This window comes from uncultured Propionibacterium sp., assembly GCF_963539965.1.
In the GTDB taxonomy this organism is placed as follows: Bacteria; Actinomycetota; Actinomycetes; order Propionibacteriales; family Propionibacteriaceae; genus Propionibacterium.
On sequence record NZ_CAUTOU010000010.1, the window covers coordinates 1 to 44,258 of the forward strand.

41 protein-coding genes, 1 tRNA gene, 1 other RNA gene and 1 pseudogene are annotated in these 44,258 nt (G+C 70.0%); 19 read left to right on the plus strand and 25 right to left on the minus strand.

What is annotated here, in order from left to right:
* A partial coding sequence (locus R2N01_RS03480; RefSeq protein WP_316668507.1) for a UvrD-helicase domain-containing protein occupies positions 1–1,013 on the minus strand: 1,013 nt, incomplete at its 3' end.
* 249 nt (positions 1,014–1,262) lie between these two features.
* Here R2N01_RS03480 and R2N01_RS03485 point away from each other — a divergent pair.
* From R2N01_RS03485 to R2N01_RS03495, 3 genes are all read left to right on the plus strand, one after another.
* Positions 1,263–1,469 carry a cold-shock protein gene (locus R2N01_RS03485; protein WP_316668510.1) on the plus strand — a complete coding sequence of 69 codons (207 nt, stop codon included), beginning with the start codon at positions 1,263–1,265 and terminating at the stop codon, positions 1,467–1,469.
* A 227-nt stretch (positions 1,470–1,696) separates the two neighbouring features.
* Positions 1,697–2,698: a PP2C family serine/threonine-protein phosphatase gene (locus tag R2N01_RS03490; protein WP_316668512.1), complete on the plus strand. Its 1,002-nt coding sequence runs from the start codon at positions 1,697–1,699 to the stop codon at positions 2,696–2,698.
* A gap of 50 nt (positions 2,699–2,748) precedes the next feature.
* Positions 2,749–2,976, plus strand: a complete 228-nt coding sequence (locus R2N01_RS03495; protein WP_316668514.1) for a DUF3107 domain-containing protein — start codon at positions 2,749–2,751, stop codon at positions 2,974–2,976.
* Positions 2,977–2,995: 19 nt separating this feature from the next.
* Here the strand turns inward: R2N01_RS03495 and R2N01_RS03500 are convergent, their stop codons facing one another.
* Positions 2,996–3,742 carry a ferritin-like fold-containing protein gene (locus R2N01_RS03500; protein WP_316668515.1) on the minus strand — a complete coding sequence of 249 codons (747 nt, stop codon included), beginning with the start codon at positions 3,740–3,742 and terminating at the stop codon, positions 2,996–2,998.
* A 243-nt stretch (positions 3,743–3,985) separates the two neighbouring features.
* On the opposite strand from R2N01_RS03500, the gene R2N01_RS03505 reads away from it, so the two are divergent.
* On the plus strand, positions 3,986–5,500 hold the full coding sequence (locus R2N01_RS03505; RefSeq protein WP_316668517.1) for a DEAD/DEAH box helicase: 1,515 nt from the start codon (positions 3,986–3,988) through the stop codon (positions 5,498–5,500).
* Between the two features lie 64 nt (positions 5,501–5,564).
* On the opposite strand, the gene trpS is transcribed toward R2N01_RS03505, so the two are convergent.
* On the minus strand, positions 5,565–6,677 hold the full coding sequence (gene trpS / locus R2N01_RS03510; RefSeq protein WP_316668519.1) for a tryptophan--tRNA ligase: 1,113 nt from the start codon (positions 6,675–6,677) through the stop codon (positions 5,565–5,567).
* Positions 6,678–6,892: 215 nt separating this feature from the next.
* Positions 6,893–7,774, minus strand: coding sequence for a PHP domain-containing protein (locus R2N01_RS03515; RefSeq protein ID WP_316668521.1), 882 nt, complete (start codon positions 7,772–7,774; stop codon positions 6,893–6,895).
* 97 nt (positions 7,775–7,871) lie between these two features.
* Here R2N01_RS03515 and R2N01_RS03520 point away from each other — a divergent pair, with 97 nt between their 5' ends.
* Entirely contained in the window at positions 7,872–8,342 is a 471-nt protein-coding gene (locus R2N01_RS03520; protein ID WP_316668523.1) for a DUF2505 domain-containing protein, read from the plus strand.
* Positions 8,343–8,492: 150 nt separating this feature from the next.
* Here R2N01_RS03520 and R2N01_RS03525 read toward each other — a convergent pair whose 3' ends face one another.
* Complete coding sequence (locus tag R2N01_RS03525; protein WP_316668524.1) at positions 8,493–9,014, minus strand: DUF6912 family protein; 522 nt, start codon at positions 9,012–9,014, stop codon at positions 8,493–8,495.
* An 81-nt stretch (positions 9,015–9,095) separates the two neighbouring features.
* Here R2N01_RS03525 and R2N01_RS03530 point away from each other — a divergent pair, with 81 nt between their 5' ends.
* On the plus strand, positions 9,096–9,572 hold the full coding sequence (locus tag R2N01_RS03530; protein WP_316668526.1) for an Rv3235 family protein: 477 nt from the start codon (positions 9,096–9,098) through the stop codon (positions 9,570–9,572).
* Between the two features lie 17 nt (positions 9,573–9,589).
* On the opposite strand, the gene secA is transcribed toward R2N01_RS03530, so the two are convergent.
* The 4 genes from secA to R2N01_RS03550 form a co-directional block, all read right to left on the minus strand.
* On the minus strand, positions 9,590–12,385 hold the full coding sequence (secA, locus tag R2N01_RS03535) for a preprotein translocase subunit SecA (protein ID WP_316668574.1): 2,796 nt from the start codon (positions 12,383–12,385) through the stop codon (positions 9,590–9,592).
* 195 nt (positions 12,386–12,580) lie between these two features.
* Positions 12,581–13,177, minus strand: coding sequence for a ribosome hibernation-promoting factor, HPF/YfiA family (gene hpf, locus R2N01_RS03540; protein WP_316668528.1), 597 nt, complete (start codon positions 13,175–13,177; stop codon positions 12,581–12,583).
* 203 nt (positions 13,178–13,380) lie between these two features.
* Positions 13,381–14,088, minus strand: a complete 708-nt coding sequence (locus R2N01_RS03545; protein WP_316668530.1) for a phosphoribosyltransferase family protein — start codon at positions 14,086–14,088, stop codon at positions 13,381–13,383.
* 131 nt (positions 14,089–14,219) lie between these two features.
* The gene (locus R2N01_RS03550) at positions 14,220–14,786 is read right to left on the minus strand and encodes a YqgE/AlgH family protein (RefSeq protein ID WP_316668532.1); all 567 of its coding nucleotides are present in this window, start codon (positions 14,784–14,786) and stop codon (positions 14,220–14,222) included.
* Between the two features lie 384 nt (positions 14,787–15,170).
* Here R2N01_RS03550 and R2N01_RS03555 point away from each other — a divergent pair, with 384 nt between their 5' ends.
* Positions 15,171–15,857, plus strand: coding sequence for a hypothetical protein (locus tag R2N01_RS03555; RefSeq protein ID WP_316668534.1), 687 nt, complete (start codon positions 15,171–15,173; stop codon positions 15,855–15,857).
* A gap of 774 nt (positions 15,858–16,631) precedes the next feature.
* Here the strand turns inward: R2N01_RS03555 and ssrA are convergent.
* The 9 genes from ssrA to prfB all read right to left on the minus strand — a co-directional run bounded on the left by ssrA (position 16,632) and on the right by prfB (position 25,936).
* Positions 16,632–16,998, minus strand: a transfer-messenger RNA (tmRNA) gene (gene ssrA / locus R2N01_RS03560).
* Positions 16,999–17,080: 82 nt separating this feature from the next.
* Complete coding sequence (locus tag R2N01_RS03565; protein WP_316668535.1) at positions 17,081–17,509, minus strand: excalibur calcium-binding domain-containing protein; 429 nt, start codon at positions 17,507–17,509, stop codon at positions 17,081–17,083.
* A gap of 258 nt (positions 17,510–17,767) precedes the next feature.
* The gene (locus tag R2N01_RS03570; RefSeq protein ID WP_316668536.1) at positions 17,768–18,709 is read right to left on the minus strand and encodes a PfkB family carbohydrate kinase; all 942 of its coding nucleotides are present in this window, start codon (positions 18,707–18,709) and stop codon (positions 17,768–17,770) included.
* 4 nt (positions 18,710–18,713) lie between these two features.
* Positions 18,714–20,150 carry a cytosine permease gene (locus R2N01_RS03575; protein ID WP_316668537.1) on the minus strand — a complete coding sequence of 479 codons (1,437 nt, stop codon included), beginning with the start codon at positions 20,148–20,150 and terminating at the stop codon, positions 18,714–18,716.
* 218 nt (positions 20,151–20,368) lie between these two features.
* Positions 20,369–22,321 carry a DUF2207 domain-containing protein gene (locus R2N01_RS03580; RefSeq protein WP_316668539.1) on the minus strand — a complete coding sequence of 651 codons (1,953 nt, stop codon included), beginning with the start codon at positions 22,319–22,321 and terminating at the stop codon, positions 20,369–20,371.
* Between the two features lie 62 nt (positions 22,322–22,383).
* Complete coding sequence (smpB, locus tag R2N01_RS03585; protein ID WP_316668541.1) at positions 22,384–22,863, minus strand: SsrA-binding protein SmpB; 480 nt, start codon at positions 22,861–22,863, stop codon at positions 22,384–22,386.
* Between the two features lie 127 nt (positions 22,864–22,990).
* Complete coding sequence (gene ftsX, locus R2N01_RS03590; protein WP_316668545.1) at positions 22,991–23,908, minus strand: permease-like cell division protein FtsX; 918 nt, start codon at positions 23,906–23,908, stop codon at positions 22,991–22,993.
* 45 nt (positions 23,909–23,953) lie between these two features.
* The gene (gene ftsE, locus R2N01_RS03595; RefSeq protein ID WP_316668547.1) at positions 23,954–24,640 is read right to left on the minus strand and encodes a cell division ATP-binding protein FtsE; all 687 of its coding nucleotides are present in this window, start codon (positions 24,638–24,640) and stop codon (positions 23,954–23,956) included.
* Between the two features lie 177 nt (positions 24,641–24,817).
* Entirely contained in the window at positions 24,818–25,936 is a 1,119-nt protein-coding gene (gene prfB, locus R2N01_RS03600) for a peptide chain release factor 2 (protein ID WP_399553227.1), read from the minus strand.
* 150 nt (positions 25,937–26,086) lie between these two features.
* On the opposite strand from prfB, the gene R2N01_RS03605 reads away from it, so the two are divergent.
* The 3 genes from R2N01_RS03605 to R2N01_RS03615 all read left to right on the plus strand — a co-directional run bounded on the left by R2N01_RS03605 (position 26,087) and on the right by R2N01_RS03615 (position 28,743).
* Entirely contained in the window at positions 26,087–26,983 is an 897-nt protein-coding gene (locus tag R2N01_RS03605; protein ID WP_316668552.1) for a transporter substrate-binding domain-containing protein, read from the plus strand.
* Positions 26,984–27,153: 170 nt separating this feature from the next.
* Positions 27,154–27,960, plus strand: a complete 807-nt coding sequence (locus tag R2N01_RS03610; RefSeq protein ID WP_316668577.1) for an amino acid ABC transporter permease — start codon at positions 27,154–27,156, stop codon at positions 27,958–27,960.
* A gap of 15 nt (positions 27,961–27,975) precedes the next feature.
* On the plus strand, positions 27,976–28,743 hold the full coding sequence (locus R2N01_RS03615; protein ID WP_316668578.1) for an amino acid ABC transporter ATP-binding protein: 768 nt from the start codon (positions 27,976–27,978) through the stop codon (positions 28,741–28,743).
* A 111-nt stretch (positions 28,744–28,854) separates the two neighbouring features.
* Here the strand turns inward: R2N01_RS03615 and R2N01_RS03620 are convergent, their stop codons facing one another.
* Positions 28,855–29,385, minus strand: coding sequence for an SDR family oxidoreductase (locus R2N01_RS03620; RefSeq protein WP_316668554.1), 531 nt, complete (start codon positions 29,383–29,385; stop codon positions 28,855–28,857).
* 418 nt (positions 29,386–29,803) lie between these two features.
* Between R2N01_RS03620 and R2N01_RS03625 the strand changes: the two are divergent.
* Both R2N01_RS03625 and R2N01_RS03630 read left to right on the plus strand, forming a co-directional pair.
* Positions 29,804–30,124: pseudogene (locus R2N01_RS03625) on the plus strand (alcohol dehydrogenase catalytic domain-containing protein); the annotation flags it as partial.
* Entirely contained in the window at positions 30,107–30,751 is a 645-nt protein-coding gene (locus R2N01_RS03630; protein ID WP_399553230.1) for a zinc-binding dehydrogenase, read from the plus strand. The pseudogene R2N01_RS03625 and the gene R2N01_RS03630, both read left to right, overlap by 18 nt.
* Positions 30,752–31,180: 429 nt before the next feature.
* Here R2N01_RS03630 and R2N01_RS03635 read toward each other — a convergent pair.
* From R2N01_RS03635 to aceE, 4 genes are all read right to left on the minus strand, one after another.
* A tRNA-Val gene (locus tag R2N01_RS03635) sits at positions 31,181–31,254 on the minus strand.
* 111 nt (positions 31,255–31,365) lie between these two features.
* The gene (locus R2N01_RS03640; RefSeq protein WP_399553228.1) at positions 31,366–31,815 is read right to left on the minus strand and encodes an Hsp20/alpha crystallin family protein; all 450 of its coding nucleotides are present in this window, start codon (positions 31,813–31,815) and stop codon (positions 31,366–31,368) included.
* A 252-nt stretch (positions 31,816–32,067) separates the two neighbouring features.
* Positions 32,068–32,496: a DUF3052 domain-containing protein gene (locus R2N01_RS03645; protein WP_399553229.1), complete on the minus strand. Its 429-nt coding sequence runs from the start codon at positions 32,494–32,496 to the stop codon at positions 32,068–32,070.
* 180 nt (positions 32,497–32,676) lie between these two features.
* Positions 32,677–35,433: a pyruvate dehydrogenase (acetyl-transferring), homodimeric type gene (gene aceE / locus R2N01_RS03650; RefSeq protein ID WP_316668556.1), complete on the minus strand. Its 2,757-nt coding sequence runs from the start codon at positions 35,431–35,433 to the stop codon at positions 32,677–32,679.
* A 241-nt stretch (positions 35,434–35,674) separates the two neighbouring features.
* Here aceE and R2N01_RS03655 point away from each other — a divergent pair, with 241 nt between their 5' ends.
* The 7 genes from R2N01_RS03655 (at position 35,675) to R2N01_RS03685 (ending at position 43,050) form a co-directional block, all read left to right on the plus strand.
* Positions 35,675–36,877, plus strand: coding sequence for an amino acid aminotransferase (locus R2N01_RS03655; RefSeq protein ID WP_316668557.1), 1,203 nt, complete (start codon positions 35,675–35,677; stop codon positions 36,875–36,877).
* Between the two features lie 160 nt (positions 36,878–37,037).
* On the plus strand, positions 37,038–38,111 hold the full coding sequence (locus tag R2N01_RS03660; RefSeq protein ID WP_316668559.1) for a sugar kinase: 1,074 nt from the start codon (positions 37,038–37,040) through the stop codon (positions 38,109–38,111).
* Positions 38,086–39,300, plus strand: coding sequence for a helix-turn-helix domain-containing protein (locus tag R2N01_RS03665; protein ID WP_316668561.1), 1,215 nt, complete (start codon positions 38,086–38,088; stop codon positions 39,298–39,300). The genes R2N01_RS03660 and R2N01_RS03665 overlap by 26 nt, the downstream gene beginning before the upstream one ends.
* Before the next feature lie 149 nt (positions 39,301–39,449).
* The gene (locus R2N01_RS03670; RefSeq protein WP_316668563.1) at positions 39,450–40,403 is read left to right on the plus strand and encodes an ACP S-malonyltransferase; all 954 of its coding nucleotides are present in this window, start codon (positions 39,450–39,452) and stop codon (positions 40,401–40,403) included.
* Positions 40,400–41,404 (plus strand): beta-ketoacyl-ACP synthase III, encoded by a 1,005-nt coding sequence (locus R2N01_RS03675; protein WP_316668566.1) that lies wholly within the window; start codon positions 40,400–40,402, stop codon positions 41,402–41,404. Before R2N01_RS03670 ends, R2N01_RS03675 begins: the two co-directional genes overlap by 4 nt.
* 66 nt (positions 41,405–41,470) lie before the next feature.
* The gene (locus R2N01_RS03680) at positions 41,471–41,719 is read left to right on the plus strand and encodes an acyl carrier protein (RefSeq protein ID WP_316668568.1); all 249 of its coding nucleotides are present in this window, start codon (positions 41,471–41,473) and stop codon (positions 41,717–41,719) included.
* A 71-nt stretch (positions 41,720–41,790) separates the two neighbouring features.
* Positions 41,791–43,050 carry a beta-ketoacyl-[acyl-carrier-protein] synthase family protein gene (locus R2N01_RS03685; RefSeq protein ID WP_316668570.1) on the plus strand — a complete coding sequence of 420 codons (1,260 nt, stop codon included), beginning with the start codon at positions 41,791–41,793 and terminating at the stop codon, positions 43,048–43,050.
* 10 nt (positions 43,051–43,060) lie between these two features.
* Here R2N01_RS03685 and R2N01_RS03690 read toward each other — a convergent pair whose 3' ends face one another.
* Together R2N01_RS03690 and R2N01_RS03695 are read right to left on the minus strand one after the other, a co-directional pair.
* A complete protein-coding gene (locus tag R2N01_RS03690; RefSeq protein WP_316668572.1) occupies positions 43,061–44,044 on the minus strand; it encodes an alpha/beta fold hydrolase in 984 nt (327 codons plus the stop codon).
* An 81-nt stretch (positions 44,045–44,125) separates the two neighbouring features.
* Entirely contained in the window at positions 44,126–44,251 is a 126-nt protein-coding gene (locus tag R2N01_RS03695) for a DUF3145 family protein (protein WP_399553231.1), read from the minus strand.
* Between the last annotated feature and the right edge of the window lie 7 nt (positions 44,252–44,258).

Sequence of the window (44,258 nt, forward strand, 5' to 3'; positions counted from 1 at the left end):
GTGCCCGGCCCGCCTGGCCGGTCAGGGCCGGGCACGACCGGGCGGCCGAGCGGCGCCTCCGCGGGGTTGCGCGCGAGCACGCCGTTGACCGCCTCCAGCAGGCCCGGGCCGTTGCGGTGATTGCACTCGAACCGGACGATCCGGGGCTCCTCCGCGCCCGGCGCGGCGAAGCGTTGCGGGAAATCGGGGACGGCCCGCGGGTCGGCGCCGCGGAAGGCGAAGACACGAGTGCTGGGATCTGCCGCGGCGACCAGGGGGACGCCCAGCTCGTGCACCTGCGCGAGCAACCCGATCTGGGACCGGTCGAGCTCGGCGAACTCGTCGACGTAGACGCCCCGCAGATGCGAGGAGACCTCGGCCGCGACCTCCTCGTCGAGCAGCAGGAGCCGTGTGCGGTGAACGAGCTCGGCGTAGTCCCAGACACCCTGGCCATCGAGGACGTCGAGGTACTTCTCGAAGAAATGGCCGAGTCCGACCCACTGCGGGCGGCCGGTGCGCTCGCCCAGCGCGATGAGATCGCCCGGGTCTAGGCCGTACTGGCGCGCACGGGCGATGCCGGTGCGGACCTCTTGTGTGAAGGCGTGCGTGCGCAGGGCCGGGCGGACATCGACGGGCCACAGTCCGGCGCCCTCGCCGACGAGCAGCTCGCGCACCTGCATCTCCTGCTCGGGACCGGTCAGGACACGGGGGATCTCGCCGGTGCCGCCGCGCGGCCCGTAGGCCGACTGCAGGGCGAGGCACCAGCCCGGCACGGTGGTCATGCCGGGCGCCGGGGGGGTGCGCCCTCCCGGCGCGTTGGTCTCGGCGCGAAGAGGGGGCGGGGCCGCCCGCGACCTGGGGCGCAGGGCTAGCCGGTCGAGTCCGGTGCCGGACTCGACCGCGGCGATGACGGAGCGGACCAGAGCGGTGCTCTTGCCGGTGCCCGGGCCGCCCGCCGCCAGGACGGCGGCGTGCGGCCGCGAGGCGGCCTCGAGGAAGGCCAGCTGGCACCGATCCATCTGCTGCTCCGGCATGCCCTCAATGCAAGCACGAGCCACCGACAGTTCCCCCGCGGGCCGGCGCACAGACGCCTCGCAAATGTCGACATCACGGCCATGACAACGACTTTTCAGAGCATCGTCCTTTCCCCGGGGCCCTGGTGTGTGGAAGGATGGGGGTACTGTTCGAGCCGGAACCACTTCGGCTGATCTCATTGGAAACGGTGTGTGAAACGAGCAGCGGGCCGTCGACAGAGGTCCGAGAGCAAACGATAGGGAGTTCACGTGGCCACCGGAATCGTGAAGTGGTTCAATGCGGAGAAGGGGTACGGCTTCATCGCCGTGGACGGTTCGAGCGACGATGTTTTCGTCCACTACTCGGCCATAGAGACCAGCGGTTTCCGCTCTCTCGACGAGGGCCAGAGGGTCGAGTTCGACGTCGCCCAGGGCCCGAAGGGCCAGCAGGCCGAGCACGTCAAGCCGCTCGGCTGAGCAGCATCGGTCCACTCGGATTCGGCGGCGGGGAGGCCTGCCGCCCCGCCGAGCGGGGTCTCTTCGTCCTGCCCGTGGCAGGTCGCCTCCGCTCTCGCATAGGATGCTGAAGGTTCATTTCGAGCAGGACCGCCCGGATGCGCACCCCGACTGATGCGGTGCGGTGATTTCCCGTTGGAGTGCTGCGGGTGATGGACTGGAGTGCACATGCCGATCAGGGAAGCCGAATGACCACCGACCCACGAGCCGCAGGGCGCGACGATCTGCGTCGTGGCCCCGTGGCGTGGGCCGGGGGCGCGTCGAACGTCGGCGCCAAGAAGCCCCCCAACCAGGATGCGCTGGCCATCGCGGCCACCAACACCGCCGCCCATCACAGCGCGATCGCGGCCGTCTCCGACGGCGTCTCCACCTCTGCCCATTCCGAACTGGCCAGCCAGATCGCCGTCGACGCGGCGACCGATTCCCTGATCAGCGCGCTCACGCGCCACCCGGCCGTCAGCGATCCCGACGACCTGTGCCTGGCCATGCGCATGGCCTGCCTCACCGCGCAGGACGAGATCGTCGCGCGGGCGGGCGACGACCCCGACGGTTACGCCTGCACGCTGGTCCTGGCGCTCTTCCACCGCGGCCTGGTGATCGTCGCCAATGTCGGCGACTCGCGCGCCTACTGGTTCGGCGACAATGGCACCAACATGATCCTGACCACCGATGACTCGATGGCCCAGTTGAGCATTGCGCTCGGCACGCCCCGCGAGATCGCCGAGGCGAGCGCTCAGGCGCACGCCATCACCAAGTGGCTCGGCCCCAGCACTCCGGGTCTCGACCCGACAACCGCCGCCTTCCGGGTCGCGGAGCCGGGCTGGTTGATGGTCTGCACCGACGGCCTGTGGAATTACGCCTCCGGCGCCGACGAGCTCCGCGGCGTCTTCGACCGTCTGCCGGTCGACGCCGATGCCAGTGCCGAGAAGCTGTCCGTCGCGCTCGTCGACTGGGCCAATGAGCGAGGTGGCCACGACAACATCAGCGTCGGCCTCATCCACATCGACAGGACCGATCTGCTCACGGCGCCGGCCCCGGCCGAGCAGGCGCCCCTCGGGCCCGCGTCCGAGCAGCCCGCGGACCCCTCGCTGAGCCGTGCGCCGGCCAGTGCCGTCACCGCGGACGACCGGGCCCTCGAGGGATCCCCCGATCTTTACGACACCCCTCCCCAGCCCGAGCTCCCCCTCTGAGCCGCCCCGGCGCCCCTCGCCCCCCGGTGAGCGCCGGGTACCGTTGAGGCGTGGATATCAAGATCGGCATCGAGAACATCACCCGCGAACTGTCCATCGAGACCGACCAGTCCCGTGAGGACGTCATCGCGGCCCTCAACGCCGCCCTGACGGAGGAGAACGGGCTGCTCACCGTAGCCGATGCGAGGGGACGCCAGGTCGTCGTCCCCGCTTCGCGCATCGCCTACGTCGAGTTCGGTCAGGAACACGCCCGCCAGGTCGGCTTCGGCGCGGTCTGAACCCGGCGCCGGGCCTCACTCAGCTGCCGAGCCCGAGGCGGGCGAGGCGCTTGGCGTGCCCGGCCATGAGCCTTTCGAGGAGTTCACTGACGACCCCCAGCTCGTCGCCGGCCGAGGTGACGGCGCCGTTCCCGACGGCCGCGTGAGCGACCAGGGAGGTGAGTTCGACCTCGCGGGCCACGAGGCGCTGGATCTGGCCGATGGCCTCGGCCGCGAAGCGGCGGCCGTACAGTGCCAGGGCGCCGGCTGACGCCGGATCGGCGTCGAGGGCCTCCGACAGGGCGCGCCCGACGAAGTCGCTGATGCGCCATGCGCCGGGGCCGGGCTCGATCAGCGCGGCGAGCCTGCCGTCCAACCGGTCGCGGATGGCGGCGATGAAGTCGGCGCGCAGCCCGTTGACGAGCAGCGCCCGTAGCGCGCAGGCGGCCCAGTCGCGCGCCCTGGTGGCGCGGGCGAAGGCGTCGAGGGCCTCGCGGTAAGGCCGCAGGACCTCGGTGAGTACCAGGTTCTGCGCGGCGATCTGCTCGCCGATGCGCTCGAATCGCCCGAACTGGTCGGCCGCAAGCGTCGCCACGTCGATGCGCTGGGACAGCGTCGGGGCCATGGGCGCCGAGGCCGTGAGCATCTCGAAGTCGACGAGATCCGCCTGGGCGGTGAAACCGAGGAGCTGGGCGCCGCCGGCGGGCAGCTCGATGGGGGCCGGCGCGCGGCCCTCGCCGGAACGGTGCTCCGCGACGTTCTGCTGGTTGTCCGGGTTGATGCTCACAGGACCCAGACTAGCGGTCCCCGGCCCGATCGGACCGCCCGGAACACCGTCAGCGGGTAGACTTGTGACGGCGCACACCCGTGCGCCCCGTGCACGACCCGTCCCGGTGGTGCTGTACCGCACGCCATCAGGCGCGCTCCGGGCACGCGCGGCGAGCTTTCGTCCACCCGGCTCCTCCGCGGCGCGCTCGCACAGACCACCACAGCTTGTCCTCCGCCTGACGCGGGGGCGGAGAACCAGTACATGACCCTTCCGACCACTGATCCCACGGCCGCCGAGAAGAAGGCCGCCTTCGCCGATCTGGGCGTGGCCTCCCCGATCATCGATGCCCTTGCCGACAAGGGCATCGAGCATCCCTTCACCATTCAGGAGATGGCCATCCCGATCGCCCTGGACGGCGCCGACATGATCGGCCAGGCCCGTACCGGCACCGGCAAGACCCTTGCCTTCGGCATCCCGATCCTGCAGCGCATCGTCCTTCCGGGCGACGAGGGCTTCGACGACCTGGAGGACTACGGCAAGCCGCAGGCCCTCGTCATGACCCCGACACGCGAGTTGGCCATGCAGGTCGGCGACGACCTGGCCACCGCCGCTGCCAGACGCGGCGCCCGCATCGTCACCATATACGGCGGTGTCGGCTACGAGGGCCAGCTCGACGCGCTGGCCGGGGGCGTCGACGTCGTCGTCGGCACCCCCGGCCGTCTGCTCGACCTCGTGCACCGCCACGAACTCGACCTGTCGAGGGTGGGCATCGCCGTTCTCGACGAGGCCGACGAAATGCTCGACCTGGGCTTCCTGCCCGATGTCGAGGCCCTGCTCGATCGCGTACCGTCCAGCCGCCAGACGCTGATGTTCAGCGCCACCATGCCGGCCGTCATCATGTCGCTGGCCCGCAGCCGTCTGAACCAACCGGTGCACATCCGCGCCGAGAGCCAGAGCGCGCAGATGACCGTGCCGCAGACGACCCAGTTCGTCTACCAGGCCCACGACCTCGACAAGCCCGAGATCATCGCGAAGGCCCTCCAGGCCAGGGGCATGCGCAAGATGATGATCTTCACCCGCACCAAGCGCGCCGCCCAGCGCCTGTGCGATGACCTGCGCGAGCGCGGTTTCGATGCCGCCGGTCTGCACGGCGACCTGAACCAGGCCCAGCGGGAGAAGACGATGAAGCGCTTCCGCGAGAACAGGATCACCGTCCTGGTCTGCACCGATGTGGCCGCCCGCGGCATCGATGTCGACGACGTCACGCACGTCGTCAACTACGAGGTGCCCGACAGCCCCGAGCAGTACGTGCACCGGATCGGCCGCACCGGTCGGGCCGGTCACGAGGGCATCGCCGTGACGCTCGTCGACTGGCAGGACGTCACCCGCTGGAAGGTCATCAACAAAGCCCTCGACCTGGATCTCCACGAGCCGGTCGAGACCTATTCGACCAGTGAGAACCTTTTCACCGACCTCGACATCCCGGCCGGCGCCAAGGGCCGCCTGCCCGGCGCCGAGTCGCGCGCCGAGGTCGAGCGCAGGCACCGCGCCGAGCGCGCCGCCGAGGACGGGCGTCACGACGGTCGCCGCCAGGGCAGGAGCGGGCACGGCCACGAGAAGCGCCACGGCGACAAACACGGCAAGAAGGACGACGGCAAGTCCAGGAACAAGGACCGCTCCGACCGCCCGCGCCGCAAGCGCCGCCGCACTCGCAACGGCAATCCGGTCGACGGGGCGGCCGGCAAGGGCGGCAAGAAGAAGACCGGCAGGGACTGACCCGGCTCCGGTGCTCCGGCCCGGCGCCCGGAAGGCCACTCACCGTCCGGGCCGGAGCCTGGAATCAGTAGTCCATCCCCATCGCGGCGCGTACCTCCCCGAGCGTGGCGCCAGCCACCTCGTTGGCGCGCTGGTTGCCGGCATGCAGCACGTCGCGCAGGTAGCCGGGATCGGCGACCAGCTCGGCTCGGCGGGCGCGGATCGGTGCGAAGTAGTCGTTGAGGGCCTCGGTGCAGGCCCTCTTCAGGCCGCCACCACCGCCGTCGCCGATGCGCTCGGCCACGTCCTGCGGGGTCTGGCCGGTGGCCAGTGAGGTGAGCAGCACGAGGTTGGAGACCTCGGGACGGCTCTCGGGGTCGAAGGTGATGCGGCGATCCGAGTCGGTCTTGGCCTTCTTGATGAGCGCGGCCGTCTCGTCGGCGCTCATGCCGATCTCGATGGTGTTGCGACGCGACTTGCTCATCTTCCCGCCGTCCAGGCCCAGGATGGCCGACGATGCGCTGAGCAGGGCGTCGGCCTGCGGGAAGACGGGCGACTGGGGCGCTGCGCGGCCGTAACGCTCGTCGAAGCGGCGGGCGATGAGCCGGGTGATCTCGATGTGCGGCAGCTGGTCCTTGCCGACCGGGACCAGGTTGGCCTTGCAGAACAGGATGTCGGCGGCCTGGTGAACGGGGAAGGTGAGCATGAGGCCGCTCATGGCGCGACCGCCGGCGTGCTCCATCTCGTCCTTGACGGTGGGATTGCGGCGCAGCTCGGACTCGGTGACCAGGCTCAGGAAGGGCAGCAGCAGCTGGTTGAGGGCGGGGACGGCCGAGTGGGTGAAGATCGTCGTCCTGACCGGGTCGATGCCGCTGGCCAGGTAGTCGGCGATACCGCTGAAGACGTTCTCCCGGATGGCGCCGACGTCGTCGCGGTCGTAGATCACCTGGTAGTCGGCGATGACGAGCATTGCGGAGACGCCGGCGTTCTGCAGGCGTACGCGATTGGCGATGGAACCGAAGTAGTGACCGATGTGCAGCCTGCCGGTTGGGCGGTCGCCGGTCAGCAGGCGGTAGCGTTGCGGATTCTTCGGGATGTCCGCCTCGATGGCGTCGCTGCGCCTCTGGCTGGCGCGCAGCGACCCGTCGGACATCGAGTCGGCGACCGTGTCCGCCCCGCTCTTGGTTGCTTCCGACATGGTGTCCTTTCCCAGGGCCCTGGCGACCGCCGAGCATGACGAAGGACCGCCTCGGGCGGCCGTGTGCGTGAGGGGAGAGTGAGCTGGCCGCGTCAGCGGCGCCACCAGCACCGTGTGCGCGGCGCGAAGGGATCCGGGCTCAACTGCATGACTGGGAGTCTACCCGCTCCGGTCCCGGGCCCCGGCGCCGACCGGCCGGTGGGCGCGAGACGGGCTCAGAGGCGGTTGAGGATCTGCTCGACGGTGCCCAGGTCGCCGCCGCGGGCGGCGATGCGCTCGGTGACCTCGTGCAGGGCCGACGGGCGGGTCGTCTCGCAGCCGATCTCGTGACCGGTCTTGCCCCTGCCGTGGTAGTCCGACGAGCCGGTACGGACCAGGCCGAGGCGGCCGCCCAGGTCGAAGAGCATGCGGCGGGTCTCCTGATCCTGGTCGGGGTGGTCGACCTCGATGCCGTCCAGTCCGTGCTCGCGCACCATCCGGGCGATGAGCTCGGGAGCGACCGCCTCGCTGTTGCCGCGGATCCACGGATGGGCCATGACCGCCACGCCACGGGCCTGGTGGACCAGATCGATCGCACGACCCAGGTCGAGCGTCTCGCGCTCGACGTAGGCGGGCCCGCCGTTGTACAGATACGCCGCGAAGGCCTCGTCGCGATCGGCGACGTAGCCCTTGACGACGAGCGCGTCGGCGATGTGCGGGCGGCCGATCGTAGTGGCGGCACCGGCCTGTTCGAGGACGTCGGACTCGGTCAGGTGCATGCCCAGGGCCTCCAGCTTCCCCAGCGTATCGCCGACGCGCGTGGCACGCGAGGCCCGCATGCGCGACAGTTCCCCGCGCAGCGGCTCGGCCCACGGATCGCAGCCGTAACCGAGCAGGTGGATCTGAGCGTCACCGCTGTGGGTGCTGATCTCGATGCCGGGCAGCACCGCGACACCGAACCTGCGGCCGGCCTCCTCCGCCTCGGGAAGCCCGTCGAAGCAGTCATGATCGCACAGCGCCACGACCGCAACGCCGTTGCGCTGGGCCTTGCGCACCAGCACCGTCGGGCTGTCGGTGCCGTCGGAGACGTTGGAGTGGGTGTGCAAATCTATTCGCATGGTCACTATTCTGCCCCGCTCGTAGCGGGCGGCAGCGCCGCGACCACGCCGGGCTCCGTCCGGGGCGGGGGCCCGGCACAACCGGCACAATGGTGGCATGGATTTGAATGTTCGTCACGAGTACGCGGCATCCCCCGACGCCGTGCACGCCATGTTCACCTGCCCCGAATACCTTTCGAGCCTCGGCCGGGCCTCCGGCATCGCCGTCTCGGTCGAGAACCAGGGCGACGTCAGTTCACTGAGCGCCCAGGCGAAGGCCCCGGAGCAGATCCGGGCCATGGTGGGCGAGACGATCAAAGCCGACGCCCGTATCCTGTGGGAGCGCGATGGCGAGGGCTGGAGGGGCGTCGCCGAGGTCGCCAGGCTCAAGGTTCCGGCGCAGATCTCCGCGCGGGCCGAGCTGCGGCCCGGCGGTGCCGGCACGATCGTCGAGTATTCCCTGGCCGTCTCGGTGACGATCCCCTTCATAGGGAAGAAGGTCGAGAAGATGGCCGAGCCGCGCATCCGCGCGGCGCTCGAACTCCAGAAGAGCACCGGTGACGCCTGGCTCGCCGAGCATCAGGGCTGACCGGGCGCCGCCCGTGCCGTTCGCTCCCTCAGCGGGCCGGCAGCTTCGGGGCATGCCCGGAGGACCTGCTGCCTGCTCGCGGGGGCGGCGAGCGCGAGGCCGTGGTCCCCGGTCCGGGCGCGCGTCGTGCCCGCATCCGGCCGGCCCCGGTCAGCCCCGGTCCGTCGCGTGCCGGTCGATCCAGTCGGCGAGCTCGCTGATGTCGTGCCACAGGAGAGGCTCGCCGAGCAGGTCCTGCACGGCGGCCCGGCCCCAGGCCTCGTCGATGCCCAGTCCGGCGGCGGCTGCCGCGGCCGGGCCGGCATCGACTCGGTCGTCGTCGGCGAAGAACGCCTCGACCTGGCGGGGCGCGAGCTGACCGAGCGAGGCGGCGCCATTGGCCGTTTCGGCGTCGTCGACGGGCCGGCCGAGCAGGGACGCCGGCAGCTGGGCCGACAGGACGAGCCGGCGCCCGGTGAGCGACAGCGCGCTGACGGAGGCCACCTGCAGGGTCGCGAGCTCGGCCTCTTCGCTGTCGGGCTCGACCCCGAAGGTGCGGCACAGGGCCTGGTCGGCGACGAAGACGGGCACCGGGCCCGGCAGTGGTTGGTGCCGCACGGCCAGCCGGCGCGCCCGGGACTCGTCGACGGGCACGAGGACGATCCGGCGGGCTTCTCGGCGCCGATCACTCATATGTGCCTCCCCTCGTCCCGAAGTTTTCCACAATCGGTGAGACACTGGCGCGATGTCCCGCCGATCAGGCAGGCTTGGGCCATGGCTGCCCCCACCCCAACGGCCGATGATCATTGCACCGTCCGGCGCTCCGATGAGGGTGCGCTGTCGATCAGTGAGTTCTCCCCGCGCCCCCGTACGGATCCGTGTGCGGATCCCTCCGCCAGGGCCAGCGCCGAGGCCGCGTCCCGCTTCGCCCTGGCGCTCGCCGAGGTCCTGGCCGGTCAGCGCCCCGCCGCCCAGCTCCTGCCTCTGAGCTGTTCGAGGACCATCACCGAGCTCATCCGCATCCAGGCCGAGCGGCCCTTCGTCGGCGCCCGCCTGCATTCCATGCACATCGGCAACTCCGCATCGGTGGACTCGGCCGAGATCGTCGCCTGCTACGAATGGCGCCCCGGTGAGGGCCGCGGCACCCGCCTGGTGTGCGCCGCCTTCATGATGACGCGCACCGAGGGCGGCTGGGCCTGCCGCGAACTGACGATCGGGGTGCCCAATCTCGGTTATCCCGACGAGCACTGATCCCCGCCGGTCGAGGCTCAGCGCACGTTCGGGTTCCTGCCGTGGCAGTGCTTGAACTTCTTACCGGAGCCGCACGGGCACGGCTGGTTGCGCCCGACATTGGCGTAGGGATCGGGCTCCTCGTCGTCACCGCCATCGCCGCCGCGACGCCGCTCGACGTCCCCGTCCTCGCCGGGGGCGGAGTAAGCCATCCTGCTCGGGCCCCGCTCCTCGAGGCCCTTGATGACGGCACGGGGCCCGGACCCCTCCTCGGCCCCATCGCCGCCGGGGCCGTCGAGGCCGGACAGCAGTGATTTCGCGTCGACGACCTTGCCGTCGCCGTCGCGGCGCTCGCCGACGGCCGGGGAGTCCTGCTTCTCGACCTCGATGTTGAACAGATAGCCGACGACCTCCTCGGCGAAGGCGTCGCGCATCGCGTCGAACATGTCGGCGCCTTCGCGCTTGTACTCGACGAGCGGATCGCGCTGGGCCATGGCGCGCAGCCCGATGCCCTCGCGCAGATAGTCCATCTCGTACAGGTGGTCGCGCCACTTGCGGTCGAGCACGGTCAGCCAGACCTGACGCTCGAGTTCGCGCATGACGTCCTCGCCGAGGTTCGACTCGCGGGTGTCGTAGGCCTTCTGGGCGTCCTCCTTGAAGTCGTCGATGAGCTCGGAGGCCTCCTCCGCGTCCTCGTAGTCGGACTGGTCGAGGCCGACCGGGTAGAGCTGCCTCATGTCGTTCCACAGGGCGTCGAGATCCCACTCGTCGGCGAAGCCCTGCGTGTGCAGCTTGACGGTCGCGGCGACGACACGATCGACGGTCGAACGCAGCATGCCCTCGACGTCCGCGCCCTCGAGCACCGTGCGGCGGTCGCCGTAGATGACATGGCGCTGGCGGTTCATGACGTCGTCGTACTTGAGGACGTTCTTGCGCATCTCGAAGTTCTGGCCCTCGAGCTGCTTCTGAGCGCTCTCGATCGACCTGGTCAGCATGCGCATCTCGATGGGCTGGTCATCGGGCAGGCTCATCGAGGTCATGACCCGCTCGACGGTGTCGGCCTTGAACAGGCGCAGCAGGTCGTCCTCGAGGGAGAGGAAGAACCGGCTCTCGCCCGGGTCGCCCTGGCGTCCGGAACGGCCGCGCAGCTGGTTGTCGATGCGGCGGGACTCATGGCGCTCGGAACCGATGACGTACAGGCCGCCGGCCTCGACGACCTCCTCGTGCTCGTCGGCGACCTGCCCGTCGAACTCCTTGAGGGCCCTGTTCCACTCGGCCTCGTAGGTGTCGGGATCCGAGACGGGATCGATGCCCTTCTTGCGCAGCTCCTGGTCGGCCATGAACTCGGGGTTGCCGCCGAGCATGATGTCGGTGCCCCGACCGGCCATGTTCGTGGCGACGGTGACGGCGCCCTTGCGGCCGGCCTGGGCGACCACTGCGGCCTCCCTGGCATGCTGCTTGGCGTTCAGCACCTGGTGGGGAACGCCGGCCTTGCGCAGACGACGGGACAGCTCCTCGGACTTGACGACGGAGGCGGTGCCGAGGAGAACCGGCTGACCGGCCTCGCGGCGCTCCACGACGTCCTCGATGATGGCGTCGAACTTCGCGTTCTCGGTGCGGTAGATCAGGTCGGACTGGTCGGTGCGGATCATCGGCTTGTTCGTCGGGATGACGATGACGCCCAGACCGTAGATCTTCTGGAACTCGTCCTCCTCGGTCTTGGCCGTGCCGGTCATGCCCGAGAGCTTGTCGTACATGCGGAAGTAGTTCTGGAGGGTGATCGTGGCGAGCGTCTGGTACTCGTCCTTGATCTGCACGTCCTCCTTGGCCTCGAGCGCCTGGTGCAGGCCCTCGTTGTAGCGGCGCCCCTCGAGGACCCGGCCGGTGTGCTCGTCGACGATGAGCACCTGGCCCTCGATGACGACGTAGTCGCGGTCGCGCTTGAAGAGCTCCTTGGCGCGGATGGCGTTGTTGAGGTAGCCGATCAGCGGGGTGTTGACCGACTCGTAGAGGTTCTCGATGCCCAGGTCGTCCTCGGTCATCGAGATGCCGTGCGCCAGCACCGAGACGGTGCGCTTCTTCTCGTCGACCTCGTAGTCGACGTCGGGCTGCAGGCGGCGGGCCAGACGCGCGAACTCGGGGTACCAGCGCTTGTTCTCGGCGGCGGGGCCGGAGATGATCAGCGGGGTCCGGGCCTCGTCGACGAGGATCGAGTCGACCTCGTCGACGATGGCGAAGTTGTGCTCCCGCTGGACGCAGTCGGAGAGCTTGAGGGCCATGTTGTCTCGCAGGTAGTCGAAGCCGAACTCGTTGTTGGTGCCGTAGGTGATGTCGGCGCCGTAGGCCTTGCGGCGCTGGGCCGGTTTGAGACTGGACAGGATGACGCCGGTGTTCAGGCCGAGGAAGTGGTGCACGCGGCCCATCTGCTCGGACTGGGACTGGGCCAGGTAGTCGTTGACGGTGACGACGTGGACGCCCTTGCCGTCGAGGGCGTTGAGATAGCTCGGGGCCAGGGCGACGATCGTCTTGCCCTCGCCGGTCTTCATCTCGGCGATGTTGGCCTGGTGCAGCGCCGCGCCGCCCATGATCTGGACGTCGAAGGGGCGCTTGCCGAGCACGCGGTTCGTGGCCTCGCGAACCGTGGCGAAGGCCTCGGGCAGAAGCGTGTCGAGGGACTCGCCGTTGTCGAGGCGCCGGCGGAAGTCGGCGGTCTGGCCGCGCAGCTCCTCGTCGTCCATGGCGAGATAGTCCTCCTCGATGCTGTTCACCTGGTCGGCGATGCGCGCCAGCCGCTTGAGGGTCCGGCCTTCACCGGCGTGAAGCAGGCGATCCATGAAGCTCACGAGTCGGTTTCCTATCGTCCGTGCGTGAAGCCGCGCGCGCAGGCGCAGCCATTCCTGCCATCCTATGCGCGCCCGGCCCGGGACCCGAGGGATCGGCGGGGACGGCCGGTGATCAGGGCCGAACAGGGCTGCCGGCCCGGCCCCCCGGTGAGGGGCCGGGCCGGCATCGGCCCGCGGGCCGGCGGGTCACTTCACCTCGAGGTGGATGACGCCGTAGTTGTACGCCCTGCGCCGGTAGACCACGCTCGGCTGGCCGGTGGCCGCATCCTGGAAGAGGAAGAAGTCGTGGCCGACGAGCTCCATCTCGTCCAGGGCCTGGGCGAGCGTCAGGGGCGTCGTCTCGAAGGTCTTCTCGCGGACGACCAGCGGGCCGTCGCCCTGGACGGTCAGGCCCGCGACCTGACGGACCCCGGGCCCGGGCTCGGCGGCGGGAGCGGCGGACTCGGCGACGGGCAGATCCTGGATGCGCAGGCCACGGCGGTTCTTGCGGCGGTCGGCGGCGCGGCGCAGTTGAGCACGCAACCTGTCGAGCGCCTTGTCGAAGGCGAGCATCTTGTCCTCGGCCCTGCCGCTGGCCCGGACGACCGGGCCCTTGGCGCGCAGCGTTATCTCGCACCGGACCGCGGAGGACGGATCGCCCTTCGCGTCCTGGGCGGTGAACTCGACCTCCGTGCGGATCACGCGATCACGCAGCTTGGAGATCGATTCCTCGAGCCGGTGGGCGACCACTTCCCGTGTGTCGTCATTGATGCTGCAGCGACGTCCGGTGACTATGACATCCATGTCAGTATCCTTTCGGTTGCGGACACTCGATCCCGCCCGTCCGGGCCCGCACCACACCAGAACAGCTGTGCCACGGGCCCGGAGACGGCGATGGCACGGAGCGTGCGGTCCGCGGTCAGGAACCGGTCGCCGCTGTCTGCCGTGCCATGCCCATAAGCTACCCACTTTCGGCACGGCGCGGGAGTGGACAGGCTGTGTTCCCCCTATTTCTTCCATCGCTCCGGCAAGGGAGTTTGTGCCACCGATGCGCAGCCGAGCACCCTCGCGCCCGCCCGTTCCAGGACCCTTACCGCCTCGGCCATGGTGGCGCCGGTGGTGATCACGTCATCGAGCACCACGACGGGCGCGCCCGGCAGGGGGACCCCCCGCGGAGCGTGCGGGCGCATCGCCATGGTGCCGGCCTGGGCCGACCGGCGCTGATGCGAGTCGAGGCCGACCTGGTCGGGCACCGCTCCGATGCGCAGGAGCGCCGGCCAGTACCGCGATCCGGTTCGCCGTGCCGCTGCTCTCGCCAGCGAGGCCGCATGGTCGATCCCCCGCTCACGCGCCCGCAGCGGATCCGCGGGCACGGGGACGATGAACGCCCCGGAGGGGGCCTCGCCGCGGTCCGCGAGGACCGCCAGCACCGCCCGCGCGACCAGTTCGGCCAACGGACGGCGCAGCGTCCACGCCCCCCTGTCCTTGTAGGCGATGACGAGCCTGCCGGCGACGGGGCGGTAGAGCGCACCCGACCAGAGGGGCGGAGGCGCCGGGCCCGGCAGCGGGGCGTGGCGCCTGAGCGGCTCGGGCGGGAGTTTCTCGCGGCATCCGCCGCACAGTACGGCTCCGGGCCGCCCGCACGCCGCGCAGCAGGAGCCCAGCAGCAGGTCGAGACCCGCGTCGGTCAGTTCCGCCAACCATCCGGTCCCCATGCCCTGATGGTGCGCGCGAAGGGGCCGAGTCGATCAGACGCGAGCAGCCGGACACGGCCCTGCCGGAAAACTGCGAGACGGGCCAGGCGAGGGGCCGGGGGACCGCCGCGCCGACGGGCACCGGCAGCGGTTCAGTTCAGTTCGGGGCTCGCGGTGAAGGCGCTCAGCAGGGCGGCCTGACCGCCGAGGCGGCGCAGCACCCGGCGCCACAGGTCCTCGGTATCGGCGCCGAAGATCTCCTCCTCGCGCGGGGTCGTACGCAACCAGGCGCCGTGGCGGATCTCCTCGACCAGCTGCCCGGCCTCCCAGCCGCAGTAGCCCGCGAAGACGCGGACATCGGAGAAGGCGCCGGCGGCCAGCTCGACCGGGGTGTCCAGATGGAGCACGCCGATGTCGCCCACGATGCGGCGCCAGCCGAGCGGGTCCTCGCCGGGATCGAGCACCTTGGCCAGGCAGAGGGCCCCGTTGGGCAGCACGGGACCGCCGGCGAAGAGCACCTGCGGGGGGTTGAGCTGGGACTCCCAGTCGGGCAGCACCTGCGCGACCGGCATCGGGGAGGGCTTGTTGAGCGCGACGCCGATGACGCCGTCGTCGTCGGACTCGAGCAGCAGGACGACCGACTGGTCGAAGAAACCCGCCCCGTCGGGGTGGGTGCTCACGAGGAGCTCCCCCCCGACGATGCGCTGCTGACTGCTCACACATCCAGTGTGGCACGGTGCGGCGGTCCGGGGCCGGGCGCGGCTGGGCAGTCGGGTCCGATCACGTGGCACTCCACTGCCGCATGGCAGGCGAGGAGCGGCTGGAGCGGGCCGCCACGGCATCCATCCTCCTGCATCCGCCTGCCGGCTCGATACCGGCCGCGCACCGGGCCACAACCTCCACTCGTAGTCAGACGGTACTCTGGGTCCCAGAACCGCTCGTCCGCCACTACTCCGCCCCGGGCCTGCCGCCCCGGGCGCGGGCTTCTGGTGCGTCCCGTCCGCAGCCACGTGGACCGGGTGACGGTCTCCTGCCCCGCACCAGGTCCGCCTGGCCGACGGCGCATGACGGCCCGCAACCAACTCACGTCCGACAGGAGCACAGTGAACAGACTCACCGTCGTCCGACCTGACCCGCGCACCCTCGACGTCTACGGCACCGACCGGTACGAGATCGCCCCGGCCTGGGGGCCGGGCATGATGTCCGGTCCCCACCGGGCCGGCGCCTGCTATCTGACCGGCAGCTCCAGCGGCATCGTCGTCGCCATGGGCTGCCAGATCGGCTGGACGGATCTGGCCGGTCGCAACCGCATGTGGTCCTCCGCGACGCTCGCGCCTTGGGCGGCAGGCCCCCTCTCGGCCACGGGGCTGGGTCAGGCCACACCATGGCACATCTCCATATCCCACGGCTTCGTGGGCTTCTACAGCCGTCAGAGGGCCGGCGACCGGCTCGTCCAGCACGTGTCCAGGCGAATCACCAGCCCGATGAGCGAGGGCGAGCTCCGTCCGACCGCCATCGCCGCATCCGGGCGGCGGGTCGTCGTCGCAGTCGGCCAGCAGATCTTCGTCGACGAGCGCAACGCCTACAGGACCGCCCAGCGCGGCCGATACCCCTGCTGGGAAACCTACATCGGCTCCACTCGCCGAGACCCCCGCCCCTGGCTGGGCGACCTCTGGACGATCACCTCAGCCACCGACACCTACCGGCCCGTCGCCATGCGCCGCCTTCTCGGCACCGTCCCCGGCACGGCCGCCGATGCGCTGGCACTCACCATCGACGCCCTCAACTGATCCACTGCCCGATCCGTGCCCCTGAGAGCGACATCTCTCACACCTCCAGCGTCCCCGCGGATCACGACTCCACGCGCGAACTGGGACGCACACAGGTCATGCGAAAGCGCGGCCGCTTCTCGCAGAACCTCCTGCGGGCACGAGAACCGCCCGACGAGGAACGGGGGTTCTCCGGGCGGTACGGCCGTCGTGGGGCGGGATGGTCCACTGGTTCGGGCATTGGGGGCGTCGCGCTGGAGGCGGTCCGGTGCGGGGATGGCTGCGTCGACGCCGCGGGGGCGTGCAGGACCGCCTCGGCCCTCAATCCTCACAAGCGGACAGGTGTTCAGTACGCTTCTTCCGCCCGATCAGGATGGCGGCCTCTTCGGAGGCGGCATCGACCCGCATGACCCGATCATGTCCCGGACGACGCGCTGAATCCATGAAGGGCACGGCCTTGTGCCGCAGTGGCCACAGCACCGGGTCTCACCTGCCGAACGAGTCCGTGAAGCATCGAGCGAAGCGAGATGCCGCTGGCATCTGCCCCGCCCGCGGCATCTCGCGCCGCGCGCTCAATGCAGTCGAGCCCATCGACGCCCGGAGAGGGGCAGGACGAACGATTTGAGGCATGAAAAAGACTCCGCACGAAATTTACCCGTGCAGAGTCTTGAAACGCCTCCGGTGGTTTCTCAAAGGTTCACAGAGACGAGACGGGGGCGACCGCTTGCAACGGTCGCCCCCGAATCTGCGGACAAGCGCAAACCCATTTCCTCACGAAACAATGTTCAACGCTTCTGGTGGAGGTGGCGGGAATCGAACCCGCGTCCTGACGAGGCGGACCAGGTCTTCTCCGGGCGCAGTCGACTAGACGGTCTGCTCGGCCCCCGCACTCACGTCGACGAGTTGCGGCCGGGCCCAGTCCGGGAGGAGTCCCCAGCGGTCCCCCGGACACGAACCACTGGGCGAGCCTTCTGAATGAGGCCAGGGACCGGGCGGAAGGCTGCACCCGGGCTGACCCTTCGGTCGCTGATCAGGCAGCGAGAGCGAAGTCAGTGCGATTGGTATCGGCACTTATTGGTTCCAGAGGACATTTACGAGTTGACTCTGGATTCTCGGCCCGCTTCCCCTGGAGCTACCACTCCAGTCGAAACCGATCACCCCCTGTTGAGTTGTCATCCACCGCAACGAACCGCAGTGGTGGCTGAGGATCAATGTTACCCGCTGGGACACCGGAACGGAACCGCTCATTCGCATGCGATCCCGTCCCCATCGCGGTCGAGGGCGGAACGGTAGCCGGGATCGCCGCTGTACAGCGGAGCCGCCCCGGCGGCACGCGCAGCGTCGCAGTTGCCGTAGTAGACGTAGCCCCCGCCACCGCCCGGTGCCGCACCCCCGCCGCTGCCCGCCTCCGAGTCCGTGCCGCCGCCGGAATCCGCATACTGAACCGGAGTAGTGACGGTGGCCGTCACCTGCTCGGTCACCGTGACGGTCGGCGCGGGAGTCTGCCGGGGTGTCGCGGTCTGAGTGGCCGTCACCGTGGTCACCGACGAGACGGTCACGGTCGACTCGGACGCCGCGGAGCCGCCCGCCTGACCGCCCATGCAGCCCGCGAACAGGGCGACGACGCCGATACCGACGACTGCGCCGAATGGATGACGCCGTGGAGGACTCATTCACGACCCGCTCTCGGTTGCCGGATGGATCAGGGCGCCCCGTGGCGCCCTGGCCGGCACCGGTGGGCGATCCGCTTGAGCGGGGCGGACGCGGAGCGCGGGAGAACCGGCTCAGTCATCGAGCCGCTCCCAGCCGGAGGAAAGCTCCTGCCCAGGAGGATGGCTCATTTTCCTACGAGTCCCTCAAGCGAATGGCACCCCACCAATGCCAACGGCATGATCATAAACAAGGTGGCAATGAGGGATGTCCCTGACGTCTCAGTCAATAGCAGCATTCCGCATATCCGACCTGGCGGGGGCGGTGGCGGGACCCCGGACCGTGACGGAGAGAGCGGCCGCCTCGTTGGCCGCCGTCAGGGCCCGGCCGAAGTCGGAGCCCTCGGCCAGACGTGCGGCGAGCACACCGGTATGGGTGTCACCGGCGCCGGTCACGTCGACGGCATCGACGACATCGGCCGGGACGGGCACGAGGCCCCTCAGCTCACCACCAGTCGCAGTGCAGCCCTCGTCGCCGGCCCGGATCACGAGCACGGTCGCGTCCCGCAGACCGAGACGTCGGCGCACCGAGTGGTGGAGCTCCCCGCCCGACGGTTCCGCGCCCGCAACGAGCAGCGCCTCGCGAGCGCTCAGTGTCAGGACGTCGAGCACGCCGACGGCGGCCCCCATCGCCGGGGTCGGTATGTCCAGCACGAGCGGACCGGGATCGAGGACGACGCGGGGACCGGCGCCGTGGTCGCCCAGCCAACCGGTGATCGTCGGACCGCTCACCTCGTACATGAGGTCGTACCCCGAGACGCACAGCACGTCGCCGGCGCCGGGCCCAAGACCGGCCAGGTCCTCCGGCCGCAGCCTGCCCTCGGCGCCGGGCACCGTCACATAGGTGGGGTCCGAGCCGGGGACGTGGAAGGCGACGCAGTAGCCCGAGTCCTCGTCCGGGTCGGTGGGCCCGCCAACCGTGACGCCCTCGCCGGTGAGCGCCTCGGCAACGAGCCGCCCGTAGGGGCCCGAGCCGATGCGCCCCGCGTAGACGGTGGGTACGCCCTGCCTGGCGGCGGCGGCGACCACGTTGAAGCCACCGCCCACCTGGACCCGCGAACCCGAGGCGATGACGTCGCCGCCGATCCGGGGCAGCTCCGGCACGTCGACGCGGAGGTCGACGATGATGGACTCGAGCGAGATGACCCGGCCGGCGCGCGTCATGGTCCTACAGCCGCTCGGTCCCGACGGGGCGCCTGATGAAACTGCGGCCGATGGCGTGGAGCCCCGCGCCCGTCAGACCGGCGACGAGCCAGCCCATCGAGTTCCTGCCCAGCCAGGTGCCCGCGAACGGCCCGGCGAACCACACCTGTTCGCCGACTGCGGCGGTGGTGAAGCACAGACCCAGGACGATGGCGATGATCCACGAGCAGAGGGCCGGCCGGTTCACGCCGCCCGTGTACCAGTAGGGGCTGCCCCTGCCGGTGTCGGTCAGCCCTTTCGTGTCGTAGACCCTGCGGGTGGCCAGGTCGACGGCGACCACGCCCGCCCATGCCGTCAGGCCAACTGCGAGCAGTGCGAGGAAGGTGGTGAAGGGACCGTAGAAGTCCTCGGCCATGACGGTGATGTACAGACCGCCGGCGAGCACGAGTACGCCGTCGATGCACACGGCGGCCATACGGGTGACCCTGATGCCACCGGTCAGCAAGTTCAGGCCCGAGGAGTACAACGACAGATCGGCCGCCGCGATGAGGCCGAAAGCCGCGGCCAGCAGATAGGGGACGAGCATCCAGACGGGCAGACTGGCGCCGATGGCGGCGACCGGATCGGATGCGGAGGCGAGCCCGGGATCGGAACCGGCCATGAGGGAGCCCATTGTGATGAGAACGACCAACGGGATGCCGGCGCCCCCGACGACGGCTGCGATCAGTCGTCCGGACGAGGACGTGCGGGGCAGGTAGCGCGTGTAGTCGGCGCCGGCGGCGACCCAGCTCAGGCCGGTACCGGCCGCGATGTGGCCCAGGGCGCCGAGCAGGGACGAGGCATCGCCTGTCGGCAGGGCGCCCACGGCGGACCAGTCGACGGTCACGGCCAGGAGGATGATGACGATCAACGTCAGGGCGCCGAAGACCCAGGTGATCCACTTCTGGATCCACATGATCGTTGCATGGCCGAGCAGACCGATGACGGCAGCGATGACGACCACGAGCAGGATGCACACGACGACGACGGGCGTCGTGGCGGGCACGCCGCTGATCTCGAGCACGGCCAGCAGGGCGAAGCCGGCAGTGGTGCACATGGTCGTCTCCCAGCCGACGAAGCTGATCCAGCTGACCAGCGTGGGGCCCCAGTTGCCGCGCACCCCGAAGACGGCGCGCGATGCGGTCAGGCCGGGCGCACCGCTGCGCCTGCCGGCGGTCGACAGCCACCCGACCAGCGCGAAGGAGCCGCAGGCGCCGATGACCGTCACGAACAGCGCCTGGACGGCGTCCAGCCCGTAGAAGGTGACCAGGGCGGCACCCATGATGACGCCGAGCACACCCATATTGGCGCCGAACCACACCCAGAACAGGCCCGCGGGACTGCCGCGGCGCTCGCTGTCGGGTACCGGTTCGATGCCCCGGGTCTCGATACGCCCGACGCCGCTGGCCGTCTGCTCACTCATGCGGTTGTCCTCGCCGCCCGTGGGGATCCCACGGCCGTCCCTCGGGGAGCCGGGCCCGCTGAGCGGGACGACCGCGTGGGAGTGCTCGCCCGTTGCGCGATCGCTCACCGGCGGAGAACGACCCGGTCACCGTGTTTCCGGCGCGGGAGCGCAGAATCGGATCAGCTCCGGAAGGCACGGCCGACCCACCACCGGCCCGGCTCCCCACCCGCTTCACGTCACCAGCTGCCCGCGCCGCCGCCTCCGCCGCCACCGCCGGAGAAACCGCCGCCGCTGAAGGCCGAGCCGCCGCTGGAACCGAAACCGCCGCCGCTGAACCCCGAGCCGCCGCTGGACGGCACGGGCCCGGCACCGGTCCGCATGGAGTCGACCATCGTCCCGATGAAGAAACCGCGGTGGAAGGAGAACGGGTCGCCGTAGTACCAGCTCGGCGGGGTGTCGGGGATGCGTCCCAGGGCGACGAGCTGATCGCAGATCCGGGCCCAGCGGTCCGTGAGGTCGAAGGCGATGGCCCAGGGGAGGTACTGGCTGAAGATGTCCTGGCCCTCCTCGAACTGGATCTGATCGGCCTCGGCCGTCTTCAGGTACTCGTAGAAGCCGTCGACCTGGTCGGTGAGGGCCCGCCCGAGGGCCGTGCGCTGGCCCCTGCGGTGGATGCGCCGGGCGCCGACGCCGAAGACGGCCGCGGCCAGCAGCAGCCCCAGCAGGACACCTGTGCTCGGGCCCACATCGCCGAACAGCGTGCTGGTGATCGCGCGGAGCATCCCTCCTCCCGCGACCCAGAACACGACGATCGTGAAGATGAGGATGAACTTGCCGGTAAGCGGGCCGGTCGAGCCCCCGCCGACCCTTCCGCTGTGCCTCATCAGACCGAGATCCTTCGCCGAGTCGTTCACCTCGCGGCTGAGCTGCCGGCTGGCATTGAGCAGCCTGCCCGGCTTGTGCAGAGCCACTTCGCCCGGGCCGGCGCCGGACGAGAGGGCCTTGGCGCCGAAGACATCCCGCAGGAACTCCTGCTCGAACTGCTGGGTGGTGCGTGAGGCATCGATCAGGCGCGCATAGGTCTTGGCGCCGTCATCCTCGGCGCGCAGTTGGATGGCGCCGCGCACGGCCAGGTCGACGAGCACCGCCGAGGTCTCGCGGGTGCCGATCTGCCCGTCGATGAGCAGACCGCCCACCGCCACCGGCAGATCGGGCGGGACGACCCGCACCGGGATGGTCTCACGGTCCTCCTTCGTGTCAGGACGCACCTGCGCCGTACCCGGATCGGTCGGCACCGTGCCCGGCGGCACGTCGGTGAAACGCTCATCGCGGCGACGGCGCCCGAGCACGACCAGCCCGCCGACGGCCGCAGCCGTACCGGCACCGCCCGTCACGAGCCCGGCACGCAACGCCTTGGTGGCATTGGACACGGCCGCCTTCTCCAGGTGCGGGGTGTTGTCGGAGACCAGGCCGGCGGTGATCTCCGCGGAGACCGTCATCATCTCACCGGCGGCCTTGCCGTTCTGGGTGAAAACAGCCTCGCCGCCGGTGATGGACTGGCTGGTGCACTCGCTGGTCGACCCGGCCGCGCCCGCGTAGCAGCGGGTCTCCTGGACTCCCCCGGGTACGTCGACCGTCACTGTGATCCGGTCGGTGGCGGGCGTCTCGGTGCCGACGACATCCCAGTAGAGCTCGTCGTAGTCGCCCGAACTGCGCAGCGCCCCCGAAACCGTGTACCCGATCGTATAAGTCGCGGTGGCCGCGGTGATGCGAGTGTTGGCATCACCGATCCTGATCGTCTCGGTGCAGTCACGAGGATCACTCCTGGCGCAGGAGGTGCTGGTGGTGAACTCGTCGGACGCGTCGGGGCTCGACACCGAGACATCGGAGATCCCATAAACGGCGTCCTGCTTGTCGCTCTCAGCGCCGTAGGGCTCACGCGTGGGCAGCGTGCGCGTGATACCGTGGCGGCCCGAGCTGGAGCCGAAACGCCACACGAGCGTCTCGGACACGTGCAGCAGACCATCGGCACCGACCGCGTACGTGACGTTCCACGAATCAACGCTGTCGGAGGTCTGCGCCCGCGCCGTACCCGGCACCAGCAGGACGGCGATCATCAGCACGGCCCCGACCAGAGCCGCGCCGGTACGGCGCACCCGGCCGGCGCCGTGCCTCCTCGATCCGCTCATCGCTGCGCTCCTCCCACCGTCCGAATCGTCGGTCCCGGGGTGCGGCCGGCGACATCCTGGCATCATCCGTTCCTCTTGTTCCGATCGGCGAGCTCGCGCTGGGCCTCGCGGTTCATGTCGCGCTCCCGGATCGACTGGCGCTTGTCCCATTCCCGCTTGCCGGTGCCGACGGCGATCTCGACCTTGGCACGACCGTCCTTGAAGTACATGGACAGGGGCACGAGGGTACGACCCGAACCGGCGAGCTGGCGCTCCAGGCGCGCGATCTCCTTGCGGTGCAGCAGGAGCTTGCGCTTGCGCAGCGCGGTGTGCCCGCGCCGCCAGCTGCCCATGGAGTACTCGGGGATGTTGGCCTGGCGGAGCCACACCTCGCCGTCGTCGACGGTGGCGAAGGCGTCGGACAGCGAGGCGCGCCCGTCGCGCAGCGATTTCACCTCGGTGCCGGTGAGCACGATGCCCGCCTCGAGCCGCTCGCCGATCGAGTAGTCGTGCAGCGCCCTCCTGTTGCGGGCGATCATCCTCTCGCCCCTCTCGCGCGGCATGCTCGCTCCCTCCGCCGGTGTCCTGCTCTGTCCGAACGGGTGGGCCGGTGACCCGTCCGGCCCGGTGCGGGCACCACACTACAAGGAACGGCCCGCATCCGAACGGGCAGCCGACAGCCGGGCCCGATCAGACGCGCAGATACTTGCGGGTGACGACGAGTGTCGGAACGATCGACAGCACCACGCCGAGGACCAGTACGACGAGCATCGCCCGGCCGGTCTGAACCCAGCCGATCCAGCCGAACGAGGCCGTGGTCAGCTGCGAGCTGAGCCTGTCGACGACGAGCGACTGCAGTCCCGCCATGGCCCCGCAGGCCAGGACCGAGCCGATCACGCCGGCGAACAGGGCCTCGAGCAGGAAGGGCAACAGGATGAAGGTCGTGGACGCGCCGGCCAAGCGCATGATGGCGATCTCGCGACGGCGAGTGAAGGCGGACATGCGGATCGAGTTGGCGATCTGCAGGGCACCGGCCAGCAGCAGCACGCAGGCGATGCCCATCGTCCCCCACTTGAGCGCGTTGATGACGCGGAAGAACGGGTCGAGCATCGTGTGCAGGTCCTGGACGGCCTGCACGCCGTCCAGCACCGAGAGCTCTGCGACGACGCCCTGGTAGTCCTGGGGGTCCTTGAGCTTGACGCGGAAGGACTCCTGCATCTGCTCGAGGCTCAGCGTGTCCTTGACCGGGTTGTCGCCGTAGGCGCCCTGGAACTCGTCGTAGGCCTCCTGCTTGGTCTGGTAGTAGATCGTCTCGACGTTCGGGTCGGCCTCGAGTACGGCGCGGATGGCCTCGCGCTGGCCATCGGTGACGTTCTGGCCCTCGGTGCAGTTGCCCCCGACGCCGCTGGCTGCCGAGTCCTGGTTGCACAGGAAGGCCGAGATCTCGATCCTGTCGTACCACTCGCCCTTGAGCTGATCGACCTCGGCGATGATCATCAGGCTGGCGCCGAACAGGGCCAGCGAGACCCACATCGTGACGATGACCGAGAAGGTCATCGACATGTTCCGGCGCAGGCCGGACCAGGTCTCACGCAGGGTATGGCGCATCGGCGGACTCCTTGTCTGTGTGTGCGGACGGGCGCTTCGCGGACCTCACGCGGTGCCGTAGGCGCCGGTCGCCTGGTCGCGGATGACCTCGCCGGCCTCGATCTCGATGACACGGCGGCGCATCTGGTCGACGACCGTCGCGTCGTGGGTCGCCATGAGCACCGTGGTACCGCGGCGATTGATGCGGTCGAGCAGCTTCATGATGCCGATGGAGGTGGCCGGGTCGAGATTGCCGGTGGGCTCGTCGGCGATGAGTACGAGCGGGTCGTTGGCGACGGCGCGGGCTATGGCCACGCGCTGCTGCTCTCCGCCGGAGAGCTCCTCGGGCAACCGGTCGCCCTTGGTCGACAGGCCGACCAGTTCGAGGGTGGCGGGCACGCGCCCGCGGATCTCGGCGCCGGACCGGCCGATCACCTGCAGGCCGAAGGCGACGTTCTCGTAGACCGTCTTGCCCGGCAGTAGGCGGAAGTCCTGGAAGATCATGCCGACCCTGCGGCGCAGCTTCGGGACGCGGAACTGGCCCAGCCTGCCGACGTCCTGGCCATCGACGAGGACGCGGCCCCGGGTGGCTCGGATCTCCCGCGTGATGAGGCGCAGGAAGGTGGACTTGCCCGAGCCGGAGGCGCCGACGAGGAAGGCGAACTCGCCCCTGTCGACGGCCACGCCGATGTGCGACAGTGCCGGGGTGGTCTGGTTCGGGTAGATCTTCGTGACGTTCTCGAATGTGATCACAGCTGTTTCCTGCCGGCTCGGGCTTGGGGAAGAAGGAGCGCCGAGCGGCCGCCTGGGCCGCCGCGGCGGTCGCCCTTGAGTCTAGGCGGGCGGCCCGTGGCGCCGGGCAGCCCGGCACGCCCGGCGTGTCGCGCCGGGCTGCGAGGGGCCGCGCCGGGCCAGGACCGCGCGTCCGGGTCAGGTCTCCTGCTCGGTCCGGCGCCGCCAGCGGATGCCCGAGTCGATGAAGGCATCGATGTCGCCGTCGAAGACGGCATCCGGATTGCCCGATTCGTGATTGGTCCTCAGATCCTTGACCATCCGGTAGGGATGCAGTACGTACGAACGCATCTGGGAACCCCACGAGTTGCCGTCGGACTTCAGGGCGTTCATCTCGGCCTCGCGCTCGGCGCGGGCCTTCTCGAGCAGCTTGGCCTGCAGGACCCGCAGGCAGGCCGCCTTGTTCTGGATCTGGGAGCGCTCGTTCTGACAGCTCACCACGATGCCGGTGGGCAGATGGGTGACGCGCACGGCCGAGTCGGTCGTGTTGACGCCCTGGCCGCCCGGCCCCGAGGCGTGGAAGACGTCGACGCGGATGTCCTGCTCCGGGATGTCGATGTGGTCGGTCTCCTCGACGACGGGCAGCACCTCGACACCGGCGAAGCTCGTCTGGCGCCGGCCCTGGTTGTCGAAGGGGCTGATGCGCACCAGGCGATGGGTGCCCTGCTCGACCGAGAGGGTGCCGTAGGCGTAGGGGCGCTTGACCGTGAAGGTCGCCGATTTGATGCCGGCCTCCTCGGCGTAGCTGATGTCGTAGACCTCGTAGGCGTACTCGTGGCGCTCGCACCAGCGCTCGTACATGCGCAGCAGCATGGCGGCGAAGTCGGCGGCGTCGACGCCGCCGGCCTCGGAGCGGATCGTCACGAGGGCATCGCGCTCGTCGTACTCGCCCGACAGCAGGGTGCGGACCTCGAGGGCCTCGATCTCACCGGCGAGGGCGCCGACCTCCTCGACGGCCTCGGCCGCGGTGTCGTCGTCGCCCTCCTCGACCGCCAGCTCGATGAGCACCTGCACGTCGTCGAGACGCCCGCGCAGATCCTCGATGCGCTCGACATCGGATTGCAAGCGCGAGAGCCTGCTGGTCACCTGCTGGGCGTGCTCCTGGTCGTTCCACAGATCGGGCGCCGCGGACTCCACCTCGAGCTCGGCGATCTGCTCCCTCTTGGACGGCACGTCGACGACGGCCTCGATCGACGTCAGCGACGTGCCGAGCTGCGCGATCCGTTCATTCAATTCATCCAGGGCCACGTCGGACAAGTCTACGGCACCCCCGGGAGGCCGGGCGCGCCGGCGACGCCTGCCCGCCCCGGGAGCCATCGGGTTGATAATTATCAGCGTATGCGCATAATCAGTGGGTTCCGGGCTCCGCCGCATCGGACCCATTCGTCATCACAAGCAGGAGGACTCGTGCGTTCAAGAGGACTCATCGCCGCCCTGGCGGTGATGTGCGCGGTGCCATTGACCGCCTGCCAGTCGGCGAACACGGTCATCGCCGACTACAACGAGACGGGCACGACGGGCTACGACACGTCGACGGTGCAGGCCGATCCGGCCGTCCGGGCCCTCGTGCCGGAGTCGGTCTCGGCCGACGGCAACCTGACCATCGGGTCGAACCTGTACTGGGCCCCGGCCGAGTTCCAGCAGGGCGGGACCCCGGTCGGCTACGAGATCGACATGATGGGGGCCGTCGCCCATCGCATGGGCCTGGAACTGAGCGTGGAGAACGCCGAGTTCGACTCGATCCTGCCGGCCATCCCGACCAAGTACGAGGCGGGCGCCTCGTCGTTCACGATCACCTCCGAGCGCGAGGCCAACTTCAACATGATCCAGTTCTACTTCGGCGGCATCGCCTGGGCCACGCAGACCGGCGATCCGACCGGGTTCGACCCGGCCGACATCTGCGGCCGCTCGGTCGGCGTGCAGACCGGCACGGTGGAGGACGACGAGGTCGCCGAGACGGCCAAGAGCTGCGACGTGCAGCCCGACATCCAGCGCTACGACAGCCAGGAGGCCGTCACGCAGGCACTGGCCGGCGGGAAGATCGAGGCCATGTCGGCCGACTCCCCCGTCATCGAGTACGCGATCTCGAAGACCGGTGGCGCGCTCGCCACCGTCGGCGAGGTCACCGACGCCGCGCCCTTCGGCGTCGTCGTGGCCAAGGACGACCCGGCCATGACCGGGGCCGTGCAGGCGGCCCTGCAGTCCCTCATGGACGACGGCACGCTGAGGCAGATCTTCGCCGCCTGGGGCATCAGCGACAACGTCGCCGAGCAGGCGGTCGTGAACCCGGAGGTCGCAGGATGAGCGACGAGCCTGTCGGCACCCGCTCCGACGACGCCCCGGAGCTGATCCACGCGATCCCGCTGCCCCATTGGGGCCGGTGGGTCGCCATCGCGGTGATCGTCGTGCTGATCGCGATGGCCGTGCACGGCCTGATCACGAACGAGAACTACCACTGGGGTCTCGTCCTCCCGATGCTGTTCACCTACGAGATCGGCAGGGCGATCGGCTGGACGCTGATCCTGACCGTGGCCGCCATGGCGATCGGCATCGTCCTGGCCGTGACCCTGGCCGTCATGCGCCGCAGCGACAACCCGGTGATGCGCGGGGTGGCCACCTTCTACATCTGGTTCTTCCGCGGAACGCCCATCTACACCCAGCTGATCTTCTGGGGCCTGGTCGGCGTGCTCTACCCGCGCCTGAGTCTGGGCGTCCCGTTCGGCCCGGAGTTCTTCAGCTTCCGGACCTACGACGTCTTCACCGCCGGCGTGAGCGCCGTCGTGGGTCTGGGTCTGAACGAGGCCGCCTATCTGTCCGAGATCGTCCGCTCGGGGCTCAACTCGGTCGACAGGGGCCAGGAGGAGGCCGCCCAGGCGCTCGGCATGAGCCCGCGGACGATCCTGTTCCGCATCGTGCTCCCCCAGGCGATGCGCGTCATCGTCCCGCCGACCGGCAACGAGACGATCTCCATGCTGAAGACCACCTCCCTGGTGACGGCCGTGCCGTTCACCCTGGAACTCACCAAGGTGGCCACCGACTACGGCTCCCAGACACTGCTGCCGATCCCTTTCCTGGTGGTCGCCGGCATCTGGTATCTCGTCATCACCTCGGTCCTCATGTTCTTCCAGTCGAAGATCGAGGCCTATTACGGCCGCAGCGACTCGCAGAGCCCGGGCCGGCTGTCGCGCCGCAGCAGACGCAGGCAGCGCACGTCCCGTCAGGCCGCCGTCAATGCGGCACGTACGACACCGGGCTCGACACCGGCCGAGTGGACCCCGTAGGAGCAGGACATGGCAATGGTTGAGGTGCACGACGTGCACAAGTTCTACGAGGAGCTGCACGTCCTCAAAGGCGTGGACCTGACGGTCGAACGCGGCCAGGTCTGCACGATCCTGGGACCGTCCGGCTCGGGCAAGTCGACGCTGCTGCGCTGCGTCAACGTGCTCGAGGAGATCCAGTCCGGCTCGATCACGGTCGACGGCACCCTCATGGGCTACGCGAAGGACGACCGGGGACGGCTGCACGAGTTGCGCCCCAGACAGCTGGCGGCCCAACGGGCCAGGATCGGCATGGTCTTCCAGCGGTTCAACCTGTTCCCGCACATGTCCGCCCTCGGCAACGTCATGGCCGCACCGGTACGCGTGGCCGGCAGGTCCAAGGAGAGCGCCAGGGCCCAGGCCGTCCAGCTGCTGGAGCGCGTCGGCCTGTCCGACCGCGCCCACCACTACCCCGCCCAGCTGTCGGGCGGCCAGCAGCAGCGCGTGGCGATAGCCCGCGCGCTGGCCATGGAGCCGGATCTGATGCTCTTCGACGAGCCGACCAGCGCCCTCGACCCCGAGTTGGTCGGCGAGGTGCTGGCGGTCATGCAGGACCTGGCCTCCTCCGGCATGACGATGATGGTCGTCACCCACGAGATGGGATTCGCCCGCGAGGTCTCCGACCGGGTGGTGTTCATGGATGACGGCGCGATCGTCGAGGCCGGGCCCCCTGCCGACGTGCTCGAGCACCCCGCCCGGGGCCGTACGCAGGAGTTCCTCGACAAGGTGCTCGGCCGCACGAGGTGATCCCGGGTCGGCGGCCCGGCGGGTTCCCGCTCCCCCGCGGGGCGGTCGACGCCCACCCGCCGGGTCCCCAACCCCGCCTCCCCGTCCTCTGCGGACGGTTCTCCCGCAGGCTCACGGCACCGACGTCATGCCGCCGACGAGGATGTTCTGCCCGGTGACGAAGCCGGAGGCCGGCGAGGACAGGTGCACCAGGGTCCCGAGGAGCTCCCCGGGCCCAGCCCATCGCCGGGCCGGGGTGCGCCGGGCCACCCGGGCGCCGGACTCGGGATCGTCGATGAGGGCGGTGTTCATCTCGGTGTTGATGGTCTTGCCCGAACCGCGTTCCACCATCGCCGGGGCGACGGCCCGGGACACGTGGGACACCCCGCTCAGGCTGGGCCCGGTGACCTCGTCCCACTGCTCGGCGGGGAACCCGTGGAACGGGGCCCTGCGCTGAAGACCGGCGTTGTCGACCAGGCGGTCGAATCGGGCCTCGTCGCCCTCGTTCGCTGCGGAACCGGCTTGCCCCTGGACCGTTGCAAGAGTAACACTATGTTTTGGCAAGTGATAAATATATTTCTTTGTAAGAAACATCATGGTTTTGCCCGACCACGCCGACGACGAGGGGGACCGAACGATGGCGATGAGGGACACCCAGGTCATACCGGCCGGCGCGCCCGGAGCAGCAGGCCCGGCGCCGGAAGGGCCCGGAGGCGGGCGCATCATGACGGACCGGATCGATCGGCGTCATCGTCGCCGGCCCCGGACGGAACCACGTGACCGTCCGCGTCGCGACCGCCGACGGCATCACGGAGTTGGGCGACGCCACTGTGAACGGCCGGGAGCCGGCGGTGGCCGCCTCGAGCCCCGGCGAGGCCCCGGTCCCGGTGTCGACATCGACGAGGAGGTCCTCAGGAGCCATCCCTGCGAACCCGCCCATCCGCCCGTCGCCCGCGGCACCGATGGCACGCTCACCGACTGGTGACTCCGAAAGGACCAATGATGAAAGCACTCAAGATCCTCGGCCCGCAGAACATGGTGGTCCAGGAACTCCCCACCCCCCCGACCGGGGCCCGACGAGGTCCGCGTCCGCATCCACTACGTCGGCATCTGCGGGTCCGATCTCAACTACTACTTCAGGGGGGCCAACGGCCCCAACACCGTGCGTGAGCCCTTCAGCTTCGGCCACGAGCTGTCCGGACTCGTCGACGAGGACCCGTCCGGGGGCTGGGCGCCGGGCACGCCGGTCGCCATCGCCCCGGCCTCGCCAGGACGTCCCGCGGCCGGCCTCGAGGACAAGCCCTACCTGTGGCCCGGCAGCCACTACATGGGCAGCGCGGCCAATCTCCCCCGCGACCAGGGCGGAGCCAGCGAGTACGTCGTCATCAAGCGCCACATGGTTCGGGTGCTCCCCGAATCCGTCGGTCTCAGGGACGGTGCGCTCGCCGAGCCCCTGGCGGTGGCCCTGCACGCGTTGAACACCGCCGGCCGCAGCGCGGGCGGCATCAGGGACCGGGACGTCCTCGTGTCGGGATCAGGCCCCATCGGGCTCCTCGTGGCGGGCGCGGCCAGGATCCTCGGGGCGCGCTCGGTCACGTCGAGCGACATGCTGGCGGCCCCCTTGGAGCGCGCCCGGCGGATCGGCGCGGACCGGACGGTCCAGCTGGGCCGGGACGACCCCGGGGAGGCGGCTTTCGACGTCGTGCTGGAGTGCTCGGGGTCCCCCGGGGCCGTCGAGCCGGCCATCCGCGCGGCCCGCAGGTCCGCAACGGTGTGCCAGGTCGGGACGCTTCCGGACGAGGAGATCTCCGTCAACATCGCCCGGCTCGAGACCAAGGAGATCAGCTGCGTCGGAACGTTCCGCTACGGCGCGGAGTTCGACGACGCGATAACCGTCATCGACCAGAACCCGCGGATCACCACCGCGGTGACCCACACGTTCCCCGCCGGCCGGGCCGTCGAGGCCTTCGAGACGGCCAGGGACAGCGCGCGGTCCGGCAAGGTCCTCGTCTCCATGTGGACGGACTGACCGTTCTCCCCGGTCGCGCTGGCCGGCGGCAGCGCTGGCGTCCGACCAGATGCTCCTCCACGCCGTGGAGAACTCAGCCGCCCCGCCCGGCTCTCCGACGTCGCGGTCCCGAGGTCCGGGCCGCGCGAGATCGCCGACGGGGGGCGGTGCCGACGAGATGAGCCGACAAGACGAGGCGCGCCGACAGGGAGGGCCGTACCAGCCGTGTTCGCCCGGTGCGTCCATGCACCGGGCATCCGTTCTGGCCCCGGCCCCGCTGGAGAACCCGGTCGTGCCGGAGATCTTCATGCACCGGCCCACCGGTTCCCCATCGAGCACGTGCCCGGCAGGAGCCCCGTCATCCGCGGCCACCCGCCCGGCGGGGTGAGGAGAAGCCCGGAACCGCGGATTCTCCCGACGCGACCGGCTGCGCCCCGTCAGGCCGGCCGGTGGGCGCAGACGGGCTCGAACCGCCGACATCATCCTTGTAAGGGATGCGCTCTGACCAACTGAGCTATGCGCCCTCGCCCAGCGATTGTAGCGGTGGACGAGGGCGCGCGCAGTCGCGCGCAGCGGCGGCCCCGCCACCGAGGCGGTGGGGCCGCCGCTCGTTCATCGCCCTCGTCCCGACGGGCTCAGGCCTCCTGGGAGCCCTCGACCTGGGCCGGGGCGTTCACTCCGCTGACGGAGATCTTGCGCGGCTTGGCCTCCTCGGCCACCGGGATCGTCAACGTCAGCACGCCGTCGGCGTAGTCGGCGTTGACATTGGCGAGGTCGAGACCGCCGCCCAGCGTCAGCTGGCGGGCGAAGCTGCCGGTGGTGCGTTCGCGGCTCACCCAGTGGTTCTTGTCCCCGGACTCGATCTCGACGGGCTTGCGCTCCGCGGTGACGGTCAGCGTGCGGTCGTCGATACCGACCTCGATGCTGGCCGGGTCGACGCCCGGCAGATCCAGCTTCGCGATGAAGTTGTCACCGTCGCGGTAGAGGTCCATCGGCATCAGGCGGGAGTCGCGGGCCACCGCCTTGGCGGCCTGGTCGAAGAAGCGATCCATCTCGCGGAAGGGGTTGTACAGCATGGTGCTCATTTTGTGCGCCGTCCTTAGTGCTCTCAGCCGCTCGGGAGTCTCCCGGCGGCACGGTTCCCGCGCGATCCGTCAGGATCAGCGCGTTCACCTTGAGTAACCTCGACTCAATGCTGATTATTCCACCTTGAGTGGAGCGGACTCAATGTTATTTCGTTATTTTCCCGGGGCCCTGTCACCGCGAGCGAGCAGCGGGCGGGGCGCTCGTCCCCGGCCACGGCCCGCCGGTCGGCAGGCACGCCACGCGGGTCCGTCTCAGGAGCGGTGCGCGGTGTGCGAACGGACGATCCTGCACGCCTGCCAGTCGGGACAGACCTCGACGGCGCTCGTGGCGGTGAGCCCGGCGACAGTGGCGCCCTCCGAGATGTCGATCGGCTTGACGTAGCCGGGCCGCCCGATCTTGGGCGTCAGCAACCAGATGTAGCCGGTGTCGGACAGATCGCGCAGCGCGTCGACCAGCGAGTCCGCCACGTCGGTGTCGTCGCGCTGCCACAGAATGACCGCGTCGACGGCCTCGACCGCGTCCTCGATCAGGTCCGCATCGATCTCGTCCATGATGTCGGCGCGCAGATCCTCGTCGACGTCGTCGTCCCAGCCCAGTTCCTGAACAACCATGCCGGGACGCAGTTTGAGTAGTTCGGCTCCCCCCATCGAGGTGGATGACTTGTCAGTACTGCCTGCCATGGCACTACTTCACCACACGCGGGGCCCTCGGTGCTCATCGGGGCGCGCCGGACGGGCGCCCCACCGGTCCGCGCCGCAGGGCCCCGTCACCGGCCGCGAGGCCCACCCCTCGCAGTCCTGGCCTGCGGGGCCCTGCGGCGCGGCTCCGCAGAGGATCCGCCCGGAGCCGTCGGTCGGCGCTCAGTGCTCCTCGGCCTCGACCTCGGGCGCGGCGGCGGAGACGTCCAGCAGGCCGTACCTCCCGGCGGCCCGGGCCGGCCACTCGGCGGGCGCCTCGCCGCGGCGGGCCAGGGCCTGCAGGGTGGCGACCACCATCGACACGGCATCGATGTGCAGCTCGCGACGGGCGGCGGCGCGGGTGTCGGAGAAGCCGAAGCCGTCGGCGCCGAGCACGACGTAGTCGGTGGGCACCCATTCGCGGATCTGGTCCTGGACGGCCTTCATGTAGTCGCTGGTGGCGACCACGGGACCGGGACGACCGGACAGCTTCTGGGCGACGAACGGCACGCGCTGGGGCGACTCGGGGTGCAGGAAGGCCTGCTCGTTGCACTCCAGACCGTCACGGCGCAGCTCGCCCCAGCTGGTGACACTCCACACATCGGCGACGACGCCCCAATCGGCCTTCAACAGCTCCTGGGCCCGCAGGGCCCACGGGACGCCGACGCCGGAGGCGAGCAGCTGGGCGCGACGGGCGTCCGGGCTGACGCCCTCCACCGACCCCTCCTCGAGCAGGTGCATGCCCCTGAGGATGCCCTCGACGTCGACGTCCTCCGGCTCGGCGGGCTGCTCCATCGGCTCGTTGTAGGCCGTGATGTAGTAGGCGATGTCCTCGGGGTCCTCGCCGTACATGCGGCGCAGGCCGTCCTCGACGATGTGGGCCAGCTCGTAGCCGTAGCACGGGTCGTAGCTGAGCAGCGCCGTGTTCGTACTGACCAGGATCGGCGAGTGGCCGTCCATGTGCTGGGTGCCCTCGCCGGTCAGCGTGGTGCGGCCGGCGGTGGCGGCGATGTAGAAGCCGCGGCCCATCTGGTCGGCCGCGGCCCACATGGCATCGCCGGTGCGCTGGTAGCCGAACATCGAGTAGAACAGGTACACCGGGACCATCGGCTGGCCATGGGTGGCGTAGCTGGTGGCGGCCGCGGTCCAGGCGGCGACCGAGCCGGCCTCGTTGATGCCCGTGTGCAGCAGCTGGCCGTTGGTGGCCTCGCGATAGCTGAGCATCAGGTCGTGGTCGACCGGCGTGTAGTTCTGCCCGTTCGGGTTGTAGATCTTGTTGGTCGGGAAGAACGAGTCCATGCCGAAGGTGCGCGCCTCGTCGGGCAGGATCGGCACGACGAACGGGCCGAAGTCCTTCTCGCGCATCAAGTCCTTGAGGATCCGCACGAAGGCCATCGTCGAGGCGATCTTCTGATGGCCGGAGCCCTTCTTGATCGACCTGTAGGCCTTCTCGCCGGGCAGCTGCAGCGTCTTGCCGCCGGTACGGCGCTCGGGCAGGAAGCCGCCGAGCCCGCGGCGCCGCTCGAACAGGTACGCCATGGCGTCCGAGTCGTCGGGCTCCTTGTAGTACGGCGGCTGGTAGGGATCGGCCTCCAGCTGGGCGTCGCTGATCGGGATCCCGCAGCGGTCGCGCAGGCCCTTGAGGTCGTCCAGGGCCATCTTCTTCATCTGGTGGGTCGCATTGCGGCCGGCGAAGTGGGTGCCGAGGAAGTAGCCCTTGATCGTGTGCACCAGGATGACCGTCGGCCCGCCATTGAACTCGGTGGCGGCCTTGTAGGCGTTGTAGATCTTCTTGTAGTCGTGACCGCCGCGGCGCAGCGACCAGATCTCGTCGTCGCTCCACTCGGCGACCATCGCTGCGGTGCGGGGGTCCCTGCCGAAGAAGTGCTCGCGCACCCAGGCGCCGTCATTGGCCTTCATGGTCTGGTAGTCGCCGTCGTTCGTGGCGTTCATGATGTTGACCAGCGCGCCCTCGGCATCGGCCGCCAGCAGCGGATCCCAGTTCTCGCCCCAGATGACCTTGATGACGTTCCAGCCGGCGCCGCGGAAGAAGGCCTCGAGCTCCTGAATGATCTTGCCGTTGCCGCGCACCGGGCCGTCGAGGCGCTGCAGATTGCAGTTGACGACGAAGGTGAGATTGTCGAGGCCCTCGTTGGCGGCGAGCTGCAGGGCCCCGCGGGACTCGACCTCGTCCATCTCGCCGTCGCCGAGGAAGGCCCACACGTGCTGGCGACTGGTGTCCTTGATGCCCCTGTTCTCCAGGTAGCGGTTGAACTGCGCCTGGTGGATGGCGTTGATCGGGCCCAGGCCCATCGACACCGTCGGGAACTCCCAGAAGTCGGCCATGCGGCGCGGATGCGGATAGCTCGGCAGACCGCGCCCGCCGCGGGGGCGCGAGTACTCCTGGCGGAAGCCGTCCAGATCGGCCTCGGTGAGGCGGCCCTCGACGAAGGCGCGGGCGTACATGCCCGGGCTGGCGTGGCCCTGGAAGAAGATCTGATCGCCCCGGTCGTCGGAGTCCTTGCCGCGCCAGAAATGGTTCAGACCCACCTCGTACAGGTGGACGGCGCTGGCGTAGGTGGCGATGTGGCCGCCGACGCCGACGCCCGGGCGCTGCTGGCGGTGCACCATGACGGCGGCGTTCCAGCGCAGGGCGTGACGGATGCGCTGCTCGAGTTCCTCGTCGCCCGGGTACGGCGACTCCTGCTCGGCGGAGATCGTATTGACGTAGTCGGTGGAGACCAGCGAGGGCACGCCGATGCGGCGTTCGCGAGCGCGCTCGTTGAGCTTCAGCATCACATAGCGTGCACGGTTCTGGCCATCGGCATCGATCATCCCGTCCAGGGACCCGACCCATTCACGGGTCTCCTCGGGATCGGTATCGGGCAGGCTCGTGGGCTGGCCATTGAGAATGGGTCCGGGTTCCTCGCGAGGGATCACGCTGTCGTCCTTTCACCTCGGCTGCCCGGCGGCGAACGCTGCCGACGGGCTGTCCCCATCTTCCAACCCGTGAGGGGCCCCATGTGCCGAAACCGAACCAGCCCTCAGCATAATCGGCTCGTCCAGGACCGGTACGACCAGTGGGGACAACCGGTCGAGCCCCGATCTCATCGCGGGGTGCGGTGTCGGGAACATCTGCGGGACGCCGGTAACGTTCGCCCCGGAAAGGAGGGGAACAGGCATGTCTATCTTCGCTGGGCTCGAAGCCGCCCCGAACGATCCGATCTTCCACCTGACCGATCAGTTCAACCAGGACACCGATCCCCGGAAGGTGAATCTCGGCGTGGGCGTCTACCAGGACGACAACGGCAAGGTGCCGCTGCTCAAGTCCGTCGAGACCGTGCAGAGGCGAATGGCCGAGGACCCCGACCCCTGGACCTATCTCCCGATGAGGGGCTGGGAGCCCTTCAACGAGGCTGCCCAGAAGCTCGTCTTCGGCGCCGATTCCGAGCCCGTCGCCTCTGGCCGTGTCGCCACCGTCCAGTCGCTGTCCGGCACCGGCGCCCTTCTGCTGGGGGCCGATCTCTACCACCACCAGGTCGCCCCGGACGCGGGCATGATCGCCTCCGGGCCCACCTGGGCGAACCACCACTCGCTGTTCCGCTACGCCGGCTACGAGACGGGCACCTACCGCTACTACGACGACGCCGGCCAGGGCATCGACTTCGAGGCCATGCTCGCCGACATCAGGGCCGCCGATCCCGGCACGGTCGTGCTGCTGCACGCCTGCTGCCACAACCCGACCGGTTACGACCTGAGCCCCGAGCAGTGGGGCCCGCTGGCCGAGGTGCTCGCCGACCGAGGACTCGCGCCCTTCGTCGACCTGGCCTACGAGGGCTTCTCGCACGGCCTCGAGGAGGACGCCGGTATGGTCCGCGCCTTCGCCTCGGCCGGTCTGAGCTTCCTCGTCGCCAGCTCCTTCAGCAAGAACATGGCCATGTACGGCGGCAGGACCGGCGCGATCCACGCCGTGTGCGCCGACGCCGACGAGGCCGCCCGCGTCAAGACCCAGCTCGCCCGGACCGTTCGCAGCCTGTACTCGAACGCCCCGTTCCAGGGCGCCACGATCGCCGCAACGATTCTCACCGATCCCGATCTGCGCGCCGGCTGGGAGGGCGAGGTCGCGGGCATGCGCATGCGCATCGCCGGCATGCGCGCCGCCCTGCTCGGGGCCCTTGAGGCCGAGGGCGTCGAGGACATGGGTTTCATCACCCGCCAGACCGGCATGTTCAGCTTCTCGGGGCTGAGCAGGGACGAGATGGTCCGCCTGCGCAACGAGTTCCACGTCTACGGCCTCGACAACGGCCGCTTGTGCATGGCCGCCCTGAACAGCCGCAATGTGGACCACGTCGCAACCTCGATCGCCGCAGTCCACAAGCGCTGAACACCCAGGTGACCCGTTCCACGGCGGGCCCGACCCGGCAACACGGTGCACCCGCCCGCACCGGCCCGCCGTGCCGGTTAGTCTGGCACCGTTCAGGCGCGCCACCCGGAGCGGACCGGCAGCGACGGCGCCGAGGCCGAACCCTACGAAAGGCAACGCAATGCAGCTGCGCGAAGACGCCCGGTGGAGCCTCCTCATCCCCACCAGCATGGGGGTGCGCATCAGCCCGGCCGCCGGCCAGCCGGTGCACGCCGCCAACCAGTTCATGCTCCAGGTGACGAGCGCAGAGTCCAACGTCGGCTCCATCGCCAGCTGTCTCGGCCAGCCGGTGAAGGTCCTCACGAACTTCGTCGAGGACTCCCCCATCGCCCAGATCATCAAGTCCGACCTGGCCGGCCGCCACATGGCCTACGAGGGCCCCGAGATCCCGCAGGGCGGCGCCTGGGGCTACCGTCACCAGTTCAACATCGCCGACTCCGGCTACGGCGGCCGCGGCGCCCGCGTCTGGAATGACCGTGCCGGCGAGGTAGGACGCATCCTGGACGTCAAGGACTTCGACCTGGAGCGCATCTTCGGCTCCGAGGGCGTGAAGTTGGTCCACATGTCCGGCCTGGTCGCCGCGCTGAGCCCTGAGACCTGCCGGTTCTGCCTGGAGATCGCCCGCACCGCCGAGAAGCACGGCGCGGCCGTCAGCTTCGACCTGAACTACCGGGCCTCCTTCTGGGAGGGCCGCGAGGCCGAACTGCGCACGGCCTTCACCGAGATCGCGGAGCTGTGCACCGTGCTCGTCGGCAACGAGGAGGACTTCCAGCTGGCCCTCGGCCTGCGGGGTCCCGAGGCCGGCGGTAGGAGCCTGACCGGCAAGATCGACGGCTTCAAGAGCATGATCGCCGAGGCCCACGAGCGTTTCAGCGGCGTCGAGTACTTCACCACCACGCTGCGCGAGGTCATCAGCGCCAACGAGCACATGTGGGGCGCAGTCCTGTGGCACGACGGCGGCTTCCACGTCGCCGAGCCCCGCCCGATCGGCGTGCTCGACCGCATCGGGGGCGGCGACGCCACCGTCGGCGGCATCCTCTACGGTCTGCTCAAGGGGTGGGACGCCGAGAAGTGCATGCAGTTCGGCTGGGCGTGCGGCGCCCTGGCCACCACCTTCCTCACCGACTACGCGATCCCCGCCGACGAGGATCAGATCTGGGCCATCTGGAATGGCAACGCTCGCATCAGGCGCTGAGGGCGCGCCCGTCGGGCACGCCCTGGCCCCCGAGCACCGCGACGAGATCGCCGCGGGCCTGAGGGAGCGGGTCGGCACGCTCACGACGCGAGTGGTCGAGGCCATGGAGGCCCACCATCGCTGGTTCCGGCGCCTCGGGGCCGAGGACCGGAGCTGGATCACCATCGTCGCCCGCGCCGGCATCGACAATTTCCTGGCGTGGTTCGCCGACGCCGGGCGCGCAGCGGACCCGGGCACCCTGTTCAATGCCGCTCCACGCTCCCTGACCCGCAAGGTCTCCCTGCATCAGACGGTCGACCTGGTGCGCACAACGATCAACGTCGTCGCCGAGCAGATCGGCGGGCTCGTTCCGCCCGAGGACCGCCCGGCCCTCGAACTGTCGATCACCCACTTCTCCCGCGAGGTCGCCTTCGCCACCGCCGAGATCTACGCCCGCGCCGCCGAGCTGCGCGGCGGCTGGGACGAGCGCATGGAGGCGCTCATCGTCGACGCGATCGTGCGCGCCGAGGCCGATGACCTGGTCGTCTCGCGGGCCTCGGCCCTCGGCTGGAACACGCGCGGCCCGGTCTGCGTCATCGCCGGGCCGCGCCCCGACGAGCCCGACCTGGAGGGCCTGCGCGACGCCGCCGCCTCCCGGGAGCTCGCCGTGCTCGCCTCCGAGCAGGGCGGGCGCATCATCGTCATCATAGGCGGTGAGCAGCTGATGGACGCCGAGGCCCCGGTGCGCGCCGCGCAGGGCCTCGAGGGGTTCTTCGCCGACGGCACGATCATCGTCGGCCCGATCGTCACCGGCCTGCCCGAGGCCACGTCCTCCGCCCAGAACGCGCTGTCGGCCTCGCGAGTCGCCCATGCCTGGCCCGAGGCCCCGCGCGTCGTCTCCTCGCTCGAGCTGCTGCCCGAGCGTGCACTGGCCGGCCACCCGGTGGCCCGCCGCAGGCTGGTGGACGGCATCTACCGGCCGCTGGTCGATGCCGGCGGCGAGCTGCTCACGACGGCGATCGGGTTCCTCGACAACGGCCGCGCCGTCGAGCCCACCGCGCGGGCCCTGTTCGTGCACGCCAATACGGTGCGCTACCGCCTGCGCAAGGTGGAAGAGGTCACGGGGATGAATCCCCTCGACCCGCGCCAGGCCTATGTGCTGCACCTGGGGATCACCCTGGGCCGCCTCGTGGCGACGGCTCCCCGGTAAGAACGGAATTCCCCGGTCCGGATAAAACCCGATGCGGCCCACCGGCGCCGACGCCACCATCATTTGTGGGATCCCTACAAGAATCCGGTATCATTTTTCGTCGGGATGGAACCCGCGGACCCCACCGTCTCCGGGGCAAGATGGATTCCATGCTTGTGATCGTCGCCCCCGGACAGGGTGCTCAGACGCCCGGATTCCTGACCCCCTGGCTCGAGATCGAGGCCTTCGCCGAGGGTCTGGCCCAGCTCTCCCAGGTCACCGGCCTCGACCTGGCCCGGCTCGGCACCACGGCCGACGCCGACACGATCAAGGACACCGCGGTGGCCCAGCCGCTGCTCATGGGCGCCGGCCTGCACGCCGCCCGCGTGGCGGCCCCGGGGCTCGAGTTCGGCCTGTTCTCGTTGGCCGACGTCGCCGCCGGCCACAGCGTCGGCGAGATCACCGCCGCCGCCGGCGTGGGCGTCCTCGACCCGAGGCAGGCGGCGGTCTTCATCCGCGAGCGCGGTCGCGGCATGGCAGCGGCCTCCGCCGTCGAGCCCACCGGCATGGCCGCAGTCGTCGCCGGCGACAACGATGAGGTCCTGTCCCGTATAGCCGAGTGCGGCCTGACCGCCGCCAACCACAACGGCTCCGGCCAGATCGTCGCCGCCGGCACCGCGGCCCAGCTCCAGGCCCTCCGCGACAATCCACCGGCCCGCGCCCGGGTCATCCCGCTGGCCGTCGCCGGCGCCTTCCACACGTCCCACATGGCCCCCGCCCGGCCGAGGCTGGCCGAGCTGGCGGCCACGATGACCACCGCCGACCCGGCCACCAGGCTGCTCAGCAACCGGGACGGCGAGGTCGTCGCCTCCGGCGCCGAGTACCTGCAGCGTCTGGTCGACCAGGTCACCACCCCGGTCCGCTGGGACCTGTGCATGGACACCATGCGCGGGCTCGGCGCCACCGGCCTGCTCGAACTGCCCCCGGCCAAGACCCTCACGGGCATCGCCAGGCGCAGTCTCAAGGGCGTCGAGCTCTTCACCCTCAACACTCCCGATCAGATCGACGAGGCGCTGGCCTTCTGCCGGAGGCACGCCGCCACCGCCCAGGAGGCCCGAACATGACGACACTGGCTACCTCTACCGGCGCGCGGTACGCGCGCATCCTCGGCACCGGCTCCTACCGCGGTTCCCGGGTGGTGACCAACGAGCAGATGTGCACGATGATCGACTCCACCCCGGAGTGGATCGAGCAGCGCACGGGCATCAAGGAGCGGCACTGGGCCACCGAGGACGAGACGCCCCTGTCGATGTCCGCCGCCGCCTGCCGGAGCGCCATGGACATGGCCGGCGTCGAACCCGGGCGGATCGGCGCCATCATCGTGGCCTCCGTCTCGCACCACCGCCCCTCGCCGGCCCTGGCCGACTACCTGGCGCGCGAGCTCGGCTGCCCCGATCCGGCCGCCTTCGACATCTCCGCGGCCTGCGCCGGTTTCTGCTACAGCGTCGCGCTGGCCGAGTCGCTGATCCGCGCCGGTCATGCCGGCGACGACGGCCTCGTCCTGATCGTGGGCGTCGAGAAACTGTCCGAGATGATCAACATCGCCGATCGCGGCACCGCCTTCATCTTCGGCGACGGCGCCGGCGCGGCCGTCATCGGTCCGTCGCGGACCCCCGGCATCAGCCCGACGGTGTGGGGCTCCAAGCCGGAGAACGTCGAGACCATCCAGATCGAGAACTGGCTCGCCGGTGCGAGCAACGACACCGGCTACCCCTTCATCACGATGGACGGCCGTACGGTGTTCAAGTGGGCCCTGGCCGAGGTCACCGGCCACGCCGCCCGCGCCATCGAGCTGGCCGGCATCCGGCCCGAGGAGCTGGACATCTTCCTGCCCCACCAGGCCAATGACCGCATCACCGATGCGCTGGTGCGCCACCTGCACCTGCCCGAGAACGTGGCCGTGGGCCGCGACATCGCCGAGATGGGGAACGCCTCGGCCTCGTCCATCCCGATCGCCCTGGATCGTATGATCCGCGAGGGCCGGGCCACCAGCGGCCAGACCGCACTGATCATCGGTTACGGCGCGGGTCTTACCTACGCCGGCCAGATCGTCGTCATACCCTGAGCGAATCGGCGTCCCGCCGACGACAACCGACCCGTTCCCACAACACCACGACAAGAAAGGGCCGACATGGCTACCAACGAAGAGATCCTGACCAAGCTCGCCGACATCGTCAACGACGTCGCCGGCGTCCCGGTCGAGGACATCCAGCCCGACAAGAGCTTCATCGACGACCTGGACATCGACTCCCTGTCGATGGTCGAGATCGTCTACGCCCTGCAGGAGGCCTACAACATCGACATCCCCGACGAGGACGTCAAGGGCCTGAGCACCGTCGCCGACGCCGTCGCCTACGTCGAGAAGGCCCAGCAGGCCTGAGGCGGACCGGCCGACCGATCCACGTCACTCGACTCACTCCGCACTCGAACACCCATACTGGAGGACAACACATGAGCGCCATCGTCGTCACCGGCCTGGGGGCGCTGACTCCGCTCGGCAACGACGTTGCGAGCACCTGGGAGGGGCTCCGCAACGGCCGAAGCGGCATCAGCACCATCGAGCAGGAGTGGGCCGTCGACCTGCCCGTGCGCTTCGCCGGGCAGGTCGACGTGGACGTCGACTACCATCAGGCCCCCCCCCAGGCCCGGCACATGGAACCTTCCAGCCAACAGGCCGTCATAGCCGCCCCCCCCGCCAGGGAGGACCCCGGCCTCACCTTCGAGCCCGAGAACGAAACCGATCCCAGTCGCCTCGCCTCACTCGTCGGCACCGGCATCGGCGGACTGCAGAGCACGATCCGCCAGTGGGAGATCTTGAGGAACAAGGGCCTGCGCCGGGTGAGCCCCTTCACCGTCCCGATGCTCATGTCCAATGCGCCGGCGGCCAACGTCGGTCTGCGCATCGGGGCCCGCGCCGGCGTCCACACCACCGTCTCGGCCTGCGCCTCCTCCAACGAGGCCATTTCGCTGGCCCTCGACACGCTGCGCCTCGGGCGCGCCGACATCGCCGTCGCCGGCGGCACCGAGGCGCTCATCCACCAGCTGCCGATCGTCTCGTTCACCCAGATGCAGGCGCTGTCCAAGCGCAACGACGAACCGCAGAAGGCCTCCCGCCCGTGGGACAAGAACCGCGACGGCTTCGTCATGGGCGAGGGCGCCGTCATGCTCGTCCTGGAGACCCTCGAGCACGCCCGGGCGCGCGGCGCCATGATCTACGGCACGATCGCGGGCTCCGGCATCAGCGCGGATTCCTATGACATGGTCAAGCCCGATCCGAGCGGCCGGGGCCAGATCGCAGCCATGCGCATGGCCCTCGAGAACTCGGGCCTGGCCCCCTCCGACATCAGCCACATCAACGCCCACGCCACCTCGACCCCGGTCGGCGACACCACCGAGGCCCATGGCATCCGCTCGCTGCTCGGCGACGACGCCGATCACGTCGTCGTCACGGCCACCAAGTCGATGACCGGTCACCTGCTGGGCGCCGCCGGCGCCCTCGAAAGCATGGCGACCGTCCTGGCCCTGCGCGACCGCATCGCACCCCCGACGATCAACCTGGACGACCCCGAGGACGGCTTGGACGTGACCATCGCCGCGAACAGGGCCATCGAGCTGCCTGCCGAGGGCCGGCTGGCCGCCCTGAACAACTCGTTCGGCTTCGGCGGTCACAACGTGGCCGTGGCCATCACCAACGACAACGCCACCGGGTGAGCCCGGCGCATCAGTCGAAGATCCGGCCGGTGCGGCGGCGCTCCAGCCAGTCGATGAGGCAGGCGGTGATCTCGTCCCTGTTGGTCTCGTTGAGCAGCTCATGGCGGGCGCCCTGCCAGACCCTGCCGATGACGTCGGTGAGGCCGGCGATGCCGTACTCCCCCACGACCTCTTCGACGGCCCTCCCGTCGCGCCCGACCGGATCGGCGCTGCCGCTGGTGACGAGCACCGGCAGGTCCCGACTGACCAGGGCGACATGGCTGCGCGAGTGGACGCGGAGCTGGCCGCTGATCACTTCGGCGAAGAAACCGTTGGAACAGGTGAAACCGCACCAGGGATCGACGACGTACTCATCGACCTCGGCCTCGTCGCGGCTGAGCCAGTCGAACCTGGTGCGCGCGGGCTCGAAGGCCTTGTTGTACGAGGCGAAGCCCAGCCTGTGCACGACGGCACTGGGGCTGTCCCAGCCGCGCACCCTGGCCTCGGCCCGCGCCAGCGCGCGGGCCGGAGGGCCCGCGCGCCCCATGCTCGGCACGGTGCCCATCAGGATCATGCCGTCGAGCCCCTCGGACCAGCGCATCGCGTACTCGCGGGCCAGCACCGATCCCATCGAGTGGCCCATGAGGAACTGCCCGGCACCCGGATGGCGGCGCACTGCCAGCTCGTGGACGGCGTGGAGGTCCTCGGCGGCGATGGACCACCCGTCGCGCGGCCAGACCCCGGCGCGCTCGGGGCGCCCGGCCGTGCCGCCGTGGCCGCGGTGGTCGCTGGCGTAGACGGCCCAGCCCGCCGCCGTCAGGGCGCGGGCGAAACGGTCGTAGCGCCCGGAGTGCTCGGACATGCCGTGACTGATCTGCAGGACGGCCAGCGGTTCACCGGCCGGCAACCAGGCGCGCACCAGCAGGCGCTCGCCGTCGGGACGGCTGAGACGCCCGGCCTCGACGCGGGTCTGGGGGGGAATCGTGCTGCTCGACGTCGGCCACCCCTCGAGCATAACGGCACCGGGGCCCATCGGGAACCGGGCCTCGGAAGCCCGTCCGGGCGGGTCCCGGACGGCGGCGGCGCGGTCGGCCGTTCAGCCCGCGCGGTGGAGCCACCGCACCGGTGCGTCGTCCCCGGCGTGGCGGAAGATCTCGAGCTCGTCGTCCCAGGGGGCGCCGAGCAGGTCGTCGATGCGCCCGGAGAGGTCGCCCCCGGCCAGGGCGGAG

What these genes read in the sequence shown, in the direction of transcription:
- R2N01_RS03490 (WP_316668512.1), top strand. Translation starts at nt 1,697, where the DNA reads ATGACCACCGACCCACGAGCCGCAGGGCGCGACGATCTGCGTCGTGGC.
- R2N01_RS03505 (WP_316668517.1), top strand. Translation starts at nt 3,986, where the DNA reads ATGACCCTTCCGACCACTGATCCCACGGCCGCCGAGAAGAAGGCCGCC.
- trpS (WP_316668519.1), bottom strand. Translation starts at nt 6,677, where the DNA reads ATGTCGGAAGCAACCAAGAGCGGGGCGGACACGGTCGCCGACTCGATG.
- R2N01_RS03515 (WP_316668521.1), bottom strand. Translation starts at nt 7,774, where the DNA reads ATGCGAATAGATTTGCACACCCACTCCAACGTCTCCGACGGCACCGAC.
- R2N01_RS03520 (WP_316668523.1), top strand. Translation starts at nt 7,872, where the DNA reads ATGGATTTGAATGTTCGTCACGAGTACGCGGCATCCCCCGACGCCGTG.
- R2N01_RS03525 (WP_316668524.1), bottom strand. Translation starts at nt 9,014, where the DNA reads ATGAGTGATCGGCGCCGAGAAGCCCGCCGGATCGTCCTCGTGCCCGTC.
- R2N01_RS03530 (WP_316668526.1), top strand. Translation starts at nt 9,096, where the DNA reads ATGGCTGCCCCCACCCCAACGGCCGATGATCATTGCACCGTCCGGCGC.
- secA (WP_316668574.1), bottom strand. Translation starts at nt 12,385, where the DNA reads ATGGATCGCCTGCTTCACGCCGGTGAAGGCCGGACCCTCAAGCGGCTG.
- hpf (WP_316668528.1), bottom strand. Translation starts at nt 13,177, where the DNA reads ATGGATGTCATAGTCACCGGACGTCGCTGCAGCATCAATGACGACACA.
- R2N01_RS03545 (WP_316668530.1), bottom strand. Translation starts at nt 14,088, where the DNA reads ATGGGGACCGGATGGTTGGCGGAACTGACCGACGCGGGTCTCGACCTG.
- R2N01_RS03565 (WP_316668535.1), bottom strand. Translation starts at nt 17,509, where the DNA reads ATGAGTCCTCCACGGCGTCATCCATTCGGCGCAGTCGTCGGTATCGGC.
- R2N01_RS03570 (WP_316668536.1), bottom strand. Translation starts at nt 18,709, where the DNA reads ATGACGCGCGCCGGCCGGGTCATCTCGCTCGAGTCCATCATCGTCGAC.
- R2N01_RS03575 (WP_316668537.1), bottom strand. Translation starts at nt 20,150, where the DNA reads ATGAGTGAGCAGACGGCCAGCGGCGTCGGGCGTATCGAGACCCGGGGC.
- R2N01_RS03580 (WP_316668539.1), bottom strand. Translation starts at nt 22,321, where the DNA reads ATGAGCGGATCGAGGAGGCACGGCGCCGGCCGGGTGCGCCGTACCGGC.
- smpB (WP_316668541.1), bottom strand. Translation starts at nt 22,863, where the DNA reads ATGCCGCGCGAGAGGGGCGAGAGGATGATCGCCCGCAACAGGAGGGCG.
- ftsX (WP_316668545.1), bottom strand. Translation starts at nt 23,908, where the DNA reads ATGCGCCATACCCTGCGTGAGACCTGGTCCGGCCTGCGCCGGAACATG.
- R2N01_RS03610 (WP_316668577.1), top strand. Translation starts at nt 27,154, where the DNA reads ATGCTGTTCACCTACGAGATCGGCAGGGCGATCGGCTGGACGCTGATC.
- R2N01_RS03615 (WP_316668578.1), top strand. Translation starts at nt 27,976, where the DNA reads ATGGTTGAGGTGCACGACGTGCACAAGTTCTACGAGGAGCTGCACGTC.
- R2N01_RS03620 (WP_316668554.1), bottom strand. Translation starts at nt 29,385, where the DNA reads ATGACCTGGGTGTCCCTCATCGCCATCGTTCGGTCCCCCTCGTCGTCG.
- R2N01_RS03640 (WP_399553228.1), bottom strand. Translation starts at nt 31,815, where the DNA reads ATGAGCACCATGCTGTACAACCCCTTCCGCGAGATGGATCGCTTCTTC.
- R2N01_RS03645 (WP_399553229.1), bottom strand. Translation starts at nt 32,496, where the DNA reads ATGGCAGGCAGTACTGACAAGTCATCCACCTCGATGGGGGGAGCCGAA.
- R2N01_RS03655 (WP_316668557.1), top strand. Translation starts at nt 35,675, where the DNA reads ATGTCTATCTTCGCTGGGCTCGAAGCCGCCCCGAACGATCCGATCTTC.
- R2N01_RS03660 (WP_316668559.1), top strand. Translation starts at nt 37,038, where the DNA reads ATGCAGCTGCGCGAAGACGCCCGGTGGAGCCTCCTCATCCCCACCAGC.
- R2N01_RS03665 (WP_316668561.1), top strand. Translation starts at nt 38,086, where the DNA reads ATGGCAACGCTCGCATCAGGCGCTGAGGGCGCGCCCGTCGGGCACGCC.
- R2N01_RS03670 (WP_316668563.1), top strand. Translation starts at nt 39,450, where the DNA reads ATGCTTGTGATCGTCGCCCCCGGACAGGGTGCTCAGACGCCCGGATTC.
- R2N01_RS03675 (WP_316668566.1), top strand. Translation starts at nt 40,400, where the DNA reads ATGACGACACTGGCTACCTCTACCGGCGCGCGGTACGCGCGCATCCTC.
- R2N01_RS03680 (WP_316668568.1), top strand. Translation starts at nt 41,471, where the DNA reads ATGGCTACCAACGAAGAGATCCTGACCAAGCTCGCCGACATCGTCAAC.
- R2N01_RS03685 (WP_316668570.1), top strand. Translation starts at nt 41,791, where the DNA reads ATGAGCGCCATCGTCGTCACCGGCCTGGGGGCGCTGACTCCGCTCGGC.
- R2N01_RS03690 (WP_316668572.1), bottom strand. Translation starts at nt 44,044, where the DNA reads ATGCTCGAGGGGTGGCCGACGTCGAGCAGCACGATTCCCCCCCAGACC.